Origin of the sequence: Tabrizicola aquatica (genome assembly GCF_002900975.1) — a bacterium.
Lineage (GTDB): Bacteria > Pseudomonadota > Alphaproteobacteria > Rhodobacterales > Rhodobacteraceae > Tabrizicola > Tabrizicola aquatica.
Genome location: NZ_PJON01000004.1, coordinates 1 through 56,150, shown reverse-complemented (window position 1 = coordinate 56,150; position 56,150 = coordinate 1). Strand labels below are relative to the sequence as shown.

Here is a 56,150-nt window from a genome sequence, read left to right as displayed (position 1 = left end):
GCGTTTGGACCGCCGAGGCCTGGGTGGACATGGGAACGGGCTCCGTCTGGAAAAAGCTGTCAAACCCGCGTAATCCAAGGGGCAACAGGCGTCAATCAGGGCAGGCCGGACATGAACCGCGACTATAACGCAGCGCCGATCAACCCTTTGCCGACGGTGGTCTGGGTCCTTGCCCTGCCGCTGGTCGCGATGGAACTGGTCCTGACCCTGGCCGAGCGCGGGCTGGTCGGCGGCGCGCAGGGTGTCGGCTGGCGTCTGCAAGCGGTGGAAACCTTCGGCGCCTTCCCCGAACTCCTTCGCCACCAATGGGAGACGGGCGGCTATCCCTTGCAGGAATTGCACCGGCTGGTGACCTATCCCATCGTCCACGGCAGCTTTACCCACGCCCTTTTCGCCTTCGTGATCTTGCTTGCCCTGGGCAAGATGGTGGGCGAGATCTTCCGGTGGTGGGCGGTGCTGGTGGTGTTCCTGGGCTCGTCCATCGTTGGGGCGCTGGCCTATGGCTTTCTGGTCCCCGACCTGCGGGCGCCGCTGATCGGGGCCTATCCGCCGGTCTACGGGATGATCGGGGCCTTTACCTTCCTGCTGTGGGTGAACCTGGCGCGGACCGGGGCGAACAAATACCGCGCCTTCAGCCTGATCGGGTTCCTGCTGTTCTTCCAGCTGGTGTTCGGTGTCCTTTTCGGCGGCACCTGGGACTGGGTCGGCGATGTCTCGGGCTTTGTGGCCGGGTTCCTGCTGTCCTTCGTCGTCAGCCCTGGCGGCTGGGCCAGGGTGATGGACAAGATCCGTCAGCGCTGACGGCGGAAGGCGCCTTTCAACTCCACCCAACTCATGCCGCCGATGGCAAGGACCGTGCCGAAGTAGACCACCATCCCCGCCAGCACGACCGCCCCCAGGGCCGGCGTGCGCAGGCCCGGGGTGGCCAGCGTTTCAGCCAGCGCAAGGCTGAGACCCCATAGGACCGCCCCCATCAGGGCCGAGGCAAGGGCGATCCGCGGCAAGCGATAGCGGAACCGCTCGTCCAGCCGCGCGGCGTCGCCCATCGCCCGGCTACCCCGCCACAGCTGCCAGACCATGACCCAGGCCGCGACCGTGGTAGCAATGGCGGCCGCCAGCCAGCCGATCAGCGGCAGAAGCCCCACAGCCAGCGCGGCATTGACCACCATCGAAACGACAGCATAGCGGAAGGGCGAGCGCGTATCTTCCCGCGCGTAGAACAGGGGCTGCAGCACCTTGTGCAGGACAAAGGCCGGCAGCCCCGCGCCATAGGCGGCAAGCGCCAAAGCGGTGTTCATCGTCGCCTCCGGGCCGTACTCGCCGCGCTGGAACAGGACGCTGATGATCGGCCAGGCGATGACCACCAGCGCCACGGCGGCAGGCAGCGTCAAGAGAAGCGCGAACTCCGTCCCCCGGTTGAACGACGCGCGCGAGCCTTCGTGATCCGCGGCCCGCAGCCGGCGCGACAGGTCGGGTAGCAGGACGATGCCGATGGCGATGCCGACGACGCCCAAGGGCAGCTGATAGATCCGGTCGGCGTTGTACAGCCAGACCACCGCCCCGTCCGTCATGCTTGCCACCTGGCGGCCGACGATCAGGTTGATCTGCACCACGCCCCCCGCCAGCACCGCCGGTGCGGCGATCACGGCCAGGCGCCTCAGGTCCGGGGTCAGATGCGGCCAGCGGAACGGCAGCCGGTAGCCCAGATGCCGCACCGCCGCCCAGGTCGCCAGCAGTTGCAAGACGCCCGAGATGGTCACCGACCAGGCCAAGGTGCGCCCCATGTCCCAGCCCATCCGCGCGGCCAGGATCATGCCGCCGATCATGCTGAGCGACAGAAGCACCGTTACGACCGACGTCACCACGAACTTGCCCGCCGCGTTCAGCATCCCGGACAAAAGCGCGGTCAGCGAGATGAACAGGATATAGGCAAAGGCGATCCGCCCCAGCGTCACCGCCACGTCGAACCGTTCGTCCCCGACAAAGCCCGAGGCCATCAGGAACACCAGTCCCGGCATGAACAGGATGCCCAGGATCGAAAACAGCGTCAGGAACGCCGCCATGCCCCAGAAGGCATCCCCGGCAAAGCCCTGCGCATCCTCGCCCGCCTCGACCTTCTTGGCGAACATCGGCACGAAGGCAAAGTTGAACGCCCCTTCGGCAAAGAAGCGTCGGAACATGTTGGGCAGCGACTGCGCCACGACAAAGGCCTGCGCGACCGTGCCGTCGCCCAGATAGCGCGCCAGGAAGATGTCGCGGACCAGGCCCGCCACCCGGCTGACCAGGGTCCAGAACCCGACGGTGACAAAGCCCTTGACCAGGCGGACGGGTTTCATGGCTTGGGGTTCTTCCCTGCGGTGTTGGTGCGGCTCGTCGAGCACTTCGTGCACTCCTCGCGGGGCGCACCCTGCGCGAGGAGTGCACGAAGTGCTCGACGAGCCTGTCCGGGTCATGCCTGCGCCCGCTCCGCGCCCTCGGCAATGGCGGCGCGCAGCTTCTTGTCCAGCGCCTCTTGCCGGTGCTTCTGGTGCAGCTTCAGGCCGAACATGTCCTTGACATAGAACGTGTCCACCACCTGCGCGCCATAGGTCGCGATCACGGCGCTGGCGATGTAGATGTTGTTGTTCGCCAGTGTCCGGGTCAGATCATACAGCAGGCCCGGCCGGTCGCGGGTATCGACCTCGATGATCGTGTAGATGTCCGAGCCTTCGTTGTCGAAGGTGATATGCGTCGGAAAGCGGAACTCGCGGTCGCGCTTCTTCAGCTTGTCGCGGTCCTTCAGCGCCTCGCGCGCCACGACCTCGCCCTTCAGGGTCTTGTCGATCATCTGCCGCAGGCGGGGGAGGCGGCTGACCTCATAGGGTTTGCCTTCGATGTCCTGGACCCAGAACACCGCCGTGGCATAGCCGTCCTTCGAGGTATAGGTCCGCGCATCCACCACGTTCGCGCCGACCAGGGCCAGCGCGCCGGCAAGGCGGCTGAAGATGCCGGGATGGTCGGCCAGCGCAAAGCAGGCGCGGGTGGCGTCGCGGTCGTGGTCGGGGTGCAGGTCGATGCGGATCTCGTCGTCGCCGATGCCGCGCAGCATCTGGGCAAAGACCGCATGGGTGTCGGTGGACAAGCCCTGCCAGTATGGCGCGTAATGCCGCGTCGTTTCGTGGTCCAGATCGGCCTGGTCCCAGTCCGCCAGCCGGGCACGCAGCGCCCGCGTGGCGTCGCCCATCCGGTTTTCCCGGTTCAGCGTCTCCAGCCCGCCTTCCAGCGCCTCGGCGGTCAGCTTGTACAACTGGCGCAGCAGCATGGCCTTCCAGTTGTTCCAGGTGCCCGGCCCCACGCCGCGAATGTCGCAGACCGTCAGGACGGTCAGCAGGTCCAGCCGCTTGCGGGTCTTCACCGCCTTGGCGAAATCCCGCACCGTGCGCGGGTCGCCGATATCGCGCTTTTGTGCCGTGTCGGACATCAGCAGGTGATAGCGCACCAGCCATTCCACCGTTTCGCATTCTTCCGCGTCCAGCCCCAACCGGGGTGCCACCCGCCGCGCGATCTGCGCGCCAAGGATCGAGTGATCCTCGGGCCGGCCCTTGCCGATGTCATGCAGAAGTAGCGCCACGTAAAGAACGCGCCGGCTGACGCCCTCTTTCAGGATGCCGCTGGCGACGGGAAGTTCCTCGACCAGCTCGCCCCGCTCGATCTGGGCAAGGCAGCTGATCGTCTGGATGATGTGCTCGTCCACCGTGTAGTGGTGGTAGACGTTGAACTGCATCATCGCGACGATGGCTTCGAACTCCGGGATGAAGGCCGACAGCACCCCCAACTCGTTCATCCGGCGCAGGCTGCGTTCGGGGTTGCCGTGCTTCAAGAGCAGGTCCAGGAACAGCTGGCGCGCCTCGGGGACCTCACGCAGGTCGTCGTCGATCAGGTGCAGGTTCGCGGCCAGCAGGCGCATGACGTTGGGGTGCAAAAGGTAGCCGGTCCGCAAGGCCTCTTCAAAGACGCGCAGGATATTCAGCTTGTCGGCCAGAAAGGCCTGCGGATCGGTCACGTCGATCCGGCCCTGCACTAGCTTATAGCCCTTGCGGACCCGCTTGGTCAGTTTGAAGATCCCGAACAGGCTGGCCTCGCGCTTGGCGTGGCGTGCTTCCAGCTCGGTCAGGAAGATGCGCGTCAACTCGCCCACCCGGGTCGCCAGGCGGAAGTAATCCTGCATGAAATGCTCGACCGCCCGCCGGCCGCCCGCATCGCGATAGCCCATCCGCTCGGCGACCTCGACCTGCAGGTCGAAGGTCAGGCTGTCGGTGGGCCGCCCGGTGATGTAGTGTAGGTGGCAGCGCACGGCCCAAAGAAAATCCTCGGCCTGGGCAAAGCTGTCGAACTCTTCGCGGCTAAGAAGGCCGGCCGCCACCAGCCCCTCGGCACTGGGCACGCGGTGCAGGTACTTGCCGATCCAGTACAGCGTCTGCAGGTCGCGCAGGCCGCCCTTGCCTTCCTTGACGTTCGGCTCCAGCACATAGCGCTGGCCGCCCTGCCGCTTGTGCCGTTCCGCCCGTTCGGCAAGCTTCGCCTCGATGAACTCGGGGCCCGAGTTGCGGAAGAGGTCGGACCACAGCTTCTGGTCCAACTCGCCAGCCAGGGCGGTGTCGCCACAGATATACCGATGCTCCAGCAGCGCGGTGCGGATCGTCACGTCCTCGCGCCCCAGCCGGATGCAATCCTTCACCGTGCGGCTGGAATGGCCGACCTTCAGCTTCAGGTCCCACAGCATGTAGAGCATGGTCTCGATCACGCTCTCGGCCCAGGGGGTGACCTTCCAGGGCGACAGGAACAGAAGATCGACGTCCGACTGCGGCGCCATTTCCGCCCGGCCATAGCCGCCGACGCCCATCACCGCGATGCGTTCCGCCTCGGTCGGGTTGGCCAGCGGATGCATCAGCATCGCCGCCTCCAGCGCGACGCGGACCAGCACGTCGGTCAGCGCCGCCTGCGCCGTGACCAGCGCCCGCGCCGCACGGGGCGTTTCCAGGAACCGCGCCTCCAGCGCCGCGTTGCCCGCAGCCTTGGCCGCCTGCAGATGCCGGACCACTGCCGCCCGCCCTGCCTTGCCGTCCCCGGCGTCGAGCAGGTCCTGCCGCACCGCCGCCAGCAGTGCCACGGGGTCGGGGATCAGGGGTTCGGACCCCGTCACACTCAGGTGCGGGGTCTCGGCAGCCAGGCTCACGATGTCAGAACCCGGCCCCGGCAAAGCTGCGCGGCGCGCCGTCGATCACGACGACCTGACCGCCGCGGATGGTGGCCACGGCCAGCCCACGCTCGTTCGTGCCGTTCGGCAGCAGGCGGAAGATGCCCGAGACACCGGCAAACCCGGCCGACTGGGTCAGCGCGTCCCGGGTGATCGGCGCCCCTTTCGAGCTGCGGGCCAATGCACCGATGGCAGCAATTCCGTCATAGGCCAGACCCGCCACGGGCACCGGCTGGCTGCCATAGGCCGACTGGTAGCGCGACTTGAACTGGGCATAAAGGCCCGGGTCCGGCATGGCGAACCAGCCGCCCTGAACACCCGGCAGGGCCAGCGTGGCGGGCGGAATGTCCCAACGCGTCAGGCCGATGAACTGGGTGGTGCTGCGGTCGATGCCGTTGTCCACCAGAAGCTGGCTGAGAAGCGGCAACGCACCCGCGGTATCAGCCGTCAGGAACAGCGCCGTCGCGCCCGAGGATTTCGCGGTGTTCACGATCCCGGTCGCTGCCTGGACGATCCCGTTCTGCGAGAACTCATACGAGGTGACGCCCACGACCGATCCACCGGCTGCCGAAACACCACGCTCGATCGCGGTCTTGCCAACCTCGCCCGCAACATTGCGGTCATGCACGACCAGGATCTTGGACTTGCCATTGCGCACGGAATAGCTTGCCAGCCGGCGCGCGGTGTTATCGAAGGTCTGGCCCAGAACGAACACGTTGCCCCCGGCGATGGCCGCGTTGTTCGAGAAGGCCAGGACGTTCACGCCCGAATTGGCCACCGCAACGCCGGCGGCGTTCGCCTCCTCCGAATAGAACGGCCCCAGGATCACCTGCGCGCCCTCATCGACGGCCTGCTTGGCCAGCGCACTTGCCTGCGCCGGGCTGCCGCCGGTCCGGTAGACCCGAAGGTCGATCTGGACCCCCGACAGGTCGGCCATCGCCAGCCGTGCCGCATTTTCCAGGTTCTGGCCGAACAACTCATCCTGTGACTGGCCCGAGCCCGAGGGGATCAGCAAGGCAACCTGCACCGTCCCGCCATTGCCCTGGGCTGGACCGGTGGCCGGACCTCCCGCAGGGACACAGGCCGAAAGCACCGCGGCGGCAAGCACAAGGAAGGTCTGGCCCAGCGACTTGCGGGCCCGGCGAATAACGGACAACATGAAGGTTCCTCACTCTTGGACGCGACGGCGTTCGGGCGGAAAGGGTAATGGGTTCGGAAAGGGAAGTAAACTTGTGAGGCAGCCGCCCGACCCCACCGCGCCCCCTGCGCCGCAGACGCTGCGCACGATTCCGCCGGGCCTGCACCTGGTATCGACGCCGATCGGCGCGGCCCGCGACATCACGCTGCACGCCCTGGACGTGCTGGCCGGGGCCGATGTCCTGGTGGCCGAGGATACCAGGACCCTGCGTCACCTGATGGAGATCCACGGCATCCCGTTGGCGGGCCGCCCCGTGATCGCCTATCACGACCATTCCGGCGAGGGGCAGCTGCGCCGCCTGACCGGTCTGATTGCTGAAGGGAAAAGCGTGGCCTATGCGTCCGAGGCCGGAACCCCGTTGATCTCGGACCCCGGCTTTGAACTCGCCCGGGCCGTGGCCGCGGCCGGCCTGCCGCTGACCGCGGCCCCCGGCCCGACCGCAGCGATCTGCGCCCTTACGCTCTCGGGCCTGCCCTCGGACCGGTTCCTTTTTGCCGGTTTCCTGCCCGCCGCCGCCTCGGCCCGCCGCAGCGCGCTTGAGGAATTGGCGGATGTGCAGGCGACGCTGATCCTCTACGAAAGCCCCAAGCGTCTTGCAGCTTTGCTCACCACAGCCGCCGAAACCCTTGGTTCCACGCGTCGGGCAGCAGTCTGCCGCGAACTGACAAAGCGCTTCGAAGAGGTGCTGCGCGGCACCTTGGGCGAGCTTGCCGAAACTGCCGCCACCCGCGATTTCAAGGGCGAGATTGTCGTCCTGATCGACCGTGCCGCAGCCACTGCCGCGACCGAGGACCAGATCGCTGCCGCCCTGAATTCCGCGCTCGCCAGCATGTCCGTTAAGGATGCCGCAACTTTCGTGTCGCAAACTCTGAACGTGTCGCGCAAGATCGTCTACAAGATCGCCCTGTCGCGCAGTCAGGATTAGCCATGCCCTTCGACTTCGTTCCCGCCGAAATCCACCGCCGCCGCTCAGCGCGGGGTCTGGCGAACTACCATGCGGGTCACGCCGCCGAAGCTGCAGTCGCGCGCCACTACGAAGACCGGGGCATCCCGATCTGTGCGCGCAACTGGCGCGGCAGCGGCGGGGAAATCGACCTGATCGGCCGCAAGGGCGACGAGGTGATCTTCGTGGAAGTGAAGTACAGTCGCACGCATGATCTTGCGGCCTCTTACATCACGCCGGGTCAGATCGCGCGCATCTTCACGACGGTGGATGAATTCCTGGCGGGCGAACCCAAGGGTCTCTTGACCGACGTGCGCATCGATCTGGCGCTTGTCGACGGCATGGGGCGGATCGAAGTGGTGGAAAACGCCTTCGCAGGTTGAATTGCATCTTCCCCGGCCTTCCGCCATCACTGGCGGGAAAGCAGCCGGAGAGTGAGATGCCCCTGAACGTCGCCCTGCAGATGGACCCGATCGGGTCAGTCAACATCAACGCCGATTCGACTTTCCGCATCGCGCTGGAGGCGCAGGCGCGTGGTCACCGGCTGTTCTACTATACCCCCGACCGTCTGGCTTTCGTGGAAGGCCGGGTCATGGCCCGCGGCTGGTGGATCGAGGTCCGGCGTGAGGTAGGCAATCACGTCAGCTATGGCGCGGAGACCGAGGTCGATCTGGGCGAGGTTGACGTGGTCTGGCTGCGCCAGGACCCGCCATTCGACATGGGATACATCACGACCACCCATCTGCTGGAGATGATTCATCCCAAGACCCTGGTGGTGAACGATCCCTTCTGGGTGAGGAACAGCCCCGAGAAGCTTCTGGTCCTGCGGTTTCCGACGCTGACCCCGCCCACCGCCATTGCCCGGGATCTGGCCACGATCCGCGCGTTCAAGGCGCGGCATGGGGACATCATTCTGAAGCCCCTCTATGGAAACGGTGGGGCGGGGGTGTTTCGGCTGGATCCGAACGATCGGAACCTGTCGTCGCTGCATGAGCTGTTCATGGGCATCAATCGCGAGCCCTTGATCGTGCAGAAGTTCCTGCCGGCGGTCGAGAAGGGGGACAAGCGGGTGATCCTGGTGGACGGCGAGCCGGTGGGGGCGATCAATCGGGTGCCGCAGGCGGGCGAGACGCGGTCAAACATGCATGCGGGCGGGCGGCCGGAGAAGGTGGGGCTGACCGAGCGCGACCTGGAAATCTGCCGCACGATCGGGCCGGTCCTGCGGGAAAAGGGGCAGATCTTCGTCGGGATCGACGTGATCGGGGACTGGCTGACCGAGATCAACGTGACCTCTCCGACCGGTATTCAGGAGTTGGAGCGGTTCGACGGGACCAATGCGGCGGCGCGGATCTGGGAGGCCATCGAGGCGCGGCGCGGGGGCTGACTGTCCACGGTGGACAGAATTGGATAGTCAAGTAATATCAGATGCTTGGCTGTGGCCGTTAACCGTTTGTCAGGAATTGTCCGGGCGTAGGGTGGGCAATATTGCCCACCCTACAACCCGCCCACCGACGCCGAGAGCCGGAAGCTGACCGCCTCGGCGATGTGCGGTTTGCGGACCGTGGGGCTGGAATCCAGATCGGCAATCGTCCGGGCCACGCGCAAGATCCGGTGGTAGCCGCGCGCCGAGAGGCCCATGCGTTCGGCGACGCGCGAGATCAGGGCCTTGCCCTCGGGATCGGGAGTGGCGAAATCCTCCAGCGCGGCGCCTTCCAGGTCGGCATTGACCCGGAGGCCCGGCGCATCGCGAAAGCGGGTGGTCTGGCGGTCACGAGCGGCGGCCACGCGGGCCGCGATGGAGGCGGAGGTCTCGCCCGTGGCAGGCAAGTCAAGGTCGGTGAAGGCCACGGGCGGCACCTCGACCCGCAGGTCGAAGCGGTCGATCAGCGGACCGGAGATCCGGCCCAGGTAATCCTCGCCGCAGACGGGCGCGCGGCCGCAGGCGCGCGCAGGGTCGGAGAGATAGCCGCATTTGCACGGGTTCGCCGCCGCGATCAGCAGGAACCGGCAGGGATAGCGGACATGGGCATTGGCGCGGGCGACCATGACCGTGCCGCTTTCAATCGGCTGGCGCAGGGTGTCCAGCACGGTTCGGGGAAACTCAGGGAATTCGTCCAGGAAGAGGACGCCGTTATGGGCCAGCGAAATCTCACCCGGTTTCGCGCCGCGCCCGCCGCCGACGATGGCGGCCATCGAGGCGGTGTGGTGCGGCTCTCGGAACGGGCGGTCGCGGGAGATGCCGCCCTCGGTCAAGAGACCCGCCAGCGAATGGATCATCGAGGTTTCCAGCGCCTCGGGCGCGGACAGGGGTGGCAGGATGCCGGGCAGGCGGGCGGCAAGCATCGACTTGCCCGACCCGGGCGTGCCGACCATGAACAGGTGATGCCGTCCGGCGGCGGCGATTTCCAGGGCGCGCTTGGCGCGTTCCTGGCCCTTCACCTCGCGGAAGTCGCGGGGGGTCGCGCCGCCGGTCACCTCGCCCGCCTGGGCCGGGGTCAGGGGCGCGCGGCCGGTGTAGTGGTGCAGCACCTCTTCCAGCGAGGCGGCGGCGAGGACATCGGTCGCGCCGACCCAGGCCGCCTCGGCCCCGCAGGGTTTCGGGCAGAGGAGCGCGCGATCCTCGACCGCGGCGGCCATGGCGGCGGGCAGCGCACCTGCAACGGCGATCAGCCGGCCGTCGAGCGAGAGTTCGCCCAGCGAAACCACGCCTTCGACATCTTCGCCCGGGATGATTTCAAGCGCGGCGAGGAGGGCCACGGCAATCGGCAGGTCGAAATGCGAGCCTTCCTTGGGCAGGTCGGCGGGCGACAGGTTGACGGTGATCCGCTTTGACGGCAGCGCGATGGACATCGCCTGCAGCGCCGCGCGGACGCGTTCGCGGGCCTCGGATACCGCCTTGTCGGGCAGTCCGACGAGGGTGAAGGAGGGTGAGCCGGCCGAGATGGCGCATTGCACCTCGACCAGGCGGGCCTCGACCCCTTCGAAGGCGACGGTGTAGGTCCGGGCGGTCATGCGGCATCGCCCGGACGCACGGTTGTGAAATTGAGCGCGTTCCGCGCAAGCCTTTTGTCTCGCCTCTGCGCGCGAAGGGCGCGCAGACGCTCGGCGCGTGCCTCCGGCGGGGATATTTGCGGACAGAAAATCTGCCGCGATGTTCTGGACCTTGCCATGCGCCCCACCCGATTCACCTTGGTTAACGGGTAGGGCGGAATGGTTTACGATTGGTAAAGCGCCATGAACTGCGGCCAGGCTTCGGGATCGGCCACGGTCTTGTCGCGGCAGAAGGCGTTGCAGAACCCGAAGCGGCGGCCGTGAAGGTCGAGCGCATGGGTCACCGGCCTGCCGGAATAGGGGCAGGTGGCGTTTTCGGTATCGGTGCCTTCGACCGCGCGGGCCGGCAGCGGGGTCGGGCCGGGCCAGTCGCGGCAGGGATAGTCGCGGCGGTAGAATTCCTGGTCCGCGCCATCGACCAGGCCCATGGCGCGCCAGCGCCGGAAGCTGGGATGGGCGAGATGGGCGGCGACGTAACCCATCGCGGCGGCGTTGACGGGCAGGTTGTAGGTCGCGATGCGGGTGGCGACCGGGGCGAAGAAGGCATCGGCCGCGGAATAGGCGCCGCAGAGCCATGGTGTGTCGGACCGGGTCGTCTGGCGCGCCCAGGACCAGAGGGTTTCAAGGCGGCGGAGGTCCTTCAGGACATCCTCGGGCGGCTGGCAGTCGGTGTAGCTGACGCGCAGGTTCATCGGACAATGGCTGCGCAGGGCGGTGAAGCCGGCGTGCATCTCGGCGGCGAGGACCCTTGCGGTGGCGCGGGCGTGGGGGTCTTGCGGCCAGATCCCGGCGGTTGGGTGGCGGGTGGCCAGTTCCTCGGCGATGGCGATGGTCTCGGGGACGACGGTGCCCTCGGGCGTGCGCATCGTGGGGGCAGTGCGGGCAGGGGGGAAGTCCTGCAGGACGGTGGCAAGTTCGTCGGTGTAAAGCCGGGCGGAAATGGTGCGGACGGGCAGGCCGAACGCGTCGAAGAGCAGCCAGCCGCGCAAGCTCCAGCTGGAATAGGCGCGGTCGCCGATCACGAGGTCATAGGTCATGGGATGGTGTCCTTTCGCGGGCATCTGACCCGGGCCGGGGGGCAAGGGGAAACGCTGATTTGTGGGGTCGGGGATCACGGTTTGTGATTGACGCCGAGGACGCCGGGCGGGGCGAGCGTCAGGCAGGTGACCGAGAGGTTGTCGATCTTCTGGGCGAAGGTTTCCAGGGCCGTGGCCGCCGTGGCGCGTTGCAGGGCGGCAAGGATCGGGCCGAAATGGGCGACGACGATCACGTCGGGGGCCTGGCCCTGCAGCCGGTCGAGGGCGGACCAGGTGCGGGTGGTCAGGTCGGTCCAGCTTTCGCCGCCGGGGGGGCGGATCTCGCCGGGCTGGTCCCAGAAGGCGCGGATGAGGGTGGGGGATTCGGCCTCGACCTCGGTGAAGCTGCGCTGTTCCCAGGCGCCGAAGTGGATCTCGCGCAGGGCGGGGTCGTGGGGGAGGCGGGGGCGGTTGGGGCCGAGGGCGTCGGCGGTGGCGATGGCGCGGGAGAGGTCGGAGGAGATGACGGGGGCCTGCGCCGGCAGGTGGGCGGACAGGCGGGCAAGGGTGGCGGTGTCGGTCAGGTCGGCGGGTAGGTCGGTCCAGCCGATCATCGATTTGGCATGGGTGGGGCCGTGGCGGACGAGCCAGAAGCGGGTCATGGGGGGCTTTCGGTTTGTGGGGATGCGCGGGAGTAGGGTGGGCGAGATCGCCCACCTTACTTTGGGTCAGGAAGGGAACCCTTCAGCACCAGGGGCAGACCGGCGATCACGGTGACGACCAGCTGGGCTTCGGCGGCAAGCCGCTGGTTCAGCCGGCCTTGCGCATCGCGGAAGCGGCGAGCGAGCGCGTTGTCGGGAACAATGCCCCAACCGGTTTCGTTGGACACCACGATGACAGGGGCCGGGCAGGCGACAAGGGCGGCGATCAGGCGGGCTGCTTCGGCGGCAAGGTCGTGGTCGGCCAGCAGGTGGTTCGTCAGCCAGAGCGTCGCGCAGTCGACAAGCACCGACTCGTCGGGGCGAGTGGTGGCGAGGGCGGCGGGCAGGTCCAGGGGGGCCTCGACTGTCGTCCATGCGGCACCGCGCTGGGCGAGGTGGCGGGCGATGCGATCGCGCATCTCGTCGTCCCAGGCTTCGGCCGTGGCGATGTAGCGGCGGGGGCGGCCGGTGGCGGTCACCAACTGCTCGGCGAAGGCGGATTTGCCGGACCGGGCACCGCCGACGACAAGGGTGAGGGGCGGGAGTGATCCGGTCACGGGTTGGCCTCGTAGAAGGAACAATGACAGGCGAGAGCGCCGCGGAAGGCTGATCTGGAGGTGGTCAATGGCACTTGACGGATATAGCGACCTGACGATGTCGCGCCAAGCGATGAAGGCGGAACTGCTGGACGCGGAGACCGAGCTGCGGCTGGCCCGCGCCTGGCGCGATCATCGCGACGAGCGCGCCCTGCACCGGCTGATCACCGCCTATATGCGGCTGGCGATCAGCATGGCGGCCAAGTTCCGCCGCTATGGCGCGCCGATGAACGACCTGATCCAGGAAGCCAGCCTGGGTCTGATGAAGGCCGCCGACAAGTTCGACCCCGACCGGGGCGTGCGGTTTTCGACCTATGCGGTCTGGTGGATCAAGGCCTCGATCCAGGATTATGTGATGCGCAACTGGTCGATGGTGCGCACCGGGTCCACCTCCAGCCAGAAGGCGTTGTTCTTCAACCTGCGCCGCGTCCAGGCCAAGCTGGAGCGTGAGGCGTCCCAACGGGGCGAGATGCTGGACCAGCACCAGTTACGCCAGATGGTCGCGGCCGAAGTGGGCGTTCCCGTCCATGACGTCGAAATGATGGAGGGCCGTCTGTCGGGCAGCGACTATTCCCTGAACGCCACCCAATCCTCGGACGAGGAGGGGCGGGAGTGGATCGACGCGCTGGAGGATGACGGCGTGCAAGCGGCCGAGGCTGTCGAGGGCGCGCATGACGGCGCGCGCCTGCGCGACTGGCTGGTCAAGGCGATGCAGGGGCTGAACGCGCGGGAACGCTACATCGTCGCAGAGCGCAAACTGAAGGAAGAAAGCCGGACGCTGGAAAGCCTGGGCGAAGAACTGGGCCTTTCGAAGGAACGCGTGCGCCAGCTTGAGGCCGCTGCCTTTGCCAAGATGCGCAAAAGCCTCGAAGGCCAGTCGCGTGAGGTGCGGCACTTCCTTGTGTAGGGCAGTCGCCGCTTGACGACACGCCCCATCGGGCTGATCATTCGTGCGACGCAGCTGATGAGGCGGGCGTGGATCGGCAAATGTCTAACGCCATATTGACCGCCGAGCACATTGCCCGGGTGCATCGCATTGTGCCTGACAGCGGGCCAGCGGCGGGTGTTCAGCAGCAGACTAACTCCGACTATGCGCAATGGGTGGATCACATTCTGCGGGACCATCCCGCGCCGGGCCAGCCGATCCAGCTGTTTGCCTATGGCTCACTCATCTGGAAACCCGAGATCGAGCATCGGGACGAACGTCCCGCCGTGGCGCAAGGCTGGCATCGCGCCTTCTGCCTGAGGACCCACCGCTTCCGCGGCACTTTGGACCGGCCCGGCCTGATGATGGCGTTGGACCGGGGTGGGCAATGTCGGGGCGTGATCTACGAACTGCCCCCCGAAGACCCGGCCACTCAGCTGGATCGGCTCTTTCGGCGCGAGTTCACGGTCAAGCCGATCAACTCGATGCCGCGCTGGCTGAAGGTGCAGACGAAGGACGGCCCGCTTCAGGCGTTGGGGTTCGTCATGAACCGTGCCTCACCCTACTACGCCGGCCGCCTGCCGCCCGAGGATGTCGCCCGCACGCTGGCGCGGGCCTGCGGCCACTGGGGCACCGGGGCGGAGTATCTTCTGAACACCGTCACACAACTGGAGGCCCGGGGCATACGCGACGCGGGTCTGTGGCGGTTGCAGTCGCTGGTGGCCGACGAGATCGACCGGATGCCTGCACCTTGAGTTTGCCCAGGTCCCCCCCTACACCTTGAGGCAGGCCGCAAGGGGGACCTGCCGATGTTGGCTGGCAAGCGCATACTTCTGATCATCGGCGGCGGGATCGCGGCCTACAAGGCGTTGGAGTTGATCCGGTTGATCCAGAAGGCGGGCGGCGCGGTCACGCCGGTGCTGACCCGCGCGGGGTCCGAGTTCGTGACGCCGCTGTCGGTCGGCGCGCTGGCGAAGTCGAAGGTGCATGAGGCGCTGTTCGACCTGACCTCGGAAGCCGAGATGGGGCATATCGAGCTGTCCCGGTCCGCAGATCTTCTGGTCGTGGCGCCCGCGACGGCGGATCTGCTGGCCAAGATGGCCACGGGGCGGGCGGATGATCTGGCCTCGACCCTGCTACTGGCGACGGACAAGAGGGTGCTGGTGGCACCGGCGATGAATGTGCGGATGTGGTCCCATCCGGCGACGCAGCGGAACCTTGGCGTCTTGCGGGGCGACGGTGTGCTGATGGTCGGGCCGGATGAGGGCGAGATGGCCTGCGGCGAATACGGGCCGGGGCGGATGGCGGAGCCTGCGGCGATCGTTCAGGCGATTGGTGCGGCGCTGGGGGGTGGGCCCTTGGCGGGCAAGCATGTGCTTGTCACCTCGGGCCCCACGCATGAGCCGATTGATCCGGTGCGCTATATCGCCAACCGCTCGTCCGGCGCGCAGGGGACCGCTTTGGCAACGGCTTTGCGAGACCTTGGCGCGCGGGTGAGTTTTGTGACCGGGCCGGCGCTGGTGCCCCCACCTGCGGGGGTGGAGGTTGTGCGGGTGGAAACGGCGCGCGAGATGGCGGCGGCGGTCCACGCGGCGCTGCCGGCCGATGCGGCGGTGATGGCGGCAGCGGTGGCGGATTGGCGGGTGGCCAATGCGGCCGGGCAGAAGCTGAAGAAGGACGGCTCGGGCAAGGCCCCGGCGCTGGAATTTGCCGAGAACCCGGACATTCTGGCGGCCGTGTCCAAGGGCGCTCAGCGGCCCCGGCTGGTCGTGGGTTTCGCGGCCGAGACGACGGATGTGGTGGCCCATGCCACGGCCAAGCGGGCGCGCAAGGGCTGCGACTGGATCGTGGCGAATGATGTCTCGCCGGGGACCGGGATCATGGGGGGCGCGGAGAATGCGGTGGTCCTGATCACCGACGCGGGGGCGGAGGCCTGGCCGCGGATGGGCAAGGACGAGGTCGCGCGGAAGCTGGCGGCGCGGATTGCCGAGGCGCTGCGCTGATTGACAGTGCGGGAGCCTCCGGCGGGGATATTTGGGGACAGAAAATGGCAGAGCCGATGCGCCTGGTGGTGAGTGTCGTCTGGGAGGATTGGGCCGACCGGAGCCTGCCCTTGCCCGTCTATCAGACGGCTGGGGCGGCGGGGGCGGACCTGTGCGCGAATTTTCCGGAAGGGGAGCGTGCGGTGGGGCTGACTCTGGCGCCGATGGAGCGGGCGATCTGTCCGACGGGCATCCGGGTGGCGGTTCCGGAGGGGTATGAGATGCAGGTGCGGCCCCGGTCGGGGTTGGCATCGAAGCATGGGATCACGCTGCCGAATACGCCCGGCACCATCGACAGCGATTATCGCGGGCCCTTGGGGGTGTCGCTGATCAACCTGGGGACCGAGCCGTATACGGTGCGGCATGGCGACCGGGTGGCGCAGGTGGTGGTGGCCCCGGTGGTGCAGGTGGGGTTCGCCGTGGTGGACGGGCTGGATGAGACGGCGCGCGGCACGGGCGGGTTCGGGTCCACGGGGCTGCGCGCGTGATCGGACTGCTGGGGTTCCTGGGCCTGTGGGCCTTGGGTCGCTGGCGCGGCTGGGGCGCGCGCTGGCTGTGGCTGGCGGCGGGGTGGTGGGGACTGCTGATGCTGGTGCATCTGCCCGGTCAGATGGAGCATCCCTTCGCGCGGGTGGTGGGCGGCGACTTTCGGGGCTGGGCGGTCCTTGGCCTGCTGGCGGCGGTCGTGTTGGGCTACCGCGAGGTGCTGCGGGCCGTCCACCGGCGAAAGGCCCCGGAGCCGGTGGCTGCGCCGCAATCGGGGACGTTCCGCGAGGCGGAACTGGAGCGGTACGCCCGCCACATCCTGCTGCGCGAGATCGGGGGGGCCGGGCAGAAGCGGCTGAAGGCGGCGAAGGTGCTGGTCGTGGGGGCGGGGGGGCTGGGGTCTCCGGTCCTTCTGTATCTCGCGGGGGCCGGGGTGGGGGTGATCGGAGTGATCGACGATGACCTGGTCGAGGGGTCGAACCTGCAGCGGCAGGTGATCCACACCGACGGGCGGATCGGGATGCCGAAGGTGTTCTCGGCCGAGGTGGCGATGCGCGCCCTGAACCCGTTCATCGAGGTGCGGCCCTATCATCGGCGGCTGACCGACGAGATCGCGGTGGACCTGGTCCGGGAGTTCGATCTGGTGCTGGACGGGACCGATGATTTCGACACGCGCTATCTGGTCAACCGGGCCTGCGTGGCGGCGGGGGTGCCGTTGATTTCGGGGGCGATCACGCAGTGGGAGGGGCAGGTCAGCCTGTTCGACCCGGCGAAGGGGGGGCCGTGCTATGCCTGCGTCTTTCCGGTGAAGCCGGCGGCGGGGCTGGTGCCCTCCTGTGCCGAGGCGGGGGTGGCGGCGCCCTTGCCGGGGGTCATCGGGGCGATGATGGCGATGGAGGCGGTGAAGTGGGTCACCGGGGCCGGCGAGGGGCTGGCGGGACGGCTGATGATCCACGACGCGCTTTATATGGAGACCCGGGTGATCGGGGTGAAGCGTCGCGCGGATTGCGAGGTCTGCGGCGGCCGGCACTGACGGGCTGTCCACGCAGGACGGTGGTTGCGGGGTGTTTGGAATCAAGCGGTTAGCGGTGGGCGTTTACTGGGCGTTTGCCTTGTTCGAGGTCGCGGTGCCGGATCGCCTGCGGCTTCTGATGGAAAGCAGCCGCCTTGTGACCGGAGGTCTTGCGGGTTCGGGCGGGTGTTGAATTGAGCGCTGACGCGCACGCCTTTTGTCTCGCCTCTGGCGTGGGGCGCCAATCGGCATCGGGGATGCCTCCGGCGGGGATATTTGTTGCCAGGTTAAAGCGGGGGCCGGGGGCTGGGCCGGAGGGGGGCATCCGGCGTTGGGCGGTGGGTGGTTACCGGGCGTTTGCCCTGTTCGCTTGCGTCCGGAGGTCTTGCGAGTCCGGGCGGGTGTTGAATGGAGCGCTGACGCGCACGCCTTTTGTCTCGCCTCTGGCGCGGGGCGCCAACCGGCTCGGGGATGCTTCCGGCGGGGATATTTGTTGCCAGGTGAAAGCGGGGGCGGAGGGGCCGGGGGAGGGGCGTCTGGATCAAGGGATCGGCCAGCGTCGGCAACGGGAACCCGGACTTGCCATGGCAATGACTATGCGGCGTACCTGCGTCTTTGGGAGGATGGTGAGTGGCCTTGCGTCTGTTCAGTCTGGTTCTGCTGCTGCCGGTGACGCTGGCGAACGTCTATTGGGCGTCAGGGCGGGACCGCAATGTTGGGTATATCGCGTCGAGTTCGGGGGGGCGGTGCGGCCTGGTCGGGGGGCTTTGGCCGCTTGGGTGGGTTCTGCCTTGGGTCTTTCTGGCCCTGGGTGTCGGGTCCGCTTTGCAGCTGATCTTTCGCCGGACGTTCGGCCTTTCGGCGGCGCTTCTGAAGCTGCATGTGGTTCACTTGTGCCTGCTGCTGGCGCTTCTTGTGGTTGGCAACAGTTTTTGCACCGGCTTTGGCCTTTGGTCGGTGGTTTGGCGGTTTTCGGAACTGTTGACCTTTGTCATCGTGGTCATGCTGGTGCCAGTGCCGATCCTTGCGATGCAGATGATCGAAATCCGCAAGGACCGCGCGCAAGAGGACGCTGCGCTGTAGCGCACCCTGCGCTGATCGGACCGAGAGTCGGGGTGAACCCCGACCTACGGGGTGATTGCCGGGATTTCGGGGGCGAGGAGGTCGGCGAGGTCGAGGAGGATGTGTTCGTTCCCCCGGTCGGCCAGGGCCTGGATGGCGATGGGGTGGGTGGCGGTGCGGGTGGTGGTTACCGCAAGGCCGGGAAGGCCCATGAGCGGCGGGGCGATCTGGGGCATCTGGGCCTCGATCACCTGGGCGAAGGCTGCGGGGCTGCTGGTGTCGTAGTGGTTGGGGAAGGGCAGTTGGCCCGAGACCGGGGTCAGAAGGACCGGCCAGTCGGCGAAGAAGCCGCGCCAGAGGCGGGCCAGGCGGGCGCGGGATTGCAGCGCGCGCATGAAGCTTTCCAGCGTCGGCGGTGGTGCGAGTTTCGTGAGTTCCCGGTGGACGAAGCTGGCGTCAGGGTCGGCTTCGCGGGCGATGGCGTCCGCTCCGCCAAGGCCGAATTCGGAGAGCCAGAGGGTCAGTTGCAGCTCCATCGCCTCACGCATGGGGGGAAGGGGCGGGGTGCCGATGTCCCAGCCCTGGGATTCGAGGGTGCGGGCGGCGGCGGTGAGGGCGTCCTGGATCTGCGGGTCGGTTTGCAGGCCATCCGGGGTGAGGGCAAGGGCGGCGCGTTTGGGGTAGGGCGCGGGGGTGGCGGGGGTCCACCAGGGATCGCGCGGGTCGGGGTGCGAGAGGGCGGCGAGGCCAAGGCGCAGGTCGGCGGCAGAACGCGCGAGCGGGCCGGAGACGGCCATGAGTTGCCCGCCGATCAGCCGGTCGCCGGCGGTGGCGTTGAAGGCGGGCACGCGGCCAAGGCCGGGGCGCAGGCCGTGGATGCCGCAGGCATAAGCCGGGTAGCGGATGGACCCCGCGATGTCGGTGCCGTGCGCGATGGCGCCAAGGCCCGCAGCGGTGGCTGAGGCGGCCCCGCCCGAGGAGCCCCCAGGGGTGAGGTCGGGGAAGGCGGGGTTAGTCGTCGCGCCGTGGAGGGAGTTGCGGGTGAACCAGCGCAGGCTGAAGGCGGGGGTGTTGGTGCGGCCGACGATGATTGCCCCGGCGCGGCGCAGGTTGGCGACCGGCGGGCTGTCGGTTTCGGCGACAAGGTCGGCCTGGATGCGCAGGCCGTTCGTCGTGGCCTGGCCCTGCTGGTCGATGTTGACCTTCACCGTGACCGGCACGCCGGCGAGGGGGCCGGGGTCCTTTCCCGTTGCGAGTTGGGCGTCGATGTCGCGGGCCTGCGCCAGCGCCTGATCATCCATGCGCTGCACGATGGCGTTGAGGCCGGGGTTCACCCGGTCGATCCGGGCGAGGGTGGCGCGGATCGCCTCTTCGGCCGAAAGCTGGCGGCTGCGGATCAGGGGGGCGAGGGCGGCGGCAGTGAGGGTCGCGGGGTCCATGGGCACCTTCGTTTTCGGGGCAGGATGGACCGGATCGGCGCGGCTGGGAAGCGTGGGTGGGCAGATTGCCCACCCTACGCCCGGGCCAGGGTGGGGAACCTTGGCCCCCTGCCGGCGTTGGTTTGGCGTAGCAGAGATGCGGAGGACCCGATGTTCCAGACCCGGATGATCGCCCCAAGCCTGACGCGGCTGGCTGCCTGGCTGGGCGGCGTCGCGTTGACCGTCACGGTTGCCCTGGCCGCCGCGCCCGATCCGCGGGCGGACGAGCCGCTGAGCCTGACCGAGACCTATTGCGACGCGCGCACCGTGGTTGCAGCGACGCTGCGGCATGACTTTGCCGAGACGCCCCGGCTGGTGCGGATGACCGGGGAGGGGATGATGATGGAGCTGTGGGCCTCGGAGCTGTTGGGGACCTGGACGGTCTTGCATCACGGGGCGGACGGGATCAGTTGCATCGTGACCTCGGGCCAGGATTGGAGCGAGGGGAGTGATGCCGGTACGGTGCTGGATGCGGCGCTGGCGGGGGCGGTTTACGGGGCGTGACGGGCGGGGCTGAGCGGCTTGCATCGGCGGGGCCAAATGGCATAGTCGGCAGTTGATCCATCAGCCGGGAGCCTGACCGATGAAACTGACCGCCGCCCTTCTGGGCCTTTCCCTTGTCGCCCTGCCCGCCGTGGCCCAGGACCTGCCGGACCTGGCCGGTCGTGAGGTCGTCGTCGTGACCGAGAACGCCTATCCGCCGCTGCAGTTCGTCGACAAGGCGGGCGCGGCCGTGGGCTGGGAATATGACGCGATGGCCGAGATCGCCAAGCGGCTGAACATGGTGGTCAAGTACGAGAATACCAGCTGGGATGCGATGATCCCGGCGGTGGCGGAAGGCCAGTTCGACATCGGCATGACCGGGATCACCATCAAGGACGAGCGCAAGGAGCAGGTCGGTTTCTCGGACGCCTACATGCGGTCGGAGATGCTGATGATCGTGCGCGGCGATGAGGCGCGGTTCACCGATGCGGCCAGCTTTGCCGCGGACCCGGAACTGCTGGTCAGCGCGCAGCCGGGAACCTCGCCTTTCTATGCGGCGATCTACAACATTCTGGACGGCAACGAGGAAAACCCCCGGGTGATCAAGTTCGAGACCTTCGGGGCCGGGCTGGAGGCGCTGAAGGCGGGCGACGTGGACCTGACGCTGTCGGATTCCACGGCGGCGAACGGCTATGTCGCGGCCTCGAACGGCGGGCTGAAGATCATCGGCGAGCCGCTGGCGTCCGAGGATTTCGGGTTCATCTTCCCCAAGGGCAGCGACCTGGTGGCGCCGATCAATGCGGCGATTGCCAGCATGAAGGCGGATGGCACGCTGGATGCCCTGAACCAGAAGTGGTTCGTCGAGTACAAGATGGGCGAGTGAAGGCTGGCCCCCGGCCTGGTCCGGGGGCAACCGCATGGCGCCGAACTCCGAGCCAGAGCGCGACTTTCCCTGGTGGCTGGTGATCCTTGCGGTCACCGGCCTTTGGCTTTTGTACGAGATGCTGTCGGACGAGGTCTATGCCAGCGCCTTGCGCATCCTGACAAAGGGGCTGTGGGTCACGCTGGCCGTGGCGGTGGTCGCCTATCTGGGCGCCTGCGCGATCGGGCTGGGGCTGGCGATGATGGGGCTGTCACGCTTCCTGCTGCTGCGCCAGTTCGCCCGGCTGTACATCGAGGTCATGCGCGGCGTGCCGATCATCGTCCTGCTGCTGTATGTGGCCTTTGTCCTGGTGCCGGGGATCGTCCACGGGGTGAACAGCCTGGCCGGGGACGAGGTGCTGCGCACCCGCGATGTGCCGCTGCTGTGGCGCGCGGTCCTTGCCCTGATGCTGGCCTATTCCGCCTTTCTGGCCGAGATCTTCCGGGCCGGGTTGCAGGCGGTGGACAAGGGCCAGATCGAGGCCGCGCAGGCGCTGGGCCTGAACGGGTGGCAAAGGTTCCGCCATGTTCGTTTTCCACAGGCTTTCCGGCTGATCCTGCCGCCTTTGGGCAATGATTTTGTTGCAATGGTGAAAGACAGTAGCCTGGTGGCGGTGCTGGGCATCTCGGACGTGGCGCAACTGGCCAAGGTCACGGCGGCGGGGAACTTTCGCTATTTCGAGACCTATAACGTGGCGGCCTTCCTGTATCTGGTGATGACCATCGGGCTTTCGCTGATCCTGCGGCGGTTCGAGGCGCGGATGCGGTCGCGCGGGCGGGACGGCAGTTAAGCGGAGCGGCTTGCGCCGCAAGGCTTTTGTCTCGTCGTCGGGCTTCGCCTCCTCCTCGGCGTTGGGGGTTTCACCCCCAAACCCCCAGGATATTTCCGCCAGTATGAAAGGGCATGGGTGGACCTTGGTCCGGGGCGGGCCTAGCTTTGCCGGCAAAGGAGATCTGCGATGAATGTGCTACTTGAGACGTGGGACACTTCGTTCGGGCTGCCGCCCTTCGCGGCGATCCGGGATGAGGATTTCGGGCCGGCCTTCGACGAGGCCCTGGCGCGGGCGCGGGCGGCGATTTCGGCGATTGCCGAGGGGCCGGCGGTGGATTTTGCCGGGGTGATCGAGGCGCTGGAACTGGCGGAAGGCGACCTCGACCGGGTGTCGGGGGTGTTCTACAATCTGGCGGGCGCGGACAGCACCGAGGCGCGCGAGGCGCTGATGCGGGAACTGGCGCCGAAAATGAGCGCGTTTTCCAGCGAGGTCACCAACAACAAGGCGCTGTGGGCCAAGATCGACGCGCTGTGGCAGGGGCGCGAGGCCTTGGGGCTGAGCGCCGAGCAGGGCCGGGTGCTGGACCTGTATCGACGCATGTTCGTCCGGTCCGGTGCGGCGCTGGAGGGGGCGGCGGCCGAGCGGCTGACGGCGGTGAAGTCGCGGCTTGCGGTGCTGGGCACGCAGTTCGGGCAAAACCTGCTGGCGGATGAGCGGTCCTGGTTCCTGGAGCTTGCGCCCGAGGACCTGGCCGCGCTGCCGGGCTTTGTACAGGATGCGGCCAAGGCGGCGGGGGCGGAAAAGGGGCTGGGGCCGGTGGTCACGCTGAACCGGTCGCTGATCGTGCCGCTTTTGCAGTTTTCACCGAACCGGGCCTTGCGGGAACGGGCCTATGCGGCCTGGGTTGCGCGGGGGGCGAACGGGGGCGAGACGGACAACCGGGCGATTGCGGCGGAAATCCTGGCGCTGCGGGCCGAGCGGGCGCAGCTTCTGGGCTATGCCGATTTTGCGGGGTTCAAGCTGGAGCCGGAGATGGCCAAGACGCCGGACGCGGTGCGGGATCTGTTGATGCGGGTCTGGCAGCCGGCGCGCGCGAAGGCGATTGCCGATGCGGCGGTGCTGGAGGCGATGCTGCGGGCCGATGGGTATGCGGGGCCGCTGGAGCCATGGGATTGGCGGTACTATTCCGAGAAGCGCCGCAAGGCGGAGCATGATCTGGATGAGGCGGCGCTGAAGCCGTACCTGTCGCTGGAGGCGATGCTGGGGGCGATGTTCGATTGCTCCACCAAGCTGTTCGGGCTGGAGTTCCGCGAGATCGCGGGGCCGTTCTATCACCCGGATGTGCGGGGCTGGGAGGTGACCCGAGGGGGCGCGCATGTGGCGGTGTTCCTGGGGGATTACTTCGCGCGCGGGTCGAAACGGTCGGGGGCCTGGTGTTCGACGATGCGGTCGCAGCGCAAACTGGGTGGCGAGGTGCGGCCGATCGTGGTCAACGTCTGCAACTTCGCCAAGGGTGAGCCGTGCCTTTTGTCCTATGACGATGCGCGGACGCTGTTCCATGAATTCGGCCATGCGCTGCACCAGATGCTGTCGGATGTGACCTATGGGTTCATCAGCGGAACATCCGTGGCGCGGGACTTTGTGGAACTGCCCAGCCAGCTTTACGAGCATTGGCTGGAGGTGCCTTCGGTGCTGGAGGCGCATGCGCGGCACCATGAGACCGGCGCGCCGATGCCGGGCGACATGCTTAAGCGGCTTCTGGATGCCGGGACCTATGACCAGGGCTTTGCCACGGTGGAATTCGTGGCCAGCGCCATGGTGGACCTGGAGTTCCACACCGGGACGCCACCGGCGGACCCGATGCAGAAACAGGCCGAGGTGCTGGAAAGCCTGGGGATGCCGCGTGCGATCCGGATGCGGCATGCGACACCGCATTTCGCGCATGTGTTCAGCGGCGACGGCTATTCCAGCGGCTACTATAGCTATATGTGGTCCGAGGTGATGGACGCTGATGCCTTTGCCGCGTTTGAGGAGGCGGGCGATCCCTTCCACCCCGAGGTGGCGGCGCGGCTGGAGCGGTTCATCCTGTCGGCCGGCGGGTCGGAGGAAGCCGAGGCGCTGTATCTGAAGTTCCGCGGCCGGATGCCGGGGGTCGAGGCCCTGCTGAAGGGTCGTGGCCTGGTGGATGCGGCGTAATGGAGCTGTTGCGGTCCTGGGATACGGACGCCGCACTGTCGCATCTGGTGGCGCTGGCAGTGGCCTATGTGCTGGCGCTGCCCATCGGCTGGAACCGTGAGCGGGAAGAGCGCAGCGCGGGGTTGCGGACCTTTCCGCTGGTGGCGATGGCGGCCTGCGGCTTTGTGATCATCGCGATCCGCGTGTTGGGGCCCGACTCGCAGCAGCACTCGCGCATCCTGGAGGGGCTGATGACGGGGATCGGCTTTGTCGGTGGCGGGGCGATCCTGAAGCAGGGGGACCGGGCGAAGGGCACGGCGACGGCGGCAAGCCTTTGGGCCACGGGAGCGATCGGCGCGGCGGTGGGCTATGGGCAACTGGACATCGCGGTGATCCTGACTGTTGTGACGGTGCTGACCCTGGTCCTGCTGACGCCCTTGCACCGGGCGGTGCAAGAGCGCAGCGCCGAGGACCGCGACCAGGTCTAGCGTCGCAGCGCGCAGGGCGGGTGGCCGAAGCGGGCGCGGAAGGCGCGGGACAGGGTGGCGGGGCTGGAAAAGCCGGTGCGCAGCGCGACCTCGGCGATGGGATGCGCGGTGTCGGTCAGCATCCGGCGCGCGGCTTGCAGGCGCAGGTCCAGGGCGTGGGCGGCGGGCGTGGTGCCCAGGGCGGCGCGAAACAGCGACTCCAGCCGGCGTGGGGACAGGCCCACGGCCTGCGCGGTCTGGGCGGCGGGTTCGGGGGCGTCGATCCGCGCCTCCATCCGGGCCAGGGCCTGGGCAACGCGAGTGTCGAGTGCTGCGTCCTGGGGGGCGATCTGCGGCTCGTGCCCGTGGCGGACGGTGGCCAGGAAGCTGGCCGCGACCTGCCGGGCCAGCGCCGCGCCGTGGCGGCTGCGGATCAGCTGGAGCATGAAATCCTGGGCCGGGGCGGCGCCCGAGATCGTCACGCGGTTGCGGTCGATCACAAAGCGGTCGGGGACCACGTCGATATGCGGATGGGCGGCGGCGAGGTCCTCCAGATCCTCCCAGTGGACGGTGGCGCGGTGGCCGTCGAGCAGGCCCGCGCGGGCCAGGACCCAGGGGCCGGCGTCGATGCCGCCGACCAGTTGGAACCGGGGCGCGATGCGGCGCAACTCGCGGATCAGGGGGCGGGTTGCCACCTCGGCCAGGCGGTAGCCGGCAATGACGATCAGGGCATCGGCACCGGCAGCATGCGAGAGCGGACCGGAGGAGGGCAGTTCGATCCCGCAGGTCAGCGGCACAGGCGCGCCATCGGGCGAGACGACACGCCAGCGGTATGCCTCACTTCCCAAATGGCGGTTGGCGTTGCGCAGGGGATCGAGGGCCGAGGCGACCTCAAGGATCGAGGCCTGGGGCAGGACCAGAAGCGCGATGGTCAGGGGATCGCGCGCCGGCTGGAAGATTGCGTTTTCCGTCATGAGGATTTCGTAAAGTGCAAAGCGTGGGCGCGCAAGGCAGCTATGCTGGGCGCACCAAGGGGAGGATGCCATGCCGCTGACCATGAACCGCGAAGTCTTTATCACCTGTGCCGTCACCGGCTCGGGCGGGACGCAGGACCGCAGCCGGCATGTGCCGCGGAGCCCCAAGGAAATCGCGGAAAGCGCCATCGCGGCGGCCAAGGCCGGCGCGGCGGTGGTGCATTGCCACGTCCGCGACCCGGAAACCGGCAAGCCCAGCCGCAAGCTGGAGTATTACCGCGAGGTGACCGAACGCATCCGCGACAGCGACACCGATGTGGTCTTGAACCTGACGGCGGGGATGGGCGGCGACATCTACTTTGAAGGGACCGAGGATATGGGCCGCATCGGCCCACGCTCCGACATGGCGGGGGCCACGGAGCGGGTGGCGCATGTGGTGGAGTGCCGGCCCGAGATCTGCACGCTGGACTGCGGCACGATGAACTTCAACGAGGCTGATTACGTGATGGTCAACACGCCCGGCATGCTGCGGGATATGGCCAAGCGCATGACAGCGGCGGGTGTCAGGATCGAGATCGAGGCGTTCGACACCGGCCATCTGTGGCTGGCGAAAGAACTGGTGAAGGAAGGCGTGATCCCCGAACCCGTGCTGGTGCAGCTGTGCATGGGCGTGCCGTGGGGCGCACCCGATGATCTGAACACCTACATGGCGATGGTCAACAATGTTCCAGCGGGCTGGCACTGGTCGGCCTTTGCGCTGGGCCGTCACCAGATGCCCTATGTCGCGGCGGCAGTGATCGCTGGCGGCAACGTACGGGTCGGGCTGGAGGACAACCTGTGGCTGGACAAGGGGGTGCTGGCGACCAACGCGCAACTGGTGGAGCGGGCGGCGACGATCATCGAGAACCTGGGCGCGCGGGTGATCACGCCGGCCGAGGTGCGGGCGCGGCTGAAGCTGGAAAAGCGGGCGCCGGTGGCGAAGTGAGCGCGGCCAGACTCAGCGCGGGCTGGTCAAGACACCTGGCCCTGATCGCCGTGCTGACGCTGGGGGCCTGCGTCGAAGAGGCCCCAGATGGCAAACGGCTGTCCGAGGCCGACCGGGCGGCTTGTCTGATGCAGGGCGGCACGGTCGGGCGCGGCGGGCTCTTGCCCGACGAGGTCTGCTTCCGGCCCGAGCCGGATGCGGGCAAGTCCTGCACGGCGGCCGACGATTGCTCGGGCGTCTGTTTGGCCGACACGCGGACCTGTTCGCCGGTCTCGCCGCTGTTCGGCTGTTTCGAATTCCTGGACGAGACCGGCCAGACGGTCGGCATCTGCATTGACTGAGGGGACGACCATGGCGCGCAAGGCGGCAATCATCGGCGGCGGGGTGATCGGGGGCGGCTGGGCCGCGCGGTTCCTGCTGAATGGCTGGGATGTGGGGGTGTTCGACCCCGACCCGGAGGCGGAGCGGAAGATCGCGGCGGTCCTGTCCAACGCCCGCGCGGCTCTGCCGGCCTTGTCCGATGTGCCGATGCCGGCCGAGGGGAAGCTGACCTTTCACGGCACCATCGGCGAGGCGGTCGAGGGTGCGGAATATGTACAGGAAAGCGTGTCCGAGCGGATCGAGCTGAAGCACAAGGTCTATGCCCAGTTGCAACAATCGAACCCTGGGGTGCTGATCGGGTCGTCCACCAGCGGATTCAAGGCCAGCGACTTGCAGAAATCTGCGGTCAATCCGGCGAACATCATCGTCGCGCATCCGTTCAACCCGGTTTATCTGCTGCCTTTGTCCGAGATCTCGGGGTCCGAGAAGAACCCGCCCGAGGTGGTGGAGCGGACGGTGCAGATCATGAAGGACATCGGGATGTTCCCCCTGGTGATCCGGCACGAGATCGACGCCTTCATCGGCAACCGCTTCCTTGAGGCGGTGTGGCGCGAGGCCCTGTGGATGCTGAAGGACGGCATCGCCACGACCGAAGAAATCGACGAGGCGATCCGCATGGGCTTTGGCCTGCGCTGGGGGCAGATGGGTCTGTTCGAGACCTACCGCATTGCCGGGGGTGAGGCCGGGATGCGGCATTTCATGGCGCAGTTCGGCCCGGCGCTGAAATGGCCCTGGACCAAGCTGATGGACGTGCCCGAGTTCAACGACGAGTTGGTGGAGCTGGTCTCCAGCCAGTCGGACGCGCAGTCCGGGATGTATGGCATCCGCGAGCTGGAACGCATCCGCGACCGGAACCTGGTGGGCTTCCTGCGGTCGTTGAAGGAACGGAACTGGGGCGCGGGGAAGGTGCTGCGCGAGCATGATGAGCGGCGCGCGGCCGCCTTCAACGCCGAGATGGCGGCGGGGCTGGACACGGGGGCCAAGGCCGCGCCGCTGGTCATGTGGCAGGGGCAGGTGCTGCCGGGCTGGATCGATTACAACGGCCACATGACGGAAAGCCGCTACTACTTCTGCAATTCGGAAACCGTGGACAACTTCCTGCGCACCATCGGCGCGGGGATGGACTATGTGGCGGCGGGGCATTCGTTCTACTCGGCCGAGACGCATATCCGCCATCTGGGCGAGGCGAAGCTGGGGGATCAGCTGCGCGGCGAATTGCAGATCATCAGCGCCGACGAAAAGCGGTTCCGCAGCTTTGTCCGGGTGATGAAGGGCGACACTTGCGTGGCGACGGTGGAGCAGTTGTGCCTGCACGTCGATATGGCGGCGGGCAAGACCGTGCCTGCGTCAGCCGAAGTCTGGCGGAACCTGAAAGCCATCGCCGACGCGCACGCGGGGCTACCCCCGCCCGACGGTGCCGGCCGGGCAATCGGACAGGCGAGGGCGTGATGGATTTCGGACTGACCGAAGAACAGCGGATGATCGTCGACACCACGCGCGCCTTCGTGGAGACCGAGCTTTACCCGCACGAGCAGATGGTGGAGCGCACCGGGGTCCTGCCGCTGGAACTGATCCGCGAACTTCAGGGCAAGGCCATCGCGGCAGGGCTTTACGCGGCCAACATGCCGGTGGAAGTGGGCGGCGCGGGGCTGGATACGCTGTCCTGGCTTTTGTACGAGAAAGAGCTAGGCCGGGCGAACTATGCCCTGCACTGGACCTGCGTGGCGCGGCCGTCGAACATCCTGCTGGCGGGGAATGCGGACCAGCGGGAACGCTATCTGATGCCCTGCATCCGGGGCGAGACCTGGGATTGCCTGGCGATGACCGAACCCGGCGCGGGGTCGGATTTGCGGGGGATGAAGGCGAGTGCCCGGCAGGACGGCGGCGACTGGGTGCTGAACGGGACGAAACACTTCATCAGCCACGCGGACCTTGCGGGGTTCGCCATCGTTTTCATGGCAAGCGGTGAGGAACAGACCCCGCGCGGCCCGAAGAAGCTGATCACGGCGTTCTTTGTCGACAAGGGGACGCCCGGCTTCACCGTGCGCGAAGGGTATCGGAACGTTTCGCACCGCGGCTACACCAACGCCGTGCTGGAGTTCGACGATTGCCGGGTGCCTGCGGCGAACGTGCTGGGCGAGCCGCACAAGGGGTTCGACGTGGCGAACTCCTGGCTGGGCGCGACGCGACTGCAGGTTGCATCGACCTGCCTTGGCCGGGCGGAGCGGGCACTGGGGCATGCGATTTCCTATGCGGCAGAGCGCAAGCAGTTCGGCCAGCAGATCGGCAAGTTCCAGGGGGTCAGCTTCAAGCTGGCCGACATGGCGATGGAGCTGAAGGCGGCGGAGCTTCTGACCCGCGAGGCGGCCTGGAAATACGATCAGGGCACGGTGACCGAGGCCGACATGGCGATGGCCAAGCTGAAAGCGACCGAGGTGCTGGCGATGGTGGCGGACGAGGCGATCCAGATCCACGGCGGAATGGGCCTGATGGACGAGTTGCCCTTGGAGCGGATCTGGCGGGACTCTCGCGTGGAGCGGATCTGGGAGGGCACGTCCGAGATCCAGCGGCACATCATCAGCCGCGAATTGCTGCGGGCGGTCGAGGGCTGAGATGTCGGAGCGAGGGGTTTCACACCCCTCGCGCTCCCCGTGGGATATTTAAGGACAGAAAATGCAGGCTTTCGCAGTCTCTGGTAACCGCGCGTTAACGTTAATGCGCGAGTCTCTCAGGGCGGTACAGGCGGGGACGCCGATGACCGCGACAGGAAATGGCACCTCGCTTCGGATTCCGGGGCGGGGTGTTCCCATTTTCTGTCTGGAAATATCCTCTGGGGGTCCGGGGGGCGAAGCGCCCCCGGGTGGATATGCAGCAGGGCGAGACAGGAAATGACGCGGCTGGACCGTCTTCTCCGCCCGCGCCACATAGCCGTCCTTGGGGCGGGCTGGGCGCTGAACGTCATCGAACAATGCCGGAAAATGGGTTTCCAGGGGCCGGTCTGGCCAGTGCATCCGACCAAGGCCGAGATTGGCGGCCTCAAGGCCTATCCCAGCCTTGCCGACCTGCCCGAGGCCCCTGATGCCACCTTCATCGGGGTAAACCGCTTTGCCACGCTGGACGTGGTGGCAGAGCTTGCGGCGATGGGGGCCGGCGGTGCGATCTGTTTCGCCTCAGGCTGGACCGAGGCAGGGGAACCGGAGCTGCAGGACAAGCTGGTGGCGGCGGCGGGCGACATGCCGATCCTGGGGCCGAACTGCTATGGCGTGATCAACTACCTGGACGGCGCGCTTCTCTGGCCCGACCAGCACGGCGGTGTGCCGGTCACATCCGGCGTGGCGCTGGTCAGCCAGTCGTCGAACATCGTCATCAACATGGGGATGCAGCAGCGGGGGCTGCCGGTGGCCTATGTCGCCTGTCTGGGCAATGCCGCCGTGGTGGGGTTGGCCGAACTGACCGGGGCCTTGCTGGATGATCCTCGGGTGACGGCGGTGGGGCTTTACATCGAGGGGATCGACGATGCGCCGGCCTTTGCCGCGCTTGCGCAGAAGGCGCGGGCGATGGGCAAGGGCGTGGTCGCAATCAAGTCGGGCAAGACCGAGCTTTCCCGGACGGCGGCGGCGTCGCATACGGCGTCGCTGGCCGGTGGAGGGGCCGCCTCAAGCGCCTTTCTGCGGCAGGTGGGTGTGGCGGAGGTGAACAGCCCGTCGGAGCTGATCGAGACGCTGAAGATCTTCCATGTCCACGGGCCGCAGATCGGGCGGCGGCTGTGTTCGCTGTCTTGCTCGGGCGGCGAGGCGGGGCTGGTGGCAGACCTTGCCGCGCCCTTCGGGCTGGAGTTCCCGCCGGTGCCGCAGGCGACCCATGACCGGCTGTTCGCGGTGCTGGGCGAGATCCCGACGATCTCGAACCCTTTGGATTACCACACCTTCATCTGGGGGGACGGGCCAAAGACGACCGAGGTCTTCAGCGCGATGCTGGAGGCCTATGACGCTGGCATCTACATCATCGACGCGCCCCGGGCCGATCGCTGTGACCCGTCGGGTTATGACCCGGCCTTTCAGGCGATCATCGACGCGCAAGGGGCGACAGGGAAGGTCGCTTTCCCGGTCGCCTCGATGGCAGAGAACTTCGGCGAGACGCGGGTCCTGGGCATGATGGCGGAAGGGGTCTGCGCGCTGCTGGGGCTGGAGACGGCGCTGGCGGCGATCAAGGCGGCGCAGACAGCGCCCGGCCTTGATGGGTGGGGACCGGTGGCTGCTCGGGCGCCGCGCGAGACGCGGATGCTGTCCGAGGCGGAGGGGAAGGCGCTGCTGGCAGGGGCTGGGGTGGCGGTGCCGATGTCTGTCACGGCGGCGAGCCTTACCAAGCTGGATCTGGCCGGGTTGACCCCGCCCTTCGCGCTGAAGGGGCTGGGGTTCGCCCACAAGACCGAGGCTGGGGCGGTGCGGCTGGGGCTTTCGACGCTGGAGGGGCAGGCCGAGATGCCGGGGGCGACGGGCTATCTGGTCGAGGAGATGGTGACGGGCGCGGTGGCCGAGGTGCTGGTCGGCCTGCGCCGCGATCCGGTCTATGGCGTGACGCTGACGCTGGGGATGGGCGGGGTGGCGGCCGAGGTACTGGCTGACACCGTGACTCTGGTCCTGCCGGTGACGGAAGCGCAGGTGCTGGAGGCGGCGCGGGGCCTGCGGCTGTGGCCTTTGCTGGACGGCTATCGTGGCCGGGCGAAGGCCGACATGGCCGCGGTGGCGGCCATCGCGGTTCGGCTGGGCGCCTTGATGCTGGCAGACGAGAGCCTTGAGGAAATCGAAATCAATCCGGTCATGGTGCGCGAACAGGGCGCCGTGGCGGTGGATGCACTGGTCAGGAGGGTATGATGGCGATGGAGATGCGGACCGAGGGGCCGGTCAAGACCCGGCGCGAGGGGGCGATTCTGGAGGTCACATTGGACCGGCCCAAGGCCAATGCGATCGACCTGCAGACCAGCCGGATCATGGGGCTGGTGTTCCGGGACTTCCGCGATGATGACTCGCTTCGGGTCTGCATCCTGCGCTCGGCGGGCGAGAAGTTCTTCTGCCCCGGCTGGGACCTGAAGGCGGCGGCGGATGGCGATGCGGTGGATGGCGACTATGGCGTGGGGGGCTTTGGCGGGTTGCAGGAACTGCCGAACCTGAACAAGCCGGTGATTGCAGCGGTGCAAGGCATCTGCTGCGGAGGCGGGCTGGAGCTGGCCCTGTCGGCGGACCTGATCCTGTGTTCGACCAACGCGACCTTCGCACTGCCAGAGATCCGGTCGGGGACAGTGGCCGATGCCGCCAGCATCAAGCTTCCGAAGCGCATCCCCTATCATGTGGCGATGGACCTTCTGCTGACGGGCCGCTGGTTCGACGCCCAAGAAGCGTTCCGCTGGGGCCTGATCAAGGAAATCTGCGCGCCTGAGGATCTGCTGGCGAAGGCCTGGGATCTGGCGCGGCTGCTGGAGAGCGGGCCGCCCTTGGTCTATGCCGCGATCAAGGAAGTGGTGCGCGAGGCCGAGAACCTGCGCTTCCAGGACGCGCTGAACCGGATCACCAAGCGGCAGATGCCGACAGTGGACCGGCTGTATTCGTCCGAGGACCAGCTTGAGGGTGCGCGGGCCTTCGCCGAAAGGCGCGACCCGGTGTGGAAGGGTCGCTAGGCGCGCAGGCTGTAGTGCGATTGGACAAGGCCGGAGGGGAAGGTGACCGTCCGCTCGTGCCGAAGCTTCACGTCCCTTGCGAGTGGCCCGAAAAGGCTGCGCCCCTCGCCGATCAGGACGGGCACGCGGGAAATCACCATGTCGGCGATCAGACCGTCGCGCAGGAAGGCCTGCACGATCTGCCCGCCATCGACATAGACCCGGGTGGCTCCCTTGCGGCCCAGATGCTCCATCGCGGCGCTGGGGGTGAGGTCGGCAAAGCTGACTTTCCCGCGCAAGGCGTCGGGCGGTTCGGTCCCGGCCAGTTGGCGTGAGAGGACCAGAACCGGCTTGTCATAGGGCCAGGCGTCGAATGCCAGCACGGCCTCATAGCTGCCGCGCCCCATCACGATGGCGTCGATATCCTGGATGAAGGCGGCATATCCGTGATCCTCGTCCTTGTGTTCGGGAAGGATCAGCCAGTCCAGGCTGCCGTCTGTGCGGGCGACGAAACCGTCAAGGCTGGTGCCGATGAAGACATGTCCGGTGGGCATCGCGGGTCTCCTGAGTGCATGGGAAGCGGCAGTCATGCCATGCAAAGGCGGTCCTGCCAAGGTAATGTTTCCATTTCGTTCCAGGCTGGTTCGCTGGCCCAAGGCGCGCTAGCTTGCCGGCATGGCAAGGGAGGCGACCGATGCCCAACCACGATTACACCACCCGCATCCAATGGACCGGCAACCGGGGCGAGGGGACGGCGCATTACAAGGCTTATGACCGGACCTGGGATATTGCGGTTCCGGGGAAGGCGGTGGTCCATTGTTCCAACGATCCGCTGCTGGGTGGCGATCCGTCGAAGATGAACCCGGAGGACCTGCTCTTGTCCGCGCTCTCGGCCTGTCACATGCTGTGGTATCTGCATTATGCCAGCGATGCGGGCATCGTGGTGACCTCCTATGCCGACAGCCCGCTGGGCCTGGGCGAGGTGGGGCGCGGCGGTGCGGGGCGGTTCGTGAAGGTGACCCTTCGGCCGGTTGTCGGGGTGAAGGCGGGGACGGATCTTGCGGCGGCCGAGGCGATCCATCACCGCATCCACGAGGTCTGCTTCATCGCCCGCTCGGTGAATTTCCCGGTGGAATATGAGCCGGTTTTCGTGGTCGAGGGCTAAGCTCGTCGATGACCTCGTCACTCCTCGCGCGGGTCGAGCCGCTGCGCAGGGTAAGGCCAGGTGGAAGGATCGCGCCTCGCGGGCGACGAGAAGACGAAGTCGCACGAGGAGCGGACCCCAAGCGCGACATTCAGTGTCGTAAACCGGACGGTTCCAGCGCCTGCCCGCCGCTAGGGTCGCGGTCGGTTGCCGGGGGCTGTCATGGACGAGACCGATTACATCATCGTGGGCGCGGGGTCTGCGGGCTGCGTCCTTGCGGACCGTTTGACCGCTTCGGGCAAGCACAGGGTCACGGTGCTGGAGGCGGGCGGGTCGGACCGGCGGTTCTTCGTCCAGTTGCCGCTGGGCTATGGGAAGCTGTTCTACGACCCTTCGGTGAACTGGCTGTACAAGACCGAGCCTGATCCCGGTCTGGCCGGGGCGCGGGACCATTGGCCGCGCGGCAAGGTGCTGGGCGGGTCGTCCAGCATTAACGCGATGGTCTGGATCCGGGGGCATCGCGCGGATTACGAGGATTGGGGGCGCGACAACCCCGGCTGGGGCTGGGACGAGTGCCTGTCTGCCTATCGCGCGATGGAGGACAACGAGGCGGGCGGGGACGACTTCCGCGGTAAGGGTGGCCCGCTGTTCATCTCGGCCAACCGGTCGGGGCTGCATCCGCTGGTGCCGTCCTATATCGCGGCCTGTGGGCAAGCTGGGCTGGGGGAGAACCCGGACTTCAACGGCGCGGTGCAGGAAGGGGCGGGCGTCTACCAGATGACGATCAAGGGCGCGCGCCGGAACTCGGCCGCGCGGGCCTTTCTGCGGCCGGCGATGAAGCGGGCGAACCTGTCGGTTGTCACCGGGGCGCTGGTGACGCGGGTGGTGATCGAGGGCGGACGGGCCGTGGGGGTGGAGTATCGTCGGGGCGGCGAGACGCGGGTGCTGCGGGCCAGGGCCGAGGTCATTCTGGCCGGGGGCGCGATCAACTCGCCGCAGTTGTTGCAGCTGAGCGGGATCGGGCCGGGGGGGCTGTTGCAGTCCCTGGGCATCCCGGTGGTGCTGGACAATGCGAATGTGGGCGATCACCTGAGCGACCATCAGGGCATCAACTACACCTGGTCGATGAAGGTGCCGACCTACAATGACGAGCTGCGGCCCTGGTGGGGCAAGCTGCGGGCGGGGCTGCAATATTTCCTTGGTGGCGGCGGGCCGCTGGCCAAGTCGATCAACCATGGCGGCGGATTCTTCCGCACGCGGGCCGACATGGATCGGCCGAACATGCAGCTGTATTTCCAGGCGTTCTCGACCCTGATCCCGCGCGACGGAGAACGGCCGATCCTCAACCCGGACCCCTGGTCGGGGATGTCGATCGGGCTGTCGAACTGCCGCCCGACCAGCCGGGGGCATATCCGGCTGCGGACCGCGCGGCCGGAGGATCATCCGGTGATCACCGCCAATGCGTTCTCCACCAACAATGATGTCGAGGAGATGCTGGCGGCGGTAAAGTTCCTGCGGACCATCGCCGCGCAACCGTCGCTGGCGCGGCTGATCAAGGAAGAGTTGCGGCCGGGGCCGGAGGTGATGACGGACGAGGATTTGATCGCCGATTTTCGTGCGCGGTCGGGCACGGTCTATCACCCGAGCTGCACTTGCCGGATGGGCCGGGATGCCGCGACGTCCGTGGTGGATGCGGGGCTGCGGGTGCATGGGGTGGGCGGGTTGCGGGTGATCGACGCGAGTGCGTTTCCGAACATCATCGCGGGGAACACCAATGCGCCGGCCATGCTGATGGGCTGGAAGGGCGCAGAGGCGATGTTGGCCGACGCGCGCTGACGGGAGGTGCCGTCCTCGGGGCATCGAGCCCCTCGGACGGCGCTGCCGCAGAATTGCGCCGGGTGTGGCGCATGGGGCGGGCGTGGAGCCTCCGGCGGGGATATTTGGGCCAGTATGAAAGCCGGGGCGGGAGTAGGGTGGGCGATGCGCCCACCTTTGCTGGCAGCCGGTGCTATTCACCTCGCGGGAAGCGTTTGCTGTCTTCCAGGATGTTCAGGTCCATGTGGTTGCGCATGTAGCGTTCGGAGGCGGCGCGGAGGGGCTGGTGGTCCCAGGGGAAATAGGCGCCGTTCCGCAACGCCTCATACACCACCCAGCGGCGGGCCTGGCTTTCGCGGACCTGAGCGTCGTAGGCGGCGAGGTCCCAGCGTTGGTCCGCAAGCGTGCGGAAGTGGCTGAGGACTTCGGCGGCGCGGGGGTCCTGCGCCAGGTTCGTCGTCTCGCCCGGGTCATTCGCCACGTCGAACAGCTGTTCGGGGTCGGCCGGGCAGCGGATGTATTTCCAGGCGCCGTCGCGCAGGGCGACCATCGGGGTGATCGTGCCTTCGGCGGCATATTCCATCGCCACGGGGCCGCGCGGTGCACCGTTGGCGACGGGGATCAGGTTCACGCCCTCGGTCCAGGGCATGACCTCCTCCATCGAGATGCCGGCCAGCGCCGCCAGGGTCGGGGCAAGGTCGATCGAGGAGACCGGGGTTTCCACGCAACCGGCGGGCAGGTCGGGGGCGGCGATCATCAGGGGCACGCGGGCGGAGCCTTCGAAGAAGTTCATCTTGAACCAGAGGCCCTTTTCCCCAAGCATCTCGCCGTGGTCGGAGAGAAAGACGATGTGGGCCTCCTGCCGGGTTGCTTCCAGCACCGCGAGGATTTCACCGATCTTGTCGTCGATGTAGCTGATATTGGCGAAATAGGCCTGTCGCGCGCGGCGGATGTGATCTGGGGTAATCTCCATCCCGCGCCAGTCGCAGGCGTCCATCAGGCGCTGGGAATGGGGGTCCATATCCTCATAAGCCAGGCCCGCAGGTGGCTCGCATTCGGGCGCACCTTCGTAGAGGTCCCAGTATTTGCGGCGGGCGACGAAGGGGTCGTGCGGGTGGGTGAAGCTGACCGTCAGCGCCCAGGGGCGGGGGTCCAGGCCGCGCGACAGGTCGTAGAGTTTCTGCACCGCCTGGAACGCGACGTCGTCGTCGTATTCGTACTGGTTGGTGATCTCGGCCACGCCGGCCCCGGTGACCGAGCCGAGGTTGTGGTACCACCAGTCGATCCGCTCACCGGGTTTGCGATAGTCGGGGGTCCAGCCGAAATCGGCGGGGTAGATGTCGGTCGTCAGGCGCTGTTCAAAGCCGTGCAACTGGTCGGGACCGACGAAATGCATCTTGCCACTGAGGGCAGTCTGATAACCCGCGCGGCGCAGGTGGTGCGCGTAGGTCGGGATGTCCGAGGCGAATTCGGCGGCGTTGTCGTAGACCCTAGTCCGGCTGGGAAGCTGGCCCGACATGAAACTGGCGCGCGCCGGCGCGCAGAGGGGCGAGGCGGTGTAGCAATTGGCAAAGCGCGCCGAGCGGGCGGCCAGACGCTTCAGGTTCGGGGCGTGCAGGAAATCGGCCGGGCCATCGGGGAACAGCGTCCCGTTCAACTGGTCGACCATCAGGATCAGCAGGTTCGGTCTGGTCATCGGCGGGCCCTTTCCAAGCGTGCTGCCTTCCTGCCCCCGGCCGGGCGGCGGCGCTGGCCCCCGACCGACCTGGGCGTCCCGGAAACGTCATCCGGCGTAGGACGGGTCCTCGGCGTCCAAGATCGCGCGCAATTCGCGCAGGTGGGCCTCGGCAAAGCCGGGGTAGCTTTCCCATTCGCGGGCGGTTTTCTCGGCGATTGCTTCGGGCAGGACGCGCAGGGGGCGGCCGGTCTGCAGGGCGCGGATGTAGGTCTCGGCCGCGCGCTCGAAATAGTAAAGGCGGTTGAAGGTCTCGGCCACAGTGCGGCCGATCACCAGGACGCCGTGGTTGCCCATGATCATCGTGGTGATCTTCGGGTCCGCCAGAAGCTGGGCGCAGCGGGCGCCTTCCTCTTCGAACGCCATGCCGCCGTAGTGGTCGTCGATGACATGGCGGTTGTGGAACATAGCGGTGTTCTGGTCGATTGCCGGAAGGCGAGAGTCGGCAAGGCTGGCAAGGACGGTCGCGTGAATGGAATGGACATGCATGACGCAGGCGGCATGCGGGCAGGCGCGATGGACGCTGCCGTGCAGGCCCCATGCGGTGGGGTCGGGCGCATCGGGGCGCGAGAGGGTGGCGGGGTCGTTCGCGTCGATCTCGACCAGGGACGAGGCGGTGATCCGGCTGAAGTGGCGGCCGTTCGGATTGATCAGGAAGCGGGTGCCTTCGGGGTTCACCGCCAGCGAGAAATGGTTGGCCACCGCTTCGTGCAGCCCCAGCCGTGCGGTCCAGCGGAAGGCGGCGGCCAGGTCCTGACGCAGGTCCCAATGGGCAAGGTTCGTGTGCTGGTTCATCCGATCATCCTTTGGTGATTCGTCCGGAGTGTCGCGCATCATGGGCTGCATTCCGAGGTGAAATAGGTTAACAGCGCGAAGCAGAGCCGTTAACGAAGTTTGGAAGGTGACGATTGCAACCGTGATGCGGCATGGCAGCGGCAGACCGGCAACCTTAGCTGGAATGTGGCGCCTTCGCCGATTTTCACCTGTAACTTTCCTTGTTTACGGCAAATGCTGGCTGCAATGCCAGGCTACGCAGAACCAAGGTGATGGAGGTGCGCGGTGCAGACATTTCCCGGGATCGACGGACAGGCCCCCGCTCCGCATGTGCTGGGGGTGCGGGTCATGCTTTTGACCGACCGACCCGAGGGAGACTGTGCGCAGCGTCTGGCGGGCTATGGCAGCCTGGTCGAAATCAAGGGCGAGCTTGCCGCCGCGCTGGCGGCGGTGCTGGACGATCCGCTGGGCTTTGACCTGTTCGTGATGGATTGTGATGCCTATGGCGGGATCGCGGCGGCCGAGCGGGCGATTGCCACGCTGGTGGCCGCCGAGGCGCGGATGCGGGTGATCCTGGTGAGTGGTGAGTTTGACGAACCGGCCTATCCCCTGGGGCGGCGCACGGCCGTCTGCCTGCCCGACCCGGTGTCCGAGCCCGGCTTTCGCCGCGGATTCGAGCATGTCTTGCGCGACCGCGCGCCCGTCACGCTGATGTAAACACCTGCGCGGTGGAAGGCCGAGGGCGGTGCGCCGCCCCCGACCGGGATCGCTTATGCGAGCGCGAGGTTGGTGGCGGATTCACGCCCGTCGCGGCCGGCTTCGATGTCGAAGGTGACCGGCTGGCCGTCTTTCAGGCTGCGCAGGCCGGCACGCTCCAGCGCGGTGATGTGGACGAACACGTCCTTCTTGCCGCCTTCCGGGGCGATGAAGCCGTAGCCTTTGGTTTCATTGAACCATTTCACGGTGCCCTTGGCCATCGTGAAGTTCTCCTGTCTAGTCTGCCGCCCGCGGAAGTGCGGCGGCCCGGCCCCGTCAGCTTAGTGTCGATTGCTGTGGCCGAAGGTCGGAGACAGTGGTCGAGAAGTTAACGTCGCCCGGGAAATATCGCACAGAAAGCGAGTGATTCCAAGCCTTCCGCAGTGGGGCTGTGCTGCGCTGCCCGAACAGGATATGCTGCATTGCAGCATAGGGGGATTCGCGATGGGCAAGGTCGTGACCGTGGCGCAGCAGAAGGGTGGGTCGGGCAAGACGACGCTGGCCGTCAACCTGGCGGTGGAGTTCCGGCGCCGGGGAATGAAGGTGGCGCTTCTGGATACGGACCCGCAGGGCAGCCTTGGGCGCTGGTTCATGGCGCGGCGCGATCGGCTGGGTGATCCGGGGATGGAGTTTTCCACCGCCTCGGCCTGGGGGGTCAGTTATGAGTGCGAAAAGCTGAAGAAGCAGGCCGATGTGGTGATCGTGGATACGCCGCCGAAGGTGGATGCGGACCTGCGGCCCGCGCTGCGCGAGGCGGACCTGGTGCTGGTGCCGGTTGCAGCCTCGATGGTGGATCTCTGGGCGACGGATGGGGTCTTTGACCTGATCGGCCGCGAGGGGCGGCGGGCGGTGATCGTGTTGAACCGGGTCAAGGCGGGCACGCGGCTGGGGCTGGAAGTGGCCGAGGCGGCGGGCAAGGTCGGCGGGGTGGCTGGGGCCGCGCTGGGCCAGCGGGTCATCTATGCCGAGACGCTGGGCCAGGGGCTGGGGGCCAGCGAAGCGCGGGGCACGGCTGCAGCCGAGGTCGCGCGGCTGGCGGATGAGGTGCTGGGCCTGTTGGACTGACCCCGGGTCGGCAGGGCCGCCCGGGGGAGGGACGTCAGAAGACGTCGAGCAGGTAGAGGATGATGATGATCGGGATCGGGATGCCGATCAGCCAGGCGAGTGCGCCTTTCATGGGGTGACTCCTTGATGGTTGGTTGTCGGATCAACGCTTGGACAGTCGGGCTGGTTCCCTTGGTTGTCCACGGTGGACGGGACGTGACCTTTCCGCGTTTTCAAGGGCTTGCGGCCGCACGGTAACGATCTGGAAAGGATTGACGCCCGCAGGACGACGCCCCGCCAGGCCCCGCAAGGCCGGCCGGGGCGCACGCCCGGTCAGGCTAGACCCGCCCGGTCAGGACCAGGATCAGCAGGATGATGACGATCACCCCCACGATCCCGGAAGGCCCGTAGCCCCAGGAGCTGGAATAGCCCCAGGTCGGCAGCGCGCCGATCAGGGCCAGGATCAGGATGATAAGGAGAATGGTGCCGAGCGACATGGGTTGCGCCTTTCGCTGTGGAGGGCCGGGATGGCCCTGTCGGCGAAAGAACGCTTAGACCGGCGGGATGGTTCCGGGCCTGACGAAACGGCGGCAAGCGAGGGTGCGCTGGAAGCACACCCTACGCCAGTGGCAGGGCTGGGCCGCGATGCGCAAGGGCTGCGCATCGCATTTGGGGGGGCCAGACCCGACCAGTTGGTCTAGCGGGCGAAACGCTTGTACTTCACGCGCTTCGGTTCCAGCGCATCCGGTCCCAGGCGGCGGACCTTGTCCTGCTCGTAGGCTTCGAAGTTGCCCTCGAACCACTCCACATGCGCGTCGCCTTCAAACGCCAGGATGTGCGTGCAGAGGCGGTCCAGGAAGAAGCGGTCGTGGCTGATGATGATCGCGCAGCCGGCAAAGTCTTCGATCGCGGCCTCAAGCGCCTGCAGCGTTTCGACGTCCAAGTCGTTGGTCGGTTCGTCGAGGAGCAGCACGTTGCCGCCCGACTTCAACAGCTTGGCCATGTGGACGCGGTTGCGCTCACCGCCCGACAGGAGGCCGACCTTCTTCTGCTGGTCCGTCCCCTTGAAGTTGAACGCCCCCGTGTAGACGCGAGAGTTCATCTGCATGTCGCCCAGGTGGATCACCTCGGCCCCGCCGGAGATTTCCTCCCAGACGTTCTTGTTCGGGTCCAGCGCGTCGCGCGACTGGTCGACGTAGGCCAGCTTCACCGTGTCACCCAGCTTGATCGTGCCAGCGTCAGGGGTTTCCTGGCCGGTGATCATGCGGAAAAGCGTGGACTTGCCCGCGCCGTTCGGGCCGATGACGCCGACGATGGCGCCCGGCGGGACGGTGAAGGACAGATCCTCGATCAGAAGCTTGTCGCCCATCGCCTTCTTCAGGCCCTCGACCTCGATCACCTTGTTGCCGAGGCGTTCGCCGTTCGGGATGATGATCTGGGCGGTAGTGGCGCGTTCGCTGACGGTCTGGCCGGCCATCTCGTTATAGCGGTTGAGGCGGGCCTTGCCCTTGGCCTGACGAGCCTTGGCGCCAGAGCGGATCCACTCCAGTTCCTTTTCCAGGGCTTTCTGCTTGGTTTTGTCCTCACGCGCCTCTTGCGCCATCCGCTTGGCCTTCTGGTCCAGCCAGGCGGAATAGTTGCCTTCGTAGGGAATCCCGCGGCCGCGGTCGAGTTCCAGGATCCAGCCGGTGATGTCATCCAGGAAATAGCGGTCGTGGGTGACGATCAGGATCGTGCCCTTGTAGTCGATCAGGTGCTTTTGCAGCCAGGCGATCGATTCCGCGTCCAGGTGGTTGGTCGGCTCATCCAGAAGCAGCATGTCGGGCTTTTCAAGCAGAAGCTTGCACAGCGCGATGCGGCGGCGTTCGCCGCCCGAAAGAGTGCTGACGTCGGAATCGTCGGGCGGGCAGCGTAGCGCGTCCATAGCGACGCCGACGGTCGCCTCAAGCTCCCACAGGTTGCCGGCGTCGATCTGGTCCTGCAGGGCGGCCATCTCGTCTGCAGTCTCGTCCGAGTAGTTCATGGCCAGTTCGTTGTAGCGTTCCAGGATCTTGGTCTGCTCGGCCACGCCCAGCATGACGTTTTCCTTGGCGGTCAACGCGGGGTCCAGATACGGCTCTTGCGCCAGATAGCCGACCTTGGCGCCCTTGGCGGCCCAGGCTTCGCCTTTGAAGTCCTTGTCCATCCCGGCCATGATCTTCAACAGCGTGGACTTGCCCGCGCCGTTGACGCCGACCACGCCGATCTTCACGCCGGGCAGGAAGTTCAGGTGAATGTTCTCGAAGCAGGTCTTGCCGCCCGGATAGGTCTTGGAGACGTTCTCCATGTGGTAGACGTATTGATAGCTGGCCATGGGTCGGGCTCCATTAGGGGGTTGGCGCGTATGTAGCGACGATGGGGTGCGGCTGCAACGGTCAGGGTGCGGGGAACCCGACTTGGCATCGCCTGCGGGTGGGGGTCGTCTGGTCCTGGTGCAATGGCAGAAGGACAGGGGCAATGCGGGGGATGTTGGCGTTGGCGGCGGCGGCTGGACTGGCGGCTGGAGGGGCGGGCGCACAGGTGCGCAACCAGGATGCGGCGGGCAATCTGGCGGCAACGGTCGATCCGGGCTGCATCGCCGTGGGGCAGGCGGGAGCGACGCTGTCGCCGCCCGACCTGGGGCTGGGCGTGCAGGCCTGTGCCAGGGCGGGGGCCTGGGACCAGGCGGTCGAGCTTTACATCCTGATGCAACTGCGCGCGGTCTATGACATCGCGCGGGTCGCGGACATCAGCGCACACCAGGCCGAGGATGTGCTGTCGATGCAGGTCACGGAAAGCTTGCCGCGCGGCGGGCAGGCCAGGTTGCAGGCGGCCTTCGAGCAGTTCGGCGAGACGGGCAGCCCGCGGCACAAGGCCTTCTGCACGGCTGTCAAGGCGGGCGGGCCGCCGCAGCATGACCCGGCCTGGATGGTCCGGCACGGGATGGGCGCCTTTCTGGGCGAGGGCGGTGACGGCCTGGTTCCGGGCTTTCGCCCCAGGGCGGCCTGGACAGCGGTGCTGCGCGATTACATGAAGTGCTGACCGGGACTTGGTCGGGAAGCCATTGAAAAGGCCGGTCGCTTGCGGTCAATTGGCCGCAAGGGATGGAGAATGCGCCAATGCGGCAGGGGTTTCCGGTGGCGACCAGGGGGATGGTCGTCGGTCTGCTGGGCGGGTCCTTCGATCCGGCGCATGAAGGGCATGCGCTGATCACGCGCGAGGCGTTGAAGCGGTTGTGCCTGGATCAGGTCTGGTGGCTGGTGACCCCCGGCAATCCGCTGAAGCCGCGCCAGCCCGCGCCCTTGGCACAGCGACTGGCGCGGGCGCGGGCCGTGATGCAGCATCCCAAGGTCAGGATCACCGCGCTGGAGGCCCGTCTGGGCACCCGCACGACGATCGACACGGTGACGCGGCTGCGCGCGCTGTATCCGGGGGTGACCTTCGTCTGGCTGATGGGGGCGGACAACCTGGCGCAGTTCCATCGCTGGGACCGCTGGCGCGACATCCTGCGCTCGGTCGCGGTGGGAGTGCTGGCGCGGCCTGGCTCGGGCGTCAGGGCGCGGACCAGCGTGGCGGCGCGGGCCTTCCGGGTGCACCAGATCCAGCGGGGCGAGAACCTGCGCGGCAGTCAGCCCCCGGTCTGGGCCTTCGTGAACCTGCCGATGAACGACGCCTCCTCGACCGAGATTCGGGCGCGCGGGGGCTGGGGGCCGGGCGGCGTGACGCGGACGTGACCCGTGCCGGACTGGTGGAATCGGTCGCGGCGGGTCTATCACCGGGGAAACGGCAGGAGGGTGATGGCGTGATCACACGGCGGTTTCTACTGGGCGGGCTTCTGGCGGGGGCGGCGCTGCCGGCCTTGGGCGAGGGGCTGGTCAGCTCTCCGCGCCCGGTGCCGCGCGGGGGGCGGGCTGACCGGCCGGTGGCAGGGGATGTCGAGGCGCTGATCGCGGCGGCCAAGCTGGGCGGGACCGTCGCCTTCGTGGTGGCCGACGCGCGGACGGGGGCCGTGCTGGAGGCGCGAGAGCCGGACCTGGCGTTGCCACCCGCCAGCGTGGCCAAGGCGGTGACCGCACTTTACGCGCTGGAAAAGCTGGGCCCGGGGTTCCGCTTTGCAACGCGGGTGCTGGCGACGGGGCCGGTGGTGCAGGGTGTGGTGCAGGGCGACCTGGTGCTGGCCGGCGGCGGCGATCCGACCTTGCAGACCGACCAATTGGGCGACCTGGTGGCGGGGTTGGCCCGCGGCGGGCTGAAGGGCGCGACGGGGCGGCTTCTCTACTGGGATGGCGCGCTGCCCCGGCTGGAGGGGATCGCGGCCGACCAGCCGGACCATGTCGGCTATAACGCCGCCGTCTCGGGCCTGTGTCTGAACTTCAACCGGGTGCATTTCGAGTGGAAGCGGGCCGGGGGCGACTGGCAGGTCGCGGTCGATGCGCGGGGTGAGCGGTTTGTGCCCGAGGTCGCCATGGTCCGCGTCGGCATCCGGTCGCGTGAGGCGCCCCTGTTCACCTATGACCGGGGTCAGGTCGAGGAATGGACCGTCGCCTCGGCCGCGCTGGGCAAGGGGGGCAGCCGCTGGTTGCCGGTCCGCGATCCGGGCCGCTATGTGGCCGAGGTCTTTCGAACGCTGGCCCGGGCGCAGGGGATCCGGCTTCCGGCGGGTGAGCGGGTGGCGGCGCTGCCGGCGGGGGCCGAACTGGGCCGGGTGGAGAGCGAGCCGCTGCCGGCGGTCCTGCGCGACATGCTGCGCTTCTCGACCAACCTGACGGCGGAATGTGTCGGGCTGACCGCCTCGGGTGCTGCGGGGCTGGAGGCTTCGGGGCGGGCGATGTCGGACTGGGTGCGGGCGGCCTTCGGGGTGGCGTTCGACCTGCGGGATCATTCCGGGCTGGGCGGGGCCAGCCGGGTGACGGCCGCGGGGATGGCGCGGGTGCTGGTCCGGGCCGAGGCGGAGGGGCGGGGGCTGCGGGCGATCCTGCGCGACGTCGGGATGAAGGACGATCAAGGGAAGGTTCTGGAGGGGCACCCGGTCAAGGTGCTGGCCAAGTCGGGGACGCTGAACTTCGTCTCGGGGCTGGCGGGGCATGTGGTGCCGCCCCCGACTTCAAAGAATGGGGGCAGGGAACTCGTGTTCGCGATCTTCTCGGGCGACCCGGAGCGGCGGGATGCGGTGCCGGTGGCCCTGCGGGAGGAACCGGAGGGCGGCAAATCCTGGACCCGCCGGGCCCGGCGGCTGCAAGGCCAGCTGGTGAACCGCTGGGCGGGGGCCTATGGGTGAGACGGGGGCCGCAAGGGACTCCTCTGTCCACGGTGGGCGGATGGGCGTAAGTGGTTGATTTTGCTGGGGAATGTGTGTGGACGGTAAGGGTTTTTTAAGGGGGTGGTTAATGGGGTGCTAGTGGGTGGCTTAAGACCTATGCCGACCAAACAAGGAATGGAAACCATACGATAGGTCGAGGGATGGGGCGCCAAAAGACGATGGCTTAACCTTGCCTCTATGCAGAAATCGCCAGGACAGCAATGATCGCGGAAGTTAGCGAAATGATGATGGCTAGCCAAGTAAGAATTTCCATCCTTTTCTGTGCTGCCATACTCTCTCTGGTCCCAACAGCTGAAGACAGCTGGTTCAGGTAATCACGGGTATCTTGATCCTCTTCCAGAAGCTTTCTTGAGAGTCTTTGCAGGAGAGATTTAAGCCCATCCTTGATTTCCAGTGTTCTCTTCCTATCTGGACGGTCCTGTTGAACAAAACCTGTAGCGTTCCATCTGAAAGAGGCATCGTCTTCCGAAAGTTCCAACGCTTCTCGTGCAATTGATGGAACACCAACAGAATTTCTAAAGAAGGAGCTTATTTGTTCGATTTCCGATATAGATTGTCGCCTAGTCTGACTAATTGAAAGCGATTGCCGAGCCTCTTTAAGGCTCCGAAGTAGCTCCCGCAGATAGCAACATAGGACATTCTTGGCGATGATTCCATCAACGCGCTCGTGCGCAAAATAGACCTTTCCACTTAACGTCTTTGTATCGTAATGCCTTGTATCATCAGCGTTCAACGAGTCCCAGCGCAGAGCAACGGTAAGGTGATTAGGAAACTCCTCATTTGGCGACGTATCAAATGAGAATCGAAGGGAAGGAGTAGAGCTATTTACCCAACTGTCAAACGCGCGATCATGGCCGAGAAAATGCGACCAATGATGCGATGGCAAGTCCCTTGATGTATCCCAGTCAAATGGAGTAAAACCCTCCAATACTTGATATTCAGCCGTTGGTATGAGGTTTGGACCACATCGAACTTTAAAGAATCCTGGAAAATTCTTTCCTACCCAAGAGATCGCAAGACTACGGTAGGTTTCCCGTGCCTGTTTGATGCGGTCCGCTTTCACATGGGAGACGCTCTTTACTGAATAACTTCCTGATCGCCAATGAGGAACAAGTGTTGTCTGAGCGGGGAGGTTGATTTCGTTCTTGTAGGTGAATGAAGCTTCTTCGGTCAGGACGAATCCGACACTAATGCAAGTGACTGATGGCGTTAACTGCGTAATGGAGACGAGCAAAGAAGAAAATGCCTTTGGGAAGTCTGCTGTGTACCTTACGTTAAAGTTCTTCTTCTTGTCCTCGGAGCGATGAACCCAGCCCAGCGGGATAGTTCCCCCAGTGCCATACATCCTTTGATTCTTGAGCCAGTCCACGTGCGACTGATTTTGGATAGGGTATCGTTCCTGGTGCCAGCCGAGCCTTTCAAGTGACGCATAAAGTGTCTCGATCTCATTTGGTCCGAAGATTTCGCTTACTGAAATGAGACCCAACTGAACATTATTGCCGTCTGGAATCGCAGATTCAATATTCTCGTTGGCATCGCGCGAGCGCCAATTTTCAAGCCGATTGCCATATGGGTCCGGGATGAAGTTAGGAAATCTTGCGTGGATTTTCCACAAGACCCTTTGTACGCTGGACTTGACCGCGCTTGGTTTTTCTGCCGACTTTTTCTTTTCTTCAGCCGGAAGTGCGGATTGATCTTTTTCGTCTTCTGGCTCCTTCACTCACTAGATCTCCTGAATTCGACAAAAATGGATTCCGAAATATATTGAGTTGAGAACAGGATTCTGACAATCCAACTTCTTTTCACACCCCCATATGCCGCACCCGTGCGCCCCACTCGATGGCCGCCGCATGCAACCGGTCGATCTTCAGCTCCTCGCGGACCTCTTCCAGCATGCGAAGCTCCACCTGGGAGTGGCGGCCGTCCGCCGTGACCACGTCGCAGGCCAGGGCATAGGCGGTCTCGTACAGACGCTCGGGCAAAGCCTCGCGGATCAGGCCGAAGAGGGCGTCGAGGCCGTCTTCCTCTTCAAACAGGTCAAAGACGGTGCGGCTGACGCGGCGGATGCGGTCGGGGTCGTAGGTGGCGAAAACCGGCATGTGGTTGACCATGCGGGTGATGGCGACAAGCTCGGCCGTGCGGACGTCCTGGTCCGAGGCGGAGCAGGCCACCATGACGGCCACGAGGGCATCCTGCAGGGACATGGCGGATTCGGGCATCGGGGACTCCTGTATGCGGTTGCGGCGCAGATTATTGACGGGGGGCCGGGGGGGCAATAGAGGACGGGGGTCCCGGGGATGGCCCGGGCCGTTTCAGGAGAAGATGCGATGAGTGCCCTGCGCGATGCGGCGATGAATTCGAAGGCCTGGCCCTTTGAAGAGGCCCGCGCGGTGCTGAAACGCTATGGCGGCAAGGACCCGGCCAAGGGCTATGTGCTGTTCGAGACGGGCTATGGGCCGTCGGGGCTGCCGCATATCGGCACCTTCGGCGAGGTGGCGCGGACGACGATGATCCGGCGGGCGTTCGAGATCATCAGCGACATCCCGACTCGGCTGATCTGTTTTTCCGACGACGTGGACGGGATGCGGAAGGTGCCCGAGAACGTGCCGCAGCAAGAGATGCTGCGCGGGCATATGCAGAAGCCGTTGACCTCGGTGCCGGACCCGTATGGCGAGTTCGAGAGCTTTGGCCACCACAACAACGCGATGTTGCGGCGGTTCCTGGACACGTTCGGCTTCGAGTATGAGTTCATCAGCGCGACGGAGTTCTACAAGTCGGGCCAGTTCGACGACACGCTGCGGCTGGCGGCCGAGCGGTATGATGCGATCATGGAGATCATGCTGGCGTCCCTGCGCGAGGAGCGGCAGCAGACCTATTCCTGCTTCCTGCCGATCCATCCCGAGACCGGACGGGTCATGTATGTGCCGATGAAGGAGGTCAACGCCAAGGACGGCACGATCACCTTCGACGACGAGGACGGGCGCGAGTGGACGCTGCCGGTCACGGGCGGGCATGTGAAGCTGCAGTGGAAGCCGGACTTTGGCGCGCGCTGGGCGGCCCTGGATGTGGACTTCGAGATGTACGGGAAGGACCACTCCACGAATACCCCGATCTATGACGGGATCTGCCGGGTGCTGGGCGGGCGGGCGCCGAACCACATGACCTATGAGTTGTTCCTGGATGACCAGGGGCAGAAGATTTCGAAGTCGAAGGGCAATGGCCTGACGATCGACGAGTGGCTGACCTATGCGGCGACGGAGTCGCTGAGCTATTTCATGTACCAGAAGCCCAAGACGGCGAAGCGGATGCATTTCGACGTGATCCCGCGGGCGGTGGACGAGTATCACCAGCAGTTGCGCGCCTTTCCCGAGCAGACGGTCGAGCAACAGGTCAACAACCCGGTCTGGCACATCCACGACGGCAAGCCGCCGGAGAGCCGGATGGTGGTGTCTTTCGGGATGCTCTTGAACCTGGCCTCGGTCGCGGCGGCGAAGGATGCGGCGGGGCTGTGGAAGTTCATCCGGCGCTATGCCCCCGAGGCATCGCCGGAGACGCATCCCGACCTGGATGCGGCGGCGGGGTTCGCGGTGCGATACTTTGCCGACAAGATCGCGCCGACGCGGGTCTTCCGGCTGCCGACCGACATGGAGCGGGCGGCGATGGAGGATCTGGTGGCCCGGCTGAAGAAGCTCGCCCAAGTTACCGATCCAAAGAACGTTCTTCCGGTCGAAAACAGAGCCGAACTGCTTTCCGACGAAGGTTTGCAGTCGATGGTCTTCGCGGTGGGCAAGGAGCATGGGTTCGAGCCGCTGCGTGACTGGTTCAAGGCGCTGTACGAGGTGCTGCTGGGCGCATCCGACGGGCCGCGCTTTGGCGGGTTCATTGCGCTTTACGGCGTGGACGAGACGGTGGCGCTGATCGAACGCGCGCTGCGGGGCGAACTGGTCGGGTAGGCTGGTAAACCGTGGGCCGCCTTGGGCGGCTCGTCGGTGACTTCGTGACTCCTCGCTGGGGTTCTGGCGTGGTTGCCCGGCTGTGTGTCCAGCTGGCGCTCGTCGATGACTTCGTCACTCCTCGCTGGGGGCGCGGCGTGCGGATGGCAGGTTGTGCCTCGTGCTGCGGCTTGTCGGTGACTTCGTCCGTCCTCGGGGGTGGTAGCGCCTGAAGGCCCGGTTGTGCGTCCCGCTGGCGCTCGTCGATGACTTTGGCGCTCCTCGCGGGCTGGATCTTCGGTGACTTCGTCACGCCCCGTCGGAGCGCCAGAGGGCGACATCCGACGAGGAGACGAAGTCGAACGAGGAGGGGCTACTGGAGGTGCGGCTTCAGGAAGGCGACGGTCTCGCCGACCATCTGGTCCAGCGTTTCGGGGCCGGTGAAGGCGTTGAACACGTGATCCATTTCGGCGATCCAGGCCGTCTCTTCGCCCTCATGCGCGGCGAGGAAGGTGTCGACGGCGCTGGGCAGGACCGTGGTGTCCTGGGTGCCATGCGTGATGAACAGGGGGCCGGCGTAAGAGGCGAGTTCGGCGGGCGGGTCGAAGGTGGCGACGCCTTCGAAGAAGCCGCGCTTGAGTTCGATCACGGCACCCCAAGGCAGGGTGACGGGCAGGGCCGCGTCGCCCGCTGCTAGGCCCATCGCTAGGGTCTCGGCCCCGACGATGCCGCCGAAGCTTTCCTCGGGATTGGCCACGGCGGCCCAGAGGACCAGGGCGTCGGGCTTGTCGGACCGGCCGGCGACGGCGGTGGCGACCAGGCCGCCCTGGCTCCACCCGATCACGGCCAGGCGCTGGCCATCGACGGCCGGGTTCGCCTCGAGCCAGTCCAGCGCGGCAAGGCCATCGGCGACCTGGCCTTCGAAGGTGGTGTCGGCAAAGGCGCCGGGGCTTTCGCCCGAGCCGCGGAAGTCGATCCGCAGGGAGGCGATGCCCTGTTCGGCCAGCAGTCGGGCGGTGCGGGAAAAGACGCCTTCGTCGGTGGTGGCGACGGGCAGTTCGTCGCGCACGCCGGTGAAGCCGTGGAACATCAGGACGACCGGGGCCGGGTCGCCGGCGGGCGTTTCCAGCGTGCCGACCACCGGGCCAAGCGGGGTGTCGATGGGGACGGTTTCCTCGGACTGGGCAAAGGCGGGCGTGGCGAGGAGGGCGATCAGGGCAAGGGGGGCAAGGGCGGGGCGCATGGCGATCCTTCCTGGATGTGGGCCGGGCAAGGGTGGCGCAGGGGGTGGGGGGGCTGTCAAGCAGGATGCGCGGTTGACTTCTGGCGCGTCGGCCTAGCTGGCAGGTCAAGGGGACGTCTGACGAGGGAGCACTTGCCGATGCGCAATGGTCTTTATGCCGCGCTGCTTGCCGCCTGCCTGGCCCTGCCGGCCGGCGCGCAGGAGACGCCGATCCAGGAGACGATCCAGAACCAGATCGACGCCTTCAGGGCCGACGATTTCGCCCGCGCCTTCACCTATGCCAGCCCGACGATCAAGGGCATGTTCGGCACGCCCGAGAATTTCGGGGCGATGGTGCAGAACGGCTATCCGATGGTCCACCGCCCGGCCGAGGTCGAGATGCAGGAGCTGCGCGAGGTTGCGGGGAACCTGTGGCAGCGGGTGCGGATCGTCGATCAGGCCGGGCGGGCGCATCTTCTGGACTACATGATGGTCGAGACGGCCGAGGGCTGGCAGATCAACGCGGTCCAGCTTCTGCCCGCGCCCGACATCGGCGTCTGATCCCGTTGCGCGTCGGGGCCGGGCAGCGCGCGGCCCCCTGAGCGGCGGTTAAGCCTTCCTTGCTACCCCATTGCCCCATGGCGTTGCGGCCCGGGGGAGTGCCCCGGTTCCGCCTCGCCCTGGTCAGTGGCGCGAGCGAGACGAGGGAAATTTCAGATGAACAAGGCTATCACCGACGGGCTGGTCCTGATGCCGCCGCCGTTCTCGGCCGGCTTGAACCTGTGGTCGCGCGAGGACGGGACGCCCGGATCGGGGTCGTATCAGGGCCAGCCGAACGCGGCGCTGGTGTCGAATGACCAGGATTTCGCGGGCTGTCTGGAGCTGCAAAAGACCGAAGCCACGCAGAAGCTGCGCAGTTTCGCGCAGACGCCGATCCAGCCGGGCCTGTATCTGCGGGTGACGGCGCGGCTGAAGGCGGTGTCGGGGAACCTGCCGTCCGTCCGCATCGCGGCCTGGGCGGGGGATGTGAACGGGCAGAACGTGGCCAGCCTGGTGCAGACCGGGCCCACGGTGACGCTGCAAAGCTATGGCGAGGTGGTGACGGTCAGCGCGATCATCTCTCCCGCCGCGCGGACCGGGGTGGACATGGCCTGGACGACGCAGGTGGTCTACGCCCATGTCGGCCTGGACCTGACGGGTGCCAATGGTGGGGTGGTGCGGATCGACGACCTGGTGGTCGAGGATGTGACCAACCTGTTCATCCGCAAGCTGATGGACTGGGTCGATGTGCGCGATTACGGCGCGCTGGGCAACGGGACGACCAATGACGCGCCCGCCTTCCTGGCGGCGGATGCCGATGCGCAGGGCCGGGCGATCCTGGTGCCGGGGGGCGTGTTCCGGCTGAACGCGGATGTCACGATCAACAGCCGCATCCGGTTCGAGGGTACCGTCTCGATGCCGGCCAACCGCCGGCTGATCCTGACGCGGAACTTTGACCTGGATACCTATGGCCAGGCTTTCGGGACCGAGATCGAGGGCTTTCGCCGGGCGCTGCAGGCGCTGTTCTACTTTACCGACCATGTGACGCTGGACCTTTCCGGCCGCCGGGTGGACCTGACCGAGCCGGTCGACGTGGCGGCGATTGCCGGGCTGACCAGCTTCAACGGCCGCCGCGTGGTGCGCAACGGGCAGTTGACGGCGCTGCCCGGCCCGGCCTGGACGACCGAGGAGTTCACCTCGACCGCGACCTATTCGCCGGCGAACAACCTGACCCTGACCGGCGTCGCCAATGTGGCCAATATCCCGGTGGGGTCGCTGGTCATCGGCACCGGCGTGGGGCGCGAGGTCTATGTGCGGGCCAAGAACGTGGCGGCGGGGACGATCACGCTGAGCCAGCCGCTGTGGGGCGCGACAGGGACGCGGCCCTATACCTTCCGCCGGTTCAAATACATGCTGGATTTCAGCGGCTTTGAGCTTCTGTCGCGGTTCGAGCTGGAGGATATCGAGTTCAACACCCTGGGCCTGTGTTCGGGGGTGCTGATGGCAACTTCGGGCTCGACCAAGAGGTTCGTGTCCTGCACCTTCAACCGGCCGCTGGACCGGGGCATCACCTCGCCCGGGTTGGGGTGTCAGGGCATGTTCGTGGACATGTGCCAGTTCCTGTCCAACGAAAGCGCGGCCCCGGCGCAGCTGCGCACGTCCATCGCGCTGAACGTGAACGCCAATGACGTGAAGCTGCGCAACAACCGGGTGGTGCGTTTCGCGCATTTCGCCATCGTCAACGGCACCGGCCATCTGGTCCATGCCAACCACTTCTTCCAGGGCGATGACGAGCCGGCCGGCATCCGCCGTGCGGGGCTGGTGTTCACGCAGACCAACGTCTCGACCGTCGTCACCGGCAACTACATCGACAACTGCTTCATCGAATGGGGCAACGAGCATGACAGCGAGCCGCAGTGGAACGGCGAATTCTCATTCGGCGGGCTGAACATCGTCGGCAACGTGTTCATCGCGTCCAGCACGACCTCGGCCTTCCGCTGGGTGGTGGTCAAGCCGTACGGGGCGGGCCATTACCTGAATGGCTTCTCGCTGGTGTCGAACAGCTTTCGCGTGTTCAACGCCATCATCGACCGGGTCGAGATGGTGGACACCAGCCTGGCCAGCCTGGACATGGCCCAGGCGCGGAATGTGCGGGTCGAGGGGAACAGCTTCAACAACGTGGGTCAGGGGATCATGAACCCGCTGATCGTGACCCATACCCAGAACACCGTGGCCGATACCTGGACCGTGAATTCGGACGGGTTCGTGCCCTTTGGCGGGCGCATCCGCATGGTCGAGGCGGTGCAGCCCGAGGGGGCGATCCTGAACGGCTCCAACGCGGCGCGCTATGCCTGCCCGAACGCGACGCCTGGCGTCGGCGCCCAGGGCAACCAGGCGCAACTGCGCTGGGGCGAGGCGGTGCGGGGCCGGGCCATCGTGCGGATGCGCATGGACCTGCCGTCGTAACGGGGCCGATTTCCTGAAAAATTGGTGCGGGCGGTCCTTCGGGGCCGCCCGTTGTCGTTACAGGTCCGGTGGCGACAGGTGGAAAGCCCGGGCGAAACCGCCGTTCAGCAGGGCCGCTACCGGGGTCAGGCGTACAAAGGCGAAGTCGGGCAGGTCGATATAGACCAGCGCCTTGGGGTTCCGCTCCAGCCAGCGGGCGCGGATCGCGGGGCGCGCTGGATCGTCCGGGGCGATGAAGGCGGCCTGCGCCCGGATCATCAGCCGCGGATGGGTCAGGGGATCGCCCTTGTCGCCGACCTCGCCCAGCATCAGAGCGCAGTCCGGGTTGGCGCGCAGGGCACGAAAGTGGGGGGCAAGGCCTGAGACCAGGGTCAGCATTCCCGCCTGCGGATCGCGGGCAAAGGCGATGCGGCTGATCCCCGGGGTGCCGGTATCTGGGTCGGTCCAGGCCAGGGCGGCATGGCCCAGGCCCAGAAGCCGCTGCGCCAGGGCGCGGGCCTCGGCATCGGCGGGTTGGACGGGATCGGGCATGGCGCTTATTCCGGTTGACATCGGGCTGGGCAGGGGAGTCTTCTGGCGGCATTCATCCCCCGATGCCAGCGATTTCTGGCGCTTCCCCTGCTGGAAGACGAAAGATGCCCGACACAGCCAAGGGTCCCGGCACCCTGACCGAGTTCCTGCCGAAGCTCCTTACCGTCTGGCGCGAGGGCTATGGCCTGTCCGACCTGCGCGCCGATGCGCTGGCCGGCCTGACCGTCGCCATCGTGGCCTTGCCCCTGTCGATGGCCATCGCCATCGCCAGCGGGGTCGGACCCGAGCGCGGGCTTTACACCGCGATTGTCGGCGGGTTCCTTGTCAGCTTGCTGGGGGGGTCGCGCTATCAGATCGGCGGGCCGGCGGGGGCGTTCATCGTCCTTGTCTCGGCCTGTGTCATGCAGATCGGGGTGCCGGGGCTGATCCTGGCGACGTTCCTGTCGGGGGGCGTGCTGTTGGCGGCGGGGGCGCTGCGGCTGGGGACCTACATCCGCTATATTCCCTATCCGGTCACGGTGGGCTTTACCGCCGGGATCGCGGTCATCATCTTCGCCAGCCAGCTGCGCGAGATGTTCGGGCTGACCCTGGCCGGGGCCGAGCCCGGAGAGATCGTCGCCAAGGTCGAGGTGCTGTGGGCGGCACGGGGCACGGTGACCTGGGCGGCGGTCGGGGTGGCGGCGCTGACGGCGGCGGTGATCCTGGGCCTGCGGCGGGTCCGGCCGCACTGGCCGGGGATGCTGATCGCGGTGGCGGTCGGGGCGGTCGTGGTGGCGGGCCTTGGCCTGCCGGTGGCCACGATCGGCAGCCAGTTTGGCGCCTTGCCGCAGCAGTTGCCGGTGCCCGCGCTGCCGGATTTGACGCTGTGGCGCGCGGCTTTGCCCTGGGCCTTCAGCTTCGCCTTGCTGGGCGCGATCGAGTCACTGCTGTCCGCCGTCGTTGCCGACGGGATGAGCGGCGCGCGCCATCGCTCGAACGCCGAACTGGTGGCGCAGGGCGTGGCCAATATCGGCGCGGCCCTGTTCGGCGGGTTCTGCGTTACCGGCACCATCGCGCGGACCGCGACCAATGTGCGGGCGGGCAGCCGGGGGCCGGTCTCGGGGATGCTGCATGCGGTGTTCCTGCTGGTGTTCCTGGTGGTGGCCGCCCCGCTGGCCGGTTTCATCCCGCTGGCGGCCCTGGCCGGGGTCCTGGCGGTGGTCGCCTGGGGCATGGCCGAGCGGCATGAGTTCGCGGCCCTCTTGCGGTCGTCCTGGGGCGATGCGCTGGTGGTCACGGTGACCTTCCTGCTGGTCGTGTTCCGCGACCTGACCGAGGGGATCGTCGTCGGTTTCGCGCTGGCCGGGCTGGTGTTCATAAAGCGGATGTCCGAAAGCTCGGGCATGCGGGATGCGCCCGAGGCACAGCGGGCGGACCGGGTGGTCCTGCACCTGGAGGGGCCGTATTTCTTTGGCGCGGCGGCGCAGCTGGGCGCGGTCCTGGACCGGATCGCCGACACGCCGCGCGCCATGGTGCTGGACTTTGCCCAGGTGCCGCTGATCGACAGTTCGGGCGCGCGGGGGGTGCTGCAACTGGCGGCGCGGGCGCGGCGTCGGGGCGGGCAGCTTTACCTTGTCGGCCTGCGCCCGGCCCTGCGTCGCGCCCTGGAGGCGCAGGGTGCCCGCGAACCCGAGCTGCGCTTCCTGCCCGACCTGGCGGCGGTGGATGCGGAGCTGGACCGCGCCGAATCGGCCTAGGCTGCCATGGCCCGGGGGCTGCGCTGCGGGCGTCAGGCGCAGGCGGTTGAAAAACCACGCATTCCCGGCTTCGCTTTTCACCGCTTTGCAGAATTCACGACTATTTCGTCAATCAATTTACGGAAATAGATATGAAAATTATGGGGTTACAGGAAGTTTAACAAAATGCTACTTTGCCGGCGGGAGAGAGCGTCCCAGTGGTGGGGCGACAGGTTTCGCGGGGTCTTTGGCCGGGCCGCCGCGATGTAGGAGAACCACGATGACCGACCAATCACCCCTGAAATCCATCTATCCGGCTTCTGCCGATTTCGTCTCTGGTGCGCATGTTGATGGGGCTGGGTATGAGCGTTTGTATTCCGAATCGGTTATGGACGCTGAGGGTTTCTGGGGTCGTGAGGCGTTGCGGCTGGACTGGATCAAGCCGTTCACGAAGGTGAAGGACACGTCCTTCGCGCCGGGCAACATCAGCATCAAGTGGTTTGAGGACGGTCATCTGAACGTCAGCGCCAACTGCATCGACCGGCACATGCTGACGCGGGCGAACCAGACGGCGATCATC

53 protein-coding genes (1 of these 53 running past the window's edge) are annotated in these 56,150 nt (G+C 66.7%); 33 read left to right on the top strand and 20 right to left on the bottom strand.

The genetic code is table 11. The features are described 5' to 3' along the window. Positions 1-31: the beginning of a tryptophan--tRNA ligase gene (trpS, locus tag CXR42_RS14765; protein ID WP_103258353.1), read on the bottom strand. Its footprint begins 1,022 nt before the window's first position; the window shows 31 of its 1,053 coding nt (coding positions 1-31); it begins with the start codon at positions 29-31; the stop codon falls past the left edge of the window. Between the two features lie 80 nt (positions 32-111). Between trpS and CXR42_RS14760 the strand changes: the two genes are divergently transcribed. Next, positions 112-801 carry a rhomboid family intramembrane serine protease gene (locus CXR42_RS14760; RefSeq protein WP_103258352.1) on the top strand — a complete coding sequence of 230 codons (690 nt, stop codon included), beginning with the start codon at positions 112-114 and terminating at the stop codon, positions 799-801. Here the strand turns inward: CXR42_RS14760 and murJ are convergent. The 3 genes from murJ to CXR42_RS14745 form a co-directional block, all read right to left on the bottom strand. Continuing rightward, positions 792-2,336 (bottom strand): murein biosynthesis integral membrane protein MurJ, encoded by a 1,545-nt coding sequence (gene murJ / locus CXR42_RS14755; protein WP_103258351.1) that lies wholly within the window; start codon positions 2,334-2,336, stop codon positions 792-794. The two genes, CXR42_RS14760 and murJ, sit on opposite strands and share 10 nt — an antisense overlap. Positions 2,337-2,449: 113 nt before the next feature. After that, a complete protein-coding gene (locus CXR42_RS14750; RefSeq protein WP_425444868.1) occupies positions 2,450-5,209 on the bottom strand; it encodes a [protein-PII] uridylyltransferase in 2,760 nt (919 codons plus the stop codon). Between the two features lie 10 nt (positions 5,210-5,219). Next, positions 5,220-6,395 carry a penicillin-binding protein activator gene (locus CXR42_RS14745; protein ID WP_103258349.1) on the bottom strand — a complete coding sequence of 392 codons (1,176 nt, stop codon included), beginning with the start codon at positions 6,393-6,395 and terminating at the stop codon, positions 5,220-5,222. 73 nt (positions 6,396-6,468) lie between these two features. On the opposite strand from CXR42_RS14745, the gene rsmI reads away from it, so the two are divergent. The 3 genes from rsmI to gshB are packed head-to-tail and all read left to right on the top strand — an operon-like array spanning position 6,469 to position 8,761. Further along, positions 6,469-7,359: a 16S rRNA (cytidine(1402)-2'-O)-methyltransferase gene (gene rsmI, locus CXR42_RS14740; RefSeq protein WP_245875459.1), complete on the top strand. Its 891-nt coding sequence runs from the start codon at positions 6,469-6,471 to the stop codon at positions 7,357-7,359. A 2-nt stretch (positions 7,360-7,361) separates the two neighbouring features. Continuing rightward, on the top strand, positions 7,362-7,760 hold the full coding sequence (locus CXR42_RS14735) for a YraN family protein (protein ID WP_103258347.1): 399 nt from the start codon (positions 7,362-7,364) through the stop codon (positions 7,758-7,760). A gap of 56 nt (positions 7,761-7,816) precedes the next feature. After that, positions 7,817-8,761, top strand: a complete 945-nt coding sequence (gene gshB, locus CXR42_RS14730; protein WP_103258346.1) for a glutathione synthase — start codon at positions 7,817-7,819, stop codon at positions 8,759-8,761. 110 nt (positions 8,762-8,871) lie between these two features. Here gshB and CXR42_RS14725 read toward each other — a convergent pair whose 3' ends face one another. From CXR42_RS14725 to cobU, 4 genes are all read right to left on the bottom strand, one after another. Beyond that, on the bottom strand, positions 8,872-10,389 hold the full coding sequence (locus tag CXR42_RS14725; protein ID WP_103258345.1) for a YifB family Mg chelatase-like AAA ATPase: 1,518 nt from the start codon (positions 10,387-10,389) through the stop codon (positions 8,872-8,874). A 203-nt stretch (positions 10,390-10,592) separates the two neighbouring features. Next, a complete protein-coding gene (locus CXR42_RS14720; RefSeq protein ID WP_103258626.1) occupies positions 10,593-11,465 on the bottom strand; it encodes a glutathione S-transferase in 873 nt (290 codons plus the stop codon). Between the two features lie 74 nt (positions 11,466-11,539). Beyond that, positions 11,540-12,106 carry a histidine phosphatase family protein gene (locus tag CXR42_RS14715; protein ID WP_103258344.1) on the bottom strand — a complete coding sequence of 189 codons (567 nt, stop codon included), beginning with the start codon at positions 12,104-12,106 and terminating at the stop codon, positions 11,540-11,542. A gap of 56 nt (positions 12,107-12,162) precedes the next feature. Beyond that, complete coding sequence (gene cobU, locus CXR42_RS14710) at positions 12,163-12,702, bottom strand: bifunctional adenosylcobinamide kinase/adenosylcobinamide-phosphate guanylyltransferase (RefSeq protein WP_103258343.1); 540 nt, start codon at positions 12,700-12,702, stop codon at positions 12,163-12,165. 67 nt (positions 12,703-12,769) lie between these two features. On the opposite strand from cobU, the gene CXR42_RS14705 reads away from it, so the two are divergent. From CXR42_RS14705 to CXR42_RS14680, 6 genes are all read left to right on the top strand, one after another. Next, positions 12,770-13,648, top strand: coding sequence for an RNA polymerase factor sigma-32 (locus tag CXR42_RS14705; protein ID WP_103258342.1), 879 nt, complete (start codon positions 12,770-12,772; stop codon positions 13,646-13,648). Between the two features lie 194 nt (positions 13,649-13,842). Beyond that, positions 13,843-14,421, top strand: coding sequence for a gamma-glutamylcyclotransferase (locus CXR42_RS14700; protein WP_219727957.1), 579 nt, complete (start codon positions 13,843-13,845; stop codon positions 14,419-14,421). Between the two features lie 54 nt (positions 14,422-14,475). Next, positions 14,476-15,669, top strand: coding sequence for a bifunctional phosphopantothenoylcysteine decarboxylase/phosphopantothenate--cysteine ligase CoaBC (gene coaBC, locus CXR42_RS14695; RefSeq protein ID WP_103258340.1), 1,194 nt, complete (start codon positions 14,476-14,478; stop codon positions 15,667-15,669). A gap of 56 nt (positions 15,670-15,725) precedes the next feature. Beyond that, positions 15,726-16,196 (top strand): dUTP diphosphatase, encoded by a 471-nt coding sequence (gene dut / locus CXR42_RS14690; RefSeq protein WP_103258625.1) that lies wholly within the window; start codon positions 15,726-15,728, stop codon positions 16,194-16,196. Beyond that, complete coding sequence (locus tag CXR42_RS14685; RefSeq protein WP_245875458.1) at positions 16,193-17,227, top strand: HesA/MoeB/ThiF family protein; 1,035 nt, start codon at positions 16,193-16,195, stop codon at positions 17,225-17,227. Before dut ends, CXR42_RS14685 begins: the two co-directional genes overlap by 4 nt. A 609-nt stretch (positions 17,228-17,836) precedes the next feature. Beyond that, positions 17,837-18,289, top strand: coding sequence for a hypothetical protein (locus tag CXR42_RS14680; RefSeq protein WP_103258339.1), 453 nt, complete (start codon positions 17,837-17,839; stop codon positions 18,287-18,289). Positions 18,290-18,333: 44 nt separating this feature from the next. On the opposite strand, the gene CXR42_RS14675 is transcribed toward CXR42_RS14680, so the two are convergent. After that, a complete protein-coding gene (locus CXR42_RS14675) occupies positions 18,334-19,707 on the bottom strand; it encodes an amidase (protein ID WP_103258338.1) in 1,374 nt (457 codons plus the stop codon). Between the two features lie 150 nt (positions 19,708-19,857). Between CXR42_RS14675 and CXR42_RS14670 the strand changes: the two genes are divergently transcribed. The 5 genes from CXR42_RS14670 to CXR42_RS14650 all read left to right on the top strand — a co-directional run bounded on the left by CXR42_RS14670 (position 19,858) and on the right by CXR42_RS14650 (position 24,586). Continuing rightward, the gene (locus CXR42_RS14670; protein WP_103258337.1) at positions 19,858-20,250 is read left to right on the top strand and encodes a hypothetical protein; all 393 of its coding nucleotides are present in this window, start codon (positions 19,858-19,860) and stop codon (positions 20,248-20,250) included. Between the two features lie 79 nt (positions 20,251-20,329). Further along, a complete protein-coding gene (locus tag CXR42_RS14665; RefSeq protein ID WP_103258336.1) occupies positions 20,330-21,112 on the top strand; it encodes a transporter substrate-binding domain-containing protein in 783 nt (260 codons plus the stop codon). Between the two features lie 34 nt (positions 21,113-21,146). After that, the gene (locus CXR42_RS14660; protein WP_103258335.1) at positions 21,147-21,941 is read left to right on the top strand and encodes an amino acid ABC transporter permease; all 795 of its coding nucleotides are present in this window, start codon (positions 21,147-21,149) and stop codon (positions 21,939-21,941) included. 168 nt (positions 21,942-22,109) lie between these two features. Next, a complete protein-coding gene (locus tag CXR42_RS14655; RefSeq protein ID WP_103258334.1) occupies positions 22,110-24,119 on the top strand; it encodes a M3 family metallopeptidase in 2,010 nt (669 codons plus the stop codon). Next, on the top strand, positions 24,119-24,586 hold the full coding sequence (locus CXR42_RS14650; RefSeq protein ID WP_103258333.1) for an MgtC/SapB family protein: 468 nt from the start codon (positions 24,119-24,121) through the stop codon (positions 24,584-24,586). The genes CXR42_RS14655 and CXR42_RS14650 overlap by 1 nt, the downstream gene beginning before the upstream one ends. Here the strand turns inward: CXR42_RS14650 and CXR42_RS14645 are convergent. Further along, on the bottom strand, positions 24,583-25,539 hold the full coding sequence (locus CXR42_RS14645; RefSeq protein WP_103258332.1) for a GlxA family transcriptional regulator: 957 nt from the start codon (positions 25,537-25,539) through the stop codon (positions 24,583-24,585). The two genes, CXR42_RS14650 and CXR42_RS14645, sit on opposite strands and share 4 nt — an antisense overlap. A gap of 70 nt (positions 25,540-25,609) precedes the next feature. On the opposite strand from CXR42_RS14645, the gene bcoG reads away from it, so the two are divergent. The 6 genes from bcoG (at position 25,610) to CXR42_RS14615 (ending at position 32,579) form a co-directional block, all read left to right on the top strand. After that, positions 25,610-26,524: a 3-dehydrocarnitine:acetyl-CoA trimethylamine transferase BcoG gene (gene bcoG / locus CXR42_RS14640; protein ID WP_103258331.1), complete on the top strand. Its 915-nt coding sequence runs from the start codon at positions 25,610-25,612 to the stop codon at positions 26,522-26,524. Next, the gene (locus CXR42_RS14635) at positions 26,521-26,865 is read left to right on the top strand and encodes a hypothetical protein (RefSeq protein WP_103258330.1); all 345 of its coding nucleotides are present in this window, start codon (positions 26,521-26,523) and stop codon (positions 26,863-26,865) included. Before bcoG ends, CXR42_RS14635 begins: the two co-directional genes overlap by 4 nt. A 10-nt stretch (positions 26,866-26,875) precedes the next feature. Then, positions 26,876-28,354 carry a carnitine 3-dehydrogenase gene (locus CXR42_RS14630; protein ID WP_103258329.1) on the top strand — a complete coding sequence of 493 codons (1,479 nt, stop codon included), beginning with the start codon at positions 26,876-26,878 and terminating at the stop codon, positions 28,352-28,354. Then, positions 28,354-29,517, top strand: coding sequence for an acyl-CoA dehydrogenase family protein (locus CXR42_RS14625; RefSeq protein ID WP_103258328.1), 1,164 nt, complete (start codon positions 28,354-28,356; stop codon positions 29,515-29,517). Before CXR42_RS14630 ends, CXR42_RS14625 begins: the two co-directional genes overlap by 1 nt. Before the next feature lie 276 nt (positions 29,518-29,793). After that, positions 29,794-31,779, top strand: coding sequence for an acetate--CoA ligase family protein (locus CXR42_RS14620; RefSeq protein WP_103258327.1), 1,986 nt, complete (start codon positions 29,794-29,796; stop codon positions 31,777-31,779). Next, positions 31,779-32,579, top strand: a complete 801-nt coding sequence (locus tag CXR42_RS14615) for a carnitinyl-CoA dehydratase (RefSeq protein WP_245875457.1) — start codon at positions 31,779-31,781, stop codon at positions 32,577-32,579. The genes CXR42_RS14620 and CXR42_RS14615 overlap by 1 nt, the downstream gene beginning before the upstream one ends. Here CXR42_RS14615 and CXR42_RS14610 read toward each other — a convergent pair. Further along, positions 32,576-33,112 carry a dihydrofolate reductase family protein gene (locus CXR42_RS14610; protein ID WP_103258326.1) on the bottom strand — a complete coding sequence of 179 codons (537 nt, stop codon included), beginning with the start codon at positions 33,110-33,112 and terminating at the stop codon, positions 32,576-32,578. The genes CXR42_RS14615 and CXR42_RS14610 overlap by 4 nt on opposite strands. Before the next feature lie 140 nt (positions 33,113-33,252). On the opposite strand from CXR42_RS14610, the gene CXR42_RS14605 reads away from it, so the two are divergent. Further along, positions 33,253-33,723 (top strand): OsmC family protein, encoded by a 471-nt coding sequence (locus CXR42_RS14605; protein WP_103258325.1) that lies wholly within the window; start codon positions 33,253-33,255, stop codon positions 33,721-33,723. A gap of 201 nt (positions 33,724-33,924) precedes the next feature. Next, the gene (locus CXR42_RS14600; protein ID WP_103258324.1) at positions 33,925-35,538 is read left to right on the top strand and encodes a GMC family oxidoreductase; all 1,614 of its coding nucleotides are present in this window, start codon (positions 33,925-33,927) and stop codon (positions 35,536-35,538) included. A gap of 172 nt (positions 35,539-35,710) precedes the next feature. Here the strand turns inward: CXR42_RS14600 and betC are convergent, their stop codons facing one another. Together betC and CXR42_RS14590 are read right to left on the bottom strand one after the other, a co-directional pair. Next, entirely contained in the window at positions 35,711-37,213 is a 1,503-nt protein-coding gene (gene betC, locus CXR42_RS14595) for a choline-sulfatase (protein WP_103258323.1), read from the bottom strand. Between the two features lie 87 nt (positions 37,214-37,300). Then, a complete protein-coding gene (locus tag CXR42_RS14590) occupies positions 37,301-38,047 on the bottom strand; it encodes a class II aldolase and adducin N-terminal domain-containing protein (protein ID WP_103258622.1) in 747 nt (248 codons plus the stop codon). Positions 38,048-38,311: 264 nt separating this feature from the next. Between CXR42_RS14590 and CXR42_RS14585 the strand changes: the two genes are divergently transcribed. Next, positions 38,312-38,743 (top strand): hypothetical protein, encoded by a 432-nt coding sequence (locus CXR42_RS14585; RefSeq protein ID WP_146038083.1) that lies wholly within the window; start codon positions 38,312-38,314, stop codon positions 38,741-38,743. A 53-nt stretch (positions 38,744-38,796) separates the two neighbouring features. Here the strand turns inward: CXR42_RS14585 and CXR42_RS14580 are convergent, their stop codons facing one another. Further along, positions 38,797-39,003 (bottom strand): cold-shock protein, encoded by a 207-nt coding sequence (locus CXR42_RS14580; protein WP_103258321.1) that lies wholly within the window; start codon positions 39,001-39,003, stop codon positions 38,797-38,799. Positions 39,004-39,226: 223 nt separating this feature from the next. Here CXR42_RS14580 and parA point away from each other — a divergent pair, with 223 nt between their 5' ends. Next, positions 39,227-39,847: a ParA family partition ATPase gene (parA, locus tag CXR42_RS14575; protein ID WP_103258320.1), complete on the top strand. Its 621-nt coding sequence runs from the start codon at positions 39,227-39,229 to the stop codon at positions 39,845-39,847. 317 nt (positions 39,848-40,164) lie between these two features. Here parA and CXR42_RS14570 read toward each other — a convergent pair whose 3' ends face one another. Next, positions 40,165-40,323, bottom strand: a complete 159-nt coding sequence (locus tag CXR42_RS14570) for a DUF3309 family protein (RefSeq protein WP_103258319.1) — start codon at positions 40,321-40,323, stop codon at positions 40,165-40,167. Between the two features lie 200 nt (positions 40,324-40,523). Continuing rightward, positions 40,524-42,179 carry an energy-dependent translational throttle protein EttA gene (gene ettA / locus CXR42_RS14565; protein ID WP_103258318.1) on the bottom strand — a complete coding sequence of 552 codons (1,656 nt, stop codon included), beginning with the start codon at positions 42,177-42,179 and terminating at the stop codon, positions 40,524-40,526. A 143-nt stretch (positions 42,180-42,322) separates the two neighbouring features. Between ettA and CXR42_RS14560 the strand changes: the two genes are divergently transcribed. From CXR42_RS14560 to dacB, 3 genes are all read left to right on the top strand, one after another. Further along, on the top strand, positions 42,323-42,886 hold the full coding sequence (locus CXR42_RS14560; RefSeq protein ID WP_146038082.1) for a hypothetical protein: 564 nt from the start codon (positions 42,323-42,325) through the stop codon (positions 42,884-42,886). Positions 42,887-42,963: 77 nt separating this feature from the next. Next, positions 42,964-43,578 carry a nicotinate-nucleotide adenylyltransferase gene (locus tag CXR42_RS14555; protein WP_103258316.1) on the top strand — a complete coding sequence of 205 codons (615 nt, stop codon included), beginning with the start codon at positions 42,964-42,966 and terminating at the stop codon, positions 43,576-43,578. Between the two features lie 68 nt (positions 43,579-43,646). Further along, entirely contained in the window at positions 43,647-45,122 is a 1,476-nt protein-coding gene (gene dacB / locus CXR42_RS14550) for a D-alanyl-D-alanine carboxypeptidase/D-alanyl-D-alanine endopeptidase (protein WP_103258315.1), read from the top strand. A gap of 217 nt (positions 45,123-45,339) precedes the next feature. Here dacB and CXR42_RS19395 read toward each other — a convergent pair whose 3' ends face one another. Together CXR42_RS19395 and CXR42_RS14545 are read right to left on the bottom strand one after the other, a co-directional pair. Then, positions 45,340-46,884, bottom strand: a complete 1,545-nt coding sequence (locus CXR42_RS19395; RefSeq protein ID WP_146038081.1) for a hypothetical protein — start codon at positions 46,882-46,884, stop codon at positions 45,340-45,342. A gap of 82 nt (positions 46,885-46,966) precedes the next feature. Further along, the gene (locus CXR42_RS14545; protein ID WP_103258314.1) at positions 46,967-47,383 is read right to left on the bottom strand and encodes a tellurite resistance TerB family protein; all 417 of its coding nucleotides are present in this window, start codon (positions 47,381-47,383) and stop codon (positions 46,967-46,969) included. 108 nt (positions 47,384-47,491) lie between these two features. Here CXR42_RS14545 and CXR42_RS14540 point away from each other — a divergent pair, with 108 nt between their 5' ends. Then, positions 47,492-49,117: a lysine--tRNA ligase gene (locus CXR42_RS14540; RefSeq protein WP_103258313.1), complete on the top strand. Its 1,626-nt coding sequence runs from the start codon at positions 47,492-47,494 to the stop codon at positions 49,115-49,117. 352 nt (positions 49,118-49,469) lie between these two features. On the opposite strand, the gene CXR42_RS14535 is transcribed toward CXR42_RS14540, so the two are convergent. Next, positions 49,470-50,339, bottom strand: a complete 870-nt coding sequence (locus CXR42_RS14535) for an alpha/beta hydrolase family protein (protein WP_103258312.1) — start codon at positions 50,337-50,339, stop codon at positions 49,470-49,472. Positions 50,340-50,477: 138 nt separating this feature from the next. Here CXR42_RS14535 and CXR42_RS14530 point away from each other — a divergent pair, with 138 nt between their 5' ends. After that, positions 50,478-50,879 (top strand): DUF4864 domain-containing protein, encoded by a 402-nt coding sequence (locus tag CXR42_RS14530; RefSeq protein WP_103258311.1) that lies wholly within the window; start codon positions 50,478-50,480, stop codon positions 50,877-50,879. A gap of 156 nt (positions 50,880-51,035) precedes the next feature. After that, on the top strand, positions 51,036-53,324 hold the full coding sequence (locus CXR42_RS14525; RefSeq protein ID WP_103258310.1) for a pectate lyase family protein: 2,289 nt from the start codon (positions 51,036-51,038) through the stop codon (positions 53,322-53,324). Positions 53,325-53,381: 57 nt separating this feature from the next. Here the strand turns inward: CXR42_RS14525 and CXR42_RS14520 are convergent, their stop codons facing one another. Next, positions 53,382-53,855, bottom strand: a complete 474-nt coding sequence (locus tag CXR42_RS14520; protein ID WP_103258309.1) for a HugZ family pyridoxamine 5'-phosphate oxidase — start codon at positions 53,853-53,855, stop codon at positions 53,382-53,384. A gap of 104 nt (positions 53,856-53,959) precedes the next feature. Between CXR42_RS14520 and CXR42_RS14515 the strand changes: the two genes are divergently transcribed. After that, positions 53,960-55,591, top strand: coding sequence for a SulP family inorganic anion transporter (locus tag CXR42_RS14515; protein ID WP_219727956.1), 1,632 nt, complete (start codon positions 53,960-53,962; stop codon positions 55,589-55,591). Positions 55,592-55,850: 259 nt separating this feature from the next. Next, positions 55,851-56,150: acetyl-coenzyme A synthetase N-terminal domain-containing protein (locus CXR42_RS14510; protein WP_281256757.1), on the top strand; the 300-nt coding region annotated here is incomplete at its 3' end.

Coding starts and splice junctions, on each gene's coding strand:
- CXR42_RS14760 (WP_103258352.1), top strand. CDS start 112: ATGAACCGCGACTATAACGCAGCGCCGATCAACCCTTTGCCGACGGTG.
- murJ (WP_103258351.1), bottom strand. CDS start 2,336: ATGAAACCCGTCCGCCTGGTCAAGGGCTTTGTCACCGTCGGGTTCTGG.
- CXR42_RS14745 (WP_103258349.1), bottom strand. CDS start 6,395: ATGTTGTCCGTTATTCGCCGGGCCCGCAAGTCGCTGGGCCAGACCTTC.
- CXR42_RS14735 (WP_103258347.1), top strand. CDS start 7,362: ATGCCCTTCGACTTCGTTCCCGCCGAAATCCACCGCCGCCGCTCAGCG.
- gshB (WP_103258346.1), top strand. CDS start 7,817: ATGCCCCTGAACGTCGCCCTGCAGATGGACCCGATCGGGTCAGTCAAC.
- CXR42_RS14725 (WP_103258345.1), bottom strand. CDS start 10,389: ATGACCGCCCGGACCTACACCGTCGCCTTCGAAGGGGTCGAGGCCCGC.
- CXR42_RS14720 (WP_103258626.1), bottom strand. CDS start 11,465: ATGACCTATGACCTCGTGATCGGCGACCGCGCCTATTCCAGCTGGAGC.
- CXR42_RS14715 (WP_103258344.1), bottom strand. CDS start 12,106: ATGACCCGCTTCTGGCTCGTCCGCCACGGCCCCACCCATGCCAAATCG.
- CXR42_RS14705 (WP_103258342.1), top strand. CDS start 12,770: ATGGCACTTGACGGATATAGCGACCTGACGATGTCGCGCCAAGCGATG.
- coaBC (WP_103258340.1), top strand. CDS start 14,476: ATGTTGGCTGGCAAGCGCATACTTCTGATCATCGGCGGCGGGATCGCG.
- dut (WP_103258625.1), top strand. CDS start 15,726: ATGCGCCTGGTGGTGAGTGTCGTCTGGGAGGATTGGGCCGACCGGAGC.
- CXR42_RS14675 (WP_103258338.1), bottom strand. CDS start 19,707: ATGGACCCCGCGACCCTCACTGCCGCCGCCCTCGCCCCCCTGATCCGC.
- CXR42_RS14670 (WP_103258337.1), top strand. CDS start 19,858: ATGTTCCAGACCCGGATGATCGCCCCAAGCCTGACGCGGCTGGCTGCC.
- CXR42_RS14665 (WP_103258336.1), top strand. CDS start 20,330: ATGAAACTGACCGCCGCCCTTCTGGGCCTTTCCCTTGTCGCCCTGCCC.
- CXR42_RS14660 (WP_103258335.1), top strand. CDS start 21,147: ATGGCGCCGAACTCCGAGCCAGAGCGCGACTTTCCCTGGTGGCTGGTG.
- CXR42_RS14655 (WP_103258334.1), top strand. CDS start 22,110: ATGAATGTGCTACTTGAGACGTGGGACACTTCGTTCGGGCTGCCGCCC.
- CXR42_RS14650 (WP_103258333.1), top strand. CDS start 24,119: ATGGAGCTGTTGCGGTCCTGGGATACGGACGCCGCACTGTCGCATCTG.
- CXR42_RS14645 (WP_103258332.1), bottom strand. CDS start 25,539: ATGACGGAAAACGCAATCTTCCAGCCGGCGCGCGATCCCCTGACCATC.
- bcoG (WP_103258331.1), top strand. CDS start 25,610: ATGCCGCTGACCATGAACCGCGAAGTCTTTATCACCTGTGCCGTCACC.
- CXR42_RS14630 (WP_103258329.1), top strand. CDS start 26,876: ATGGCGCGCAAGGCGGCAATCATCGGCGGCGGGGTGATCGGGGGCGGC.
- CXR42_RS14625 (WP_103258328.1), top strand. CDS start 28,354: ATGGATTTCGGACTGACCGAAGAACAGCGGATGATCGTCGACACCACG.
- CXR42_RS14620 (WP_103258327.1), top strand. CDS start 29,794: ATGACGCGGCTGGACCGTCTTCTCCGCCCGCGCCACATAGCCGTCCTT.
- CXR42_RS14615 (WP_245875457.1), top strand. CDS start 31,779: ATGGCGATGGAGATGCGGACCGAGGGGCCGGTCAAGACCCGGCGCGAG.
- CXR42_RS14610 (WP_103258326.1), bottom strand. CDS start 33,112: ATGCCCACCGGACATGTCTTCATCGGCACCAGCCTTGACGGTTTCGTC.
- CXR42_RS14605 (WP_103258325.1), top strand. CDS start 33,253: ATGCCCAACCACGATTACACCACCCGCATCCAATGGACCGGCAACCGG.
- CXR42_RS14600 (WP_103258324.1), top strand. CDS start 33,925: ATGGACGAGACCGATTACATCATCGTGGGCGCGGGGTCTGCGGGCTGC.
- betC (WP_103258323.1), bottom strand. CDS start 37,213: ATGACCAGACCGAACCTGCTGATCCTGATGGTCGACCAGTTGAACGGG.
- CXR42_RS14590 (WP_103258622.1), bottom strand. CDS start 38,047: ATGAACCAGCACACGAACCTTGCCCATTGGGACCTGCGTCAGGACCTG.
- CXR42_RS14580 (WP_103258321.1), bottom strand. CDS start 39,003: ATGGCCAAGGGCACCGTGAAATGGTTCAATGAAACCAAAGGCTACGGC.
- parA (WP_103258320.1), top strand. CDS start 39,227: ATGGGCAAGGTCGTGACCGTGGCGCAGCAGAAGGGTGGGTCGGGCAAG.
- CXR42_RS14570 (WP_103258319.1), bottom strand. CDS start 40,323: ATGTCGCTCGGCACCATTCTCCTTATCATCCTGATCCTGGCCCTGATC.
- ettA (WP_103258318.1), bottom strand. CDS start 42,179: ATGGCCAGCTATCAATACGTCTACCACATGGAGAACGTCTCCAAGACC.
- CXR42_RS14560 (WP_146038082.1), top strand. CDS start 42,323: ATGCGGGGGATGTTGGCGTTGGCGGCGGCGGCTGGACTGGCGGCTGGA.
- CXR42_RS14555 (WP_103258316.1), top strand. CDS start 42,964: ATGCGGCAGGGGTTTCCGGTGGCGACCAGGGGGATGGTCGTCGGTCTG.
- CXR42_RS14545 (WP_103258314.1), bottom strand. CDS start 47,383: ATGCCCGAATCCGCCATGTCCCTGCAGGATGCCCTCGTGGCCGTCATG.
- CXR42_RS14540 (WP_103258313.1), top strand. CDS start 47,492: ATGAGTGCCCTGCGCGATGCGGCGATGAATTCGAAGGCCTGGCCCTTT.
- CXR42_RS14535 (WP_103258312.1), bottom strand. CDS start 50,339: ATGCGCCCCGCCCTTGCCCCCCTTGCCCTGATCGCCCTCCTCGCCACG.
- CXR42_RS14530 (WP_103258311.1), top strand. CDS start 50,478: ATGCGCAATGGTCTTTATGCCGCGCTGCTTGCCGCCTGCCTGGCCCTG.
- CXR42_RS14525 (WP_103258310.1), top strand. CDS start 51,036: ATGAACAAGGCTATCACCGACGGGCTGGTCCTGATGCCGCCGCCGTTC.
- CXR42_RS14520 (WP_103258309.1), bottom strand. CDS start 53,855: ATGCCCGATCCCGTCCAACCCGCCGATGCCGAGGCCCGCGCCCTGGCG.
- CXR42_RS14515 (WP_219727956.1), top strand. CDS start 53,960: ATGCCCGACACAGCCAAGGGTCCCGGCACCCTGACCGAGTTCCTGCCG.